The organism is Sphingomonas daechungensis (assembly GCF_039543105.1).
GTDB lineage: Bacteria > Pseudomonadota > Alphaproteobacteria > Sphingomonadales > Sphingomonadaceae > Sphingomicrobium > Sphingomicrobium daechungense.
The window spans coordinates 919,892-975,948 of sequence record NZ_BAABJC010000001.1 but is presented as its reverse complement, the minus strand read 5'-3'; the positions used below and the strand labels follow the sequence as shown (position 1 = coordinate 975,948).

The 56,057-nt window shown below is 63.2% G+C and carries 52 protein-coding genes, 1 tRNA gene and 2 pseudogenes (2 of these 55 running past the window's edge); 22 read left to right on the top strand and 33 right to left on the bottom strand.

Annotated features, from left to right (window positions below; genetic code table 11):
• Positions 1–615, top strand: partial view of a fatty acid desaturase family protein gene (locus ABD928_RS05075; protein WP_345166717.1) — the 3' portion only. The gene continues 486 nt to the left of window position 1, outside the view; the window shows 615 of its 1,101 coding nt (coding positions 487–1,101); the start codon falls outside the window, past its left edge; its stop codon occupies positions 613–615.
• Between the two features lie 269 nt (positions 616–884).
• On the opposite strand, the gene lptG is transcribed toward ABD928_RS05075, so the two are convergent.
• Both lptG and lptF read right to left on the bottom strand, forming a co-directional pair.
• Positions 885–1,982 (bottom strand): LPS export ABC transporter permease LptG, encoded by a 1,098-nt coding sequence (gene lptG, locus ABD928_RS05070; RefSeq protein WP_317617545.1) that lies wholly within the window; start codon positions 1,980–1,982, stop codon positions 885–887.
• Entirely contained in the window at positions 1,979–3,181 is a 1,203-nt protein-coding gene (lptF, locus tag ABD928_RS05065; RefSeq protein WP_187714695.1) for an LPS export ABC transporter permease LptF, read from the bottom strand. Before lptF ends, lptG begins: the two co-directional genes overlap by 4 nt.
• Before the next feature lie 160 nt (positions 3,182–3,341).
• Between lptF and ABD928_RS05060 the strand changes: the two genes are divergently transcribed.
• Positions 3,342–4,325 carry a diacylglycerol/lipid kinase family protein gene (locus ABD928_RS05060; protein ID WP_187714694.1) on the top strand — a complete coding sequence of 328 codons (984 nt, stop codon included), beginning with the start codon at positions 3,342–3,344 and terminating at the stop codon, positions 4,323–4,325.
• 1 nt (position 4,326) lies between these two features.
• Positions 4,327–5,190: a hypothetical protein gene (locus ABD928_RS05055; RefSeq protein ID WP_187714693.1), complete on the top strand. Its 864-nt coding sequence runs from the start codon at positions 4,327–4,329 to the stop codon at positions 5,188–5,190.
• Here ABD928_RS05055 and ABD928_RS05050 read toward each other — a convergent pair.
• The 6 genes from ABD928_RS05050 to ABD928_RS05025 all read right to left on the bottom strand — a co-directional run bounded on the left by ABD928_RS05050 (position 5,147) and on the right by ABD928_RS05025 (position 11,658).
• On the bottom strand, positions 5,147–7,132 hold the full coding sequence (locus tag ABD928_RS05050; protein WP_345166709.1) for an ATP-binding protein: 1,986 nt from the start codon (positions 7,130–7,132) through the stop codon (positions 5,147–5,149). The two genes, ABD928_RS05055 and ABD928_RS05050, sit on opposite strands and share 44 nt — an antisense overlap.
• Positions 7,133–7,182: 50 nt before the next feature.
• Positions 7,183–8,382, bottom strand: a complete 1,200-nt coding sequence (spt, locus tag ABD928_RS05045) for a serine palmitoyltransferase (RefSeq protein ID WP_187714692.1) — start codon at positions 8,380–8,382, stop codon at positions 7,183–7,185.
• The gene (locus ABD928_RS05040) at positions 8,379–8,627 is read right to left on the bottom strand and encodes an acyl carrier protein (RefSeq protein WP_187714691.1); all 249 of its coding nucleotides are present in this window, start codon (positions 8,625–8,627) and stop codon (positions 8,379–8,381) included. The genes spt and ABD928_RS05040 overlap by 4 nt, the downstream gene beginning before the upstream one ends.
• A gap of 245 nt (positions 8,628–8,872) precedes the next feature.
• The gene (locus ABD928_RS05035; RefSeq protein WP_345166702.1) at positions 8,873–9,436 is read right to left on the bottom strand and encodes a DUF1993 domain-containing protein; all 564 of its coding nucleotides are present in this window, start codon (positions 9,434–9,436) and stop codon (positions 8,873–8,875) included.
• 75 nt (positions 9,437–9,511) lie between these two features.
• Entirely contained in the window at positions 9,512–10,681 is a 1,170-nt protein-coding gene (locus ABD928_RS05030; protein ID WP_345166700.1) for an acyltransferase family protein, read from the bottom strand.
• 158 nt (positions 10,682–10,839) lie between these two features.
• Entirely contained in the window at positions 10,840–11,658 is an 819-nt protein-coding gene (locus ABD928_RS05025; protein ID WP_345166694.1) for a helix-turn-helix transcriptional regulator, read from the bottom strand.
• 81 nt (positions 11,659–11,739) lie between these two features.
• Between ABD928_RS05025 and ABD928_RS05020 the strand changes: the two genes are divergently transcribed.
• Together ABD928_RS05020 and ABD928_RS05015 are read left to right on the top strand one after the other, a co-directional pair.
• Positions 11,740–12,831 (top strand): LacI family DNA-binding transcriptional regulator, encoded by a 1,092-nt coding sequence (locus ABD928_RS05020; RefSeq protein ID WP_345166692.1) that lies wholly within the window; start codon positions 11,740–11,742, stop codon positions 12,829–12,831.
• Positions 12,824–13,783, top strand: a complete 960-nt coding sequence (locus tag ABD928_RS05015) for a threonine ammonia-lyase (RefSeq protein ID WP_345166689.1) — start codon at positions 12,824–12,826, stop codon at positions 13,781–13,783. The genes ABD928_RS05020 and ABD928_RS05015 overlap by 8 nt, the downstream gene beginning before the upstream one ends.
• On the opposite strand, the gene ABD928_RS05010 is transcribed toward ABD928_RS05015, so the two are convergent.
• Genes ABD928_RS05010 through ABD928_RS05000 form a run of 3 tightly spaced genes read right to left on the bottom strand, consistent with a single transcriptional unit; the run spans position 13,784 to position 16,354 of the window.
• Positions 13,784–14,701, bottom strand: coding sequence for an NAD-dependent epimerase/dehydratase family protein (locus ABD928_RS05010; RefSeq protein ID WP_223276328.1), 918 nt, complete (start codon positions 14,699–14,701; stop codon positions 13,784–13,786).
• A complete protein-coding gene (gene obgE, locus ABD928_RS05005) occupies positions 14,686–15,729 on the bottom strand; it encodes a GTPase ObgE (RefSeq protein ID WP_345166686.1) in 1,044 nt (347 codons plus the stop codon). Before obgE ends, ABD928_RS05010 begins: the two co-directional genes overlap by 16 nt.
• 37 nt (positions 15,730–15,766) lie before the next feature.
• Complete coding sequence (locus ABD928_RS05000; protein ID WP_187714682.1) at positions 15,767–16,354, bottom strand: TetR family transcriptional regulator; 588 nt, start codon at positions 16,352–16,354, stop codon at positions 15,767–15,769.
• Between the two features lie 27 nt (positions 16,355–16,381).
• Here ABD928_RS05000 and ABD928_RS04995 point away from each other — a divergent pair, with 27 nt between their 5' ends.
• Positions 16,382–17,260, top strand: a complete 879-nt coding sequence (locus ABD928_RS04995) for a metal-dependent hydrolase (protein WP_187714681.1) — start codon at positions 16,382–16,384, stop codon at positions 17,258–17,260.
• Here the strand turns inward: ABD928_RS04995 and ABD928_RS04990 are convergent.
• Positions 17,257–17,805 (bottom strand): GNAT family N-acetyltransferase, encoded by a 549-nt coding sequence (locus ABD928_RS04990; protein WP_187714680.1) that lies wholly within the window; start codon positions 17,803–17,805, stop codon positions 17,257–17,259. The two genes, ABD928_RS04995 and ABD928_RS04990, sit on opposite strands and share 4 nt — an antisense overlap.
• 157 nt (positions 17,806–17,962) lie before the next feature.
• A pseudogene (rpmA, locus tag ABD928_RS04985) lies at positions 17,963–18,223 on the bottom strand (50S ribosomal protein L27); the annotation flags it as partial.
• Here rpmA and ABD928_RS15375 point away from each other — a divergent pair.
• A pseudogene (locus ABD928_RS15375) lies at positions 18,212–18,256 on the top strand (hypothetical protein); the annotation flags it as partial. The pseudogenes rpmA and ABD928_RS15375 sit on opposite strands and share 12 nt — an antisense overlap.
• A gap of 13 nt (positions 18,257–18,269) precedes the next feature.
• Here ABD928_RS15375 and rplU read toward each other — a convergent pair.
• Together rplU and hspQ are read right to left on the bottom strand one after the other, a co-directional pair.
• Positions 18,270–18,770 carry a 50S ribosomal protein L21 gene (rplU, locus tag ABD928_RS04980; RefSeq protein WP_345166682.1) on the bottom strand — a complete coding sequence of 167 codons (501 nt, stop codon included), beginning with the start codon at positions 18,768–18,770 and terminating at the stop codon, positions 18,270–18,272.
• A gap of 107 nt (positions 18,771–18,877) precedes the next feature.
• Complete coding sequence (hspQ, locus tag ABD928_RS04975) at positions 18,878–19,201, bottom strand: heat shock protein HspQ (RefSeq protein WP_345170149.1); 324 nt, start codon at positions 19,199–19,201, stop codon at positions 18,878–18,880.
• A 167-nt stretch (positions 19,202–19,368) separates the two neighbouring features.
• On the opposite strand from hspQ, the gene ABD928_RS04970 reads away from it, so the two are divergent.
• The 3 genes from ABD928_RS04970 (at position 19,369) to ABD928_RS04960 (ending at position 22,304) form a co-directional block, all read left to right on the top strand.
• Positions 19,369–19,458: transfer RNA gene (locus ABD928_RS04970), tRNA-Ser, on the top strand.
• 270 nt (positions 19,459–19,728) lie between these two features.
• Positions 19,729–21,249 (top strand): NAD(P)/FAD-dependent oxidoreductase, encoded by a 1,521-nt coding sequence (locus ABD928_RS04965; RefSeq protein ID WP_187714677.1) that lies wholly within the window; start codon positions 19,729–19,731, stop codon positions 21,247–21,249.
• Positions 21,250–21,254: 5 nt separating this feature from the next.
• On the top strand, positions 21,255–22,304 hold the full coding sequence (locus tag ABD928_RS04960) for a glycosyltransferase family 2 protein (protein ID WP_187714676.1): 1,050 nt from the start codon (positions 21,255–21,257) through the stop codon (positions 22,302–22,304).
• A gap of 2 nt (positions 22,305–22,306) precedes the next feature.
• On the opposite strand, the gene ABD928_RS04955 is transcribed toward ABD928_RS04960, so the two are convergent.
• Together ABD928_RS04955 and ABD928_RS04950 are read right to left on the bottom strand one after the other, a co-directional pair.
• On the bottom strand, positions 22,307–23,503 hold the full coding sequence (locus ABD928_RS04955) for a glycosyltransferase family 4 protein (protein ID WP_345166677.1): 1,197 nt from the start codon (positions 23,501–23,503) through the stop codon (positions 22,307–22,309).
• A 2-nt stretch (positions 23,504–23,505) separates the two neighbouring features.
• Complete coding sequence (locus ABD928_RS04950) at positions 23,506–24,435, bottom strand: glycosyltransferase (RefSeq protein WP_345166676.1); 930 nt, start codon at positions 24,433–24,435, stop codon at positions 23,506–23,508.
• Positions 24,436–24,590: 155 nt separating this feature from the next.
• Here ABD928_RS04950 and ABD928_RS04945 point away from each other — a divergent pair, with 155 nt between their 5' ends.
• The 4 genes from ABD928_RS04945 to ABD928_RS04930 all read left to right on the top strand — a co-directional run bounded on the left by ABD928_RS04945 (position 24,591) and on the right by ABD928_RS04930 (position 29,873).
• Positions 24,591–25,520: a glycosyltransferase family 2 protein gene (locus ABD928_RS04945; protein ID WP_187714672.1), complete on the top strand. Its 930-nt coding sequence runs from the start codon at positions 24,591–24,593 to the stop codon at positions 25,518–25,520.
• Between the two features lie 56 nt (positions 25,521–25,576).
• Positions 25,577–26,617 carry a Gfo/Idh/MocA family protein gene (locus tag ABD928_RS04940; RefSeq protein ID WP_345166674.1) on the top strand — a complete coding sequence of 347 codons (1,041 nt, stop codon included), beginning with the start codon at positions 25,577–25,579 and terminating at the stop codon, positions 26,615–26,617.
• 8 nt (positions 26,618–26,625) lie between these two features.
• Complete coding sequence (locus ABD928_RS04935; protein ID WP_187714670.1) at positions 26,626–28,128, top strand: polysaccharide pyruvyl transferase family protein; 1,503 nt, start codon at positions 26,626–26,628, stop codon at positions 28,126–28,128.
• A 122-nt stretch (positions 28,129–28,250) separates the two neighbouring features.
• Positions 28,251–29,873 (top strand): YncE family protein, encoded by a 1,623-nt coding sequence (locus ABD928_RS04930; protein WP_187714669.1) that lies wholly within the window; start codon positions 28,251–28,253, stop codon positions 29,871–29,873.
• On the opposite strand, the gene ABD928_RS04925 is transcribed toward ABD928_RS04930, so the two are convergent.
• From ABD928_RS04925 to ABD928_RS04895, 7 genes are all read right to left on the bottom strand, one after another.
• Positions 29,857–30,612: a thioesterase domain-containing protein gene (locus ABD928_RS04925; RefSeq protein WP_345166669.1), complete on the bottom strand. Its 756-nt coding sequence runs from the start codon at positions 30,610–30,612 to the stop codon at positions 29,857–29,859. The genes ABD928_RS04930 and ABD928_RS04925 overlap by 17 nt on opposite strands.
• 8 nt (positions 30,613–30,620) lie before the next feature.
• Positions 30,621–32,129, bottom strand: coding sequence for a glycosyltransferase family 39 protein (locus tag ABD928_RS04920; RefSeq protein ID WP_345166666.1), 1,509 nt, complete (start codon positions 32,127–32,129; stop codon positions 30,621–30,623).
• Between the two features lie 7 nt (positions 32,130–32,136).
• On the bottom strand, positions 32,137–33,333 hold the full coding sequence (locus tag ABD928_RS04915; RefSeq protein WP_345166663.1) for a Rieske 2Fe-2S domain-containing protein: 1,197 nt from the start codon (positions 33,331–33,333) through the stop codon (positions 32,137–32,139).
• A 78-nt stretch (positions 33,334–33,411) separates the two neighbouring features.
• Positions 33,412–34,926, bottom strand: a complete 1,515-nt coding sequence (locus ABD928_RS04910; RefSeq protein WP_345166660.1) for a glycoside hydrolase — start codon at positions 34,924–34,926, stop codon at positions 33,412–33,414.
• A gap of 115 nt (positions 34,927–35,041) precedes the next feature.
• Positions 35,042–36,100 carry a glycosyltransferase family 2 protein gene (locus ABD928_RS04905; protein ID WP_345166658.1) on the bottom strand — a complete coding sequence of 353 codons (1,059 nt, stop codon included), beginning with the start codon at positions 36,098–36,100 and terminating at the stop codon, positions 35,042–35,044.
• Positions 36,097–37,353, bottom strand: a complete 1,257-nt coding sequence (locus ABD928_RS04900) for a methyltransferase domain-containing protein (RefSeq protein ID WP_187714660.1) — start codon at positions 37,351–37,353, stop codon at positions 36,097–36,099. Before ABD928_RS04900 ends, ABD928_RS04905 begins: the two co-directional genes overlap by 4 nt.
• A gap of 16 nt (positions 37,354–37,369) precedes the next feature.
• Positions 37,370–38,149, bottom strand: coding sequence for an NAD-dependent epimerase/dehydratase family protein (locus ABD928_RS04895; RefSeq protein WP_187714659.1), 780 nt, complete (start codon positions 38,147–38,149; stop codon positions 37,370–37,372).
• A 129-nt stretch (positions 38,150–38,278) separates the two neighbouring features.
• Here ABD928_RS04895 and ABD928_RS04890 point away from each other — a divergent pair, with 129 nt between their 5' ends.
• From ABD928_RS04890 to ABD928_RS04870, 5 genes are read left to right on the top strand one after another with little or no spacing between them, the layout of a single operon-like run.
• On the top strand, positions 38,279–40,087 hold the full coding sequence (locus tag ABD928_RS04890; RefSeq protein WP_345166652.1) for a DUF6798 domain-containing protein: 1,809 nt from the start codon (positions 38,279–38,281) through the stop codon (positions 40,085–40,087).
• Positions 40,088–40,106: 19 nt separating this feature from the next.
• Positions 40,107–41,189, top strand: coding sequence for a CDP-glucose 4,6-dehydratase (rfbG, locus tag ABD928_RS04885; protein WP_345166649.1), 1,083 nt, complete (start codon positions 40,107–40,109; stop codon positions 41,187–41,189).
• A 2-nt stretch (positions 41,190–41,191) separates the two neighbouring features.
• Positions 41,192–41,974, top strand: coding sequence for a glucose-1-phosphate cytidylyltransferase (gene rfbF / locus ABD928_RS04880; RefSeq protein WP_187714656.1), 783 nt, complete (start codon positions 41,192–41,194; stop codon positions 41,972–41,974).
• Positions 41,975–42,349 carry an EamA family transporter gene (locus ABD928_RS04875; protein WP_187714655.1) on the top strand — a complete coding sequence of 125 codons (375 nt, stop codon included), beginning with the start codon at positions 41,975–41,977 and terminating at the stop codon, positions 42,347–42,349.
• A 15-nt stretch (positions 42,350–42,364) separates the two neighbouring features.
• Positions 42,365–43,834: an oligosaccharide flippase family protein gene (locus ABD928_RS04870; RefSeq protein WP_187714654.1), complete on the top strand. Its 1,470-nt coding sequence runs from the start codon at positions 42,365–42,367 to the stop codon at positions 43,832–43,834.
• Here the strand turns inward: ABD928_RS04870 and ABD928_RS04865 are convergent.
• Genes ABD928_RS04865 through ABD928_RS04850 form a run of 4 tightly spaced genes read right to left on the bottom strand, consistent with a single transcriptional unit; the run spans position 43,828 to position 47,864 of the window.
• Positions 43,828–44,568, bottom strand: coding sequence for a polysaccharide deacetylase family protein (locus tag ABD928_RS04865; RefSeq protein ID WP_187714653.1), 741 nt, complete (start codon positions 44,566–44,568; stop codon positions 43,828–43,830). The genes ABD928_RS04870 and ABD928_RS04865 overlap by 7 nt on opposite strands.
• Before the next feature lie 7 nt (positions 44,569–44,575).
• Entirely contained in the window at positions 44,576–45,991 is a 1,416-nt protein-coding gene (locus ABD928_RS04860; protein WP_187714652.1) for a protoporphyrinogen/coproporphyrinogen oxidase, read from the bottom strand.
• Positions 45,988–46,926 (bottom strand): lysylphosphatidylglycerol synthase transmembrane domain-containing protein, encoded by a 939-nt coding sequence (locus ABD928_RS04855; RefSeq protein WP_223276709.1) that lies wholly within the window; start codon positions 46,924–46,926, stop codon positions 45,988–45,990. The genes ABD928_RS04860 and ABD928_RS04855 overlap by 4 nt, the downstream gene beginning before the upstream one ends.
• Positions 46,927–46,964: 38 nt before the next feature.
• Positions 46,965–47,864: a glycosyltransferase family 2 protein gene (locus ABD928_RS04850; protein WP_187714650.1), complete on the bottom strand. Its 900-nt coding sequence runs from the start codon at positions 47,862–47,864 to the stop codon at positions 46,965–46,967.
• A gap of 294 nt (positions 47,865–48,158) precedes the next feature.
• On the opposite strand from ABD928_RS04850, the gene ABD928_RS04845 reads away from it, so the two are divergent.
• The gene (locus ABD928_RS04845) at positions 48,159–49,445 is read left to right on the top strand and encodes a glycosyltransferase family 4 protein (protein WP_187714649.1); all 1,287 of its coding nucleotides are present in this window, start codon (positions 48,159–48,161) and stop codon (positions 49,443–49,445) included.
• Positions 49,442–50,926, top strand: coding sequence for a hypothetical protein (locus ABD928_RS04840; RefSeq protein ID WP_345166638.1), 1,485 nt, complete (start codon positions 49,442–49,444; stop codon positions 50,924–50,926). The genes ABD928_RS04845 and ABD928_RS04840 overlap by 4 nt, the downstream gene beginning before the upstream one ends.
• Positions 50,927–50,929: 3 nt before the next feature.
• On the opposite strand, the gene ABD928_RS04835 is transcribed toward ABD928_RS04840, so the two are convergent.
• The 5 genes from ABD928_RS04835 to ABD928_RS04815 all read right to left on the bottom strand — a co-directional run bounded on the left by ABD928_RS04835 (position 50,930) and on the right by ABD928_RS04815 (position 55,842).
• On the bottom strand, positions 50,930–51,925 hold the full coding sequence (locus tag ABD928_RS04835; protein WP_345166635.1) for a hypothetical protein: 996 nt from the start codon (positions 51,923–51,925) through the stop codon (positions 50,930–50,932).
• 120 nt (positions 51,926–52,045) lie between these two features.
• Positions 52,046–53,746 carry a vWA domain-containing protein gene (locus ABD928_RS04830; RefSeq protein WP_345166632.1) on the bottom strand — a complete coding sequence of 567 codons (1,701 nt, stop codon included), beginning with the start codon at positions 53,744–53,746 and terminating at the stop codon, positions 52,046–52,048.
• Positions 53,747–53,842: 96 nt separating this feature from the next.
• Entirely contained in the window at positions 53,843–54,385 is a 543-nt protein-coding gene (locus ABD928_RS04825; RefSeq protein ID WP_223276326.1) for an RNA polymerase sigma factor, read from the bottom strand.
• Between the two features lie 270 nt (positions 54,386–54,655).
• Positions 54,656–55,414: a PEPxxWA-CTERM sorting domain-containing protein gene (locus ABD928_RS04820; protein WP_223276325.1), complete on the bottom strand. Its 759-nt coding sequence runs from the start codon at positions 55,412–55,414 to the stop codon at positions 54,656–54,658.
• 227 nt (positions 55,415–55,641) lie between these two features.
• Positions 55,642–55,842 carry a helix-turn-helix transcriptional regulator gene (locus ABD928_RS04815; protein WP_187714644.1) on the bottom strand — a complete coding sequence of 67 codons (201 nt, stop codon included), beginning with the start codon at positions 55,840–55,842 and terminating at the stop codon, positions 55,642–55,644.
• A gap of 208 nt (positions 55,843–56,050) precedes the next feature.
• On the opposite strand from ABD928_RS04815, the gene ABD928_RS04810 reads away from it, so the two are divergent.
• Positions 56,051–56,057: the start of a pilus assembly protein gene (locus tag ABD928_RS04810; RefSeq protein ID WP_187714643.1), read on the top strand. Its footprint extends 1,556 nt past the window's final position; only the first 7 of its 1,563 coding nucleotides appear in the window; it begins with the start codon at positions 56,051–56,053; its stop codon lies beyond the right edge, outside the window.

The window sequence follows — 56,057 nt, the reverse complement described above, 5'->3', positions numbered from 1 at the left end:
GTGTTCATGGTCGCCGCCTTGCTGGCTCCCGTCGGGCTGTTGATCCGCTTCGGCATTCTGGCGCCGCTGTCGCTCCTGTCGCCCGTGCTGCGCGACCAGGTCGTGGCCAAATATTCGGGGCTGCAGATCAATCCGCAGTTCCGTCGTCCGCAGCCCGAGGGGGAGTTCCGCCGTCAGTGGCTGGCGATGGAAGTTGCCTGCAGCCTCTGGGCAATCGCGCTGCTGGCGATGACCGCGACTGGCGTCGTTCCGTTTCGCGCCTTCCTGATTTTCCTGGGCGTCGCGTCAGGGGTAATGTTCCTGAACCAGGTTCGGACCCTGGTTGCGCATTTGTGGGAGAACGACGGCGAGCCGATGACGGTCACCGCCCAGTTCCTCGACAGCGTCAACGTTCCGCCACCCGCCACCCTACCGGTCTTCTGGGCACCGGTTGGGCTACGCTACCACGCGCTGCATCACTTGCTTCCGGGTCTCCCCTACCATGCGCTCGGCGAAGCTCATCGCCGGCTTTGCAAGGCGCTCGACAGCGGTTCGGCCTATCATGAGTCCAGCCACCGCGGCCTTTACGGGCTGGTTGGCCGGCTCGCGTCGAGCAGTTGGAATTCCACCCGCTAGATCACTCGTATTCGACAAGGCGAAAGGCGCGTTGCCGCCCGCCTTCAACGATGATCAGCTCTCGCTTGCGATTGGTAGGCATGCTTCGCCACTCGCTGGCCGATGCCCGGACGCCTCGAACAATCCGAATGCGTGCTTCCGCCCGGCCGCGAGGGACGGAGACCGGCTGTTGGACGGCAGCTGATAGGACGGCGAGCAGAAGCACCGCCGACCTTTCCGTGGAACGCGCTTAATCCCATGCTGTGCTTCCGTCCGAATTGGATACGAAGCTATTCCTCCGACCGGATAAGGACCGACTCGCCGACCAGCAGGAACAGCAGGAAAGGTGCCCAAGCTGCCAGGAAGGGCGGATAAGCGCCGACGTTGCCCATAGCGAGGCTGAAGTTGTCCGCGACGAAGTAAGCAAATCCCAGCGCCATGCCGATGCAGGCGCGGAGCAGCACCTGGCCCGAACGCGCGAGCCCGAAGGCGGCCGTTGCTGCCAGGAGCGGCATGAGAATCGTCGAAAGTGGACCGGAAACCTTGTGCCATAGGCCCGCACGTGCCTCGTCCGTCGGACGTCCCGCGCGTTCCAGCTCATCGATCCTCTTCCGCAACGTCCAGAAGTCGAGCTGGTCGGGGTCGACCTTTGCGAGCTTGAGTTGCTCCGGCTTCACGCCCTCCAGCGCGACCAACTCCGGCTGACGGCGGACCATGTTCATTGCCGTGCTGTAGATCGAGACGTCGCTGAGCTTCCAGGCATTGCCGTATGGGACGGCTCGCTTCGCGTTGATGACCTGCTGAAGCTCTCCACCTTCGCGGTCGTAGATGGTGAGATCTTCGATATGGAAGGCCGAGCCGCGGCCCCCGACGTGCCGCGCCTGGAGCAGATCGTTGCCGCTCAGCAGCCAGACATTACTCAGGATCCCGCTTTCCGGCGGCACGGGCTTGTAGTCGTTGTCGCTCCACGCCGTGACCTGACGATTGGCGTTCACCACGACTTTCTCGTTGAAGACGAAAAGGCCTGCCGCGATGATCAGGCTGGCCAGGATCAGAGGCGCAAGCATCTGGTGCGCCGAGATGCCCGCGGCCTTCATCGCCACGACTTCGCTGTGCTGGTTGAGCGCGGTGAATGCGATCAAGGTCCCGAGCAGAACGGAAAAGGGCAGGAACCGCGAAATCAGGAGCGGAAGCCGCAGGGAAACATACTTCCAGAGCTCGGCCTCGCCGTTCCCAGGCACCGCAAGAATCTTCCCGGATTCGCCTAGCAGGTCGAGCGTCATCAGGACGAGCACCAGCGCGATCAGCACTGCGAGGCTTCGCGTGACGAACAGCTTGATGGTGTAAAGCGCGATCCTTCGCGACGGAAAGAAACGAAGGTTGATCATGCCGGCTGGACCTTCGGCAGGAGCTTGCGGAGCGACTTGCCGACTCGGGCGAACGCACGTTCCAGCGCGCCGATCGGCTGGCCACCGGGTCGGTGCGCGAGCACATGATACATCCAGATGATCAATGCGCTCAGCGCGAAAAGCGGGATCCACATTGCAAGGATCGGGTCCATGCTTCCGCGTGCCGCCGCCTGCTCCGCATATTGGTTCACCTTGTGATAGGCGACGATGATCACGATCCCGATGAAGATGCCCAATGCCGAGCTGCTTCGCTTTGGCGGCACGGCGAGGGCCACCGCCAACAGCGGAAGCATCAGCATCATCAGGACCTCGACGATGCGGAAGTGGAAGTTGGCCTGCGCACCCATGCGGTCGTCCTTCGACGCCTTGGGGTCGAAGTAGCCGACCCGGAACAGCTCGGGCAGCGTCAGCTCTTCGAGCTCCTCGTGCCCGCGCTGCCGGAAGCTGTCGACGCGCGGCAGGTTGATGGGCAGATCGTAGAGATCGAACGACAAGGTCCGCGGTGTCGCGAACTTCGGCGAATTCTGGATCAGGCGGCCATGCTCCAGGCGGAACAGGATCACGTCGGGATCATCCGTGGACAGGAATCGCCCCTGCTGCGCGGTCGCCGCCACCGACATGCCGGAACGGTCGTCGACCTGGACGAAGATGCCGTGGAGCTGCGTCCCCTTATGCTCGCTGCGGTCGATGCGAAGAGTCATCTTCCGGCCGAGATTGTTGAACTCGCCGACCTTCACCGAAGCCCCCAGCGCGCCCGAGCGAAGATCGAACCGGAGCCGCTCATAGCCATAGTGGGTCCACGGCTGGATCCAGCCGACGATAAACAGGTTCAGCAGCAAAAGGACCACCGTGAACCCGTAGGGCACCCGCAATAGCCGTCCGAAGCCCGCGCCGATGCCGCGCAGGGCGTCCAGCTCAGACGACAGCGCCAGCTTGCGGAAGGCCAGCAGGATCCCCAGCATCAGCCCAATCGGGATTCCGAGCGAGAAATATTCCGGAAGCAGGTTGGCAAGCATTCGCCACACCACGCTGACCGGTCCGCCGGCCGTCACGACGAAATCGAACAGGCGCAACATCTTGTCGAGTACGAGCAGCATTGCCGCGAGCAGGAGGGTGCCGAACAGCGGCACCGCAATCTGCTTCGTGAGGTAGCGATCGATCAAAGACAGCCGGCGCACGGATTATGTCGTTCCAACACCATGATTTGGCCGCAAACCGGGCCGAGATAGCGTAGTGGGCAGTTGCACCTTGCTGAACGGTGCCGCGGCCCTTGGCAGGGCTATAGCGGACGGAACTCGAAAATCATGCGTAAATCGCGTTTCGTCGCACGGTGTAGCAATGGTTGAGGGATCGCGTCCGAGGATCGCCCTCCTGTCCAATCCGAAGTCGACAGGCAATATCGCGCAGCTCGCCCGCATCCGGGAGTATTGCGCCGAGCATCCGGACATCTTCCACTACGAGGTCGAGCACGCCGACCAGATCGGTGACGGCATGCGGACGATCGCCCGTGTCCGGCCGAAGATGCTGATCATCAATGGCGGTGACGGAACCGTCCAGGCCGCGCTGACCGAAATCCATAACGGCGGCCATTTCGAGGACGAGCCGCCGCCGGTCGCCGTGCTTCCGAACGGAAAGACCAACCTGATCGCCATTGATCTCGGCTCGCACGGCGATCCGATCGAGGCGCTCGAAAAGCTGGCGAAACTCGCCCAGTCGGACCTCAGCCCGCATATCGTCGCGCGGGAGCTGATTGCGCTCCGCTGCGATCCGACTTCGCGTCCGGTGATCGGCATGTTCCTCGGCGGCGCGGGCCTTGCCGACACGATGCTGTACTGCCGGGACAAGATTTACCCGCTCGGTCTGCCCAACGGCCTTAGCCATGCGCTGACTGCGGTAGCCTTCCTCGCGCGGATGTTCCTGCGCCTGAAGGCCAACTTCCTACCGCCGGAGCCGAGCCACATGCAGGTGTCGATCCGGCCGGACGACCCGATCCAGGGCCGCTTCGCATTCTTCGCTGTGACCACGCTCGAGAAAATGCTGCTCACCGCTGAGCTCAACGGTTCAGGCCAGGGCGGGCGGCTGAAGCTGGTAGCGATCGAAGAGCGCCCGGTGTCGCTGATCAAGGCCGTGGTTGCGAATGCGCTCGGCAAGCTCGGCGTTGCGCGGTTGCGCGGAGTGCATTTCGAAGAGGCTGACGAGATCAGCATCGAGGGCGAGAACACGAACCTCATCCTGGATGGCGAGATGTTCCAGACCAAGGTCGGCCGCCCAATCACCCTGAGTTCAGCGCAGCCGTTGTCGTTCGTCCGCCTCGCGGCCTGACATGCCTGCCTTGCGCGATCTCGTCGCTGAAGAACTGTCGACGCCCGTCGATAGTCAGGTCACCGGCATGGCCGCTGCGATTGCCGCGAAATACGGACAGGCCTCCCGCGCGGTCCTTTTCTACGGATCTTGCCTTCGGGAGAAGAAGCTCGAAGGGCTGATGCTCGATTTCTACCTGATCGTCTCCAGCTACCGCGAAGCTTTCGGCAAGACGTGGCTGGCCCCGGCCAACGCGATGATCCCGCCCAACGTCTTCTATTTCGAGCATGATGGCTTGGTCGCCAAATATGCCGTGCTCTGCGAGAGCGACTTCTATCGGCTGAACGGTCCCGAGACTCGCAACGTGTCGGTGTGGGCCCGCTTCGCGCAGCCGTCGCGGCTGGCGTGGTCGGCGGATGCCGAGGCGCGGTCGGCGGCAATTGCGGCAATCTCCCGCGCGGCCCCGACCTTGCTCGCGGCGGCCGGTCAGGTGGATGGCGAGAGCCCGCTGGAATGGTGGCGGCGTGCCTTCTCGCTCACCTATTCCGCCGAGCTGCGCGCCGAGCGGAAAGGCCGTAGCGGCTCCGTCGTCGATGCCGATCGTGAGCGTTACGAGCGCTTCAGCGAGCCTGCCATTGCCGCAGTTCCGGCGTTGCTCGCGCGACCGACGAGCTGGGCGCGTCGACGGGTGGAAGGGAAACTGCTGTCCGTCGCGCGTCTTGCGAAGGCCAGCTTCACCTTCGCCGGAGGCGCCGATTATATCGCCTGGAAAATCAATCGGCATGCGGGAACGGATATCGAGCTCAAGCCGTGGCAGCGAAAGTGGCCGCTGCTGGCCGCGATCAGCCTGCTGCCGCGGCTCCTCCGGTCCGGCGCGGTTCGGTAGGCCGGCGGGAAAGCGCGATCGCCACGGCGTTCGCAAGCGCGCCGACCGTGAACGGCTTGCGCAGCAGTTCGTGACCGACGAGGTCGCCCGTTTCGCCCTCCCCGAAATAGCCGGTGACGAAGAGGACCGCGAAGTCGTCGTGGGACTGCTTCAGGTGCTTGATCAGCTCGGGTCCCGTCATCTCGGGCATGATGACGTCCGAAATGACGAGGTCGAACTGCTGGTTCGCGAAGATCTCGATCGCTTCTGCACCACTGCTGCAGGCGACCGGGTCGTAGTCGAGATCCTGCAGCGCCTCGATGGTCGACGACCGCACGCGAGGATCGTCTTCGACGACCAGGATGCGTGCGCCGGGCACATGCGCTTCATTATCCGCACGCTGGACGGTCGGATGCAGGCGGACGGGCGTCTCTGCGGCGATCGTCCGTGGAAGATAGATGGAAACCGTGGTTCCCTTGCCTTCTTCGCTCTGGATGCCGACCTCGCCGCCGGACTGGTGGGCGAAGCCGAAGATCTGGCTGAGGCCGAGGCCGGTGCCCTTGCCGACCGGCTTGGTGGTGAAGAACGGCTCGAACGCCCGTTCCATGACCTCGGCTGACATTCCGCAGCCGGTGTCGGTCACCGAAATGCGGACATAATCGCCGGCACGGACATCGCCGACTTCATTGGCTGTGAGCGCCTGGTTGCTCGCGGTAATCCGCATCAGGCCTTCGCCGCTCATCGCATCGCGCGCGTTGACCGCCAGGTTGACGATGGCGTTCTCGAGCTGATGCGGGTCGACGTAGATCGGCCAGACGTCCGGATCGAGATCGACCTCGACATGGATCCGCTCGCCGAGCGTGCGGTCGAGGAGGTCGGACATTCCCGACACAAGTTCGCGGCTGTCGACGCGCTCCGGCAGTAGCGGCTCCGACCGGGCGAAGGATAGCAAGCGGCGGGTGAGGGCGGCCGCGCGCGTCGCGCCCTCCATTGCGTTGTTGAGATGGTTGAGCACCTCGCGGCGCGGCCCGTTGAGACGCCGGCGGGCAAGGTCGATGCCGCCGACGACCACCGCGAGCATGTTGTTGAAGTCGTGCGCGATGCCGCCCGTCAGCTGACCGACCGCTTCCATCTTCTGAACCTGGCGCAGCTGCGCTTCCGCTGCCTCGCGCTCCTCGATCTCGGCCTTCAGGGCAACGTTGGCCTCGCTGAGCTCGCGAGTGCGCTCGGTGACGCGCTCTTCCAGCAGTTCCGCGCGCTCCGTTTCGGACTCGGCGAGCCGCTTCGCGTAGGCGAACTGGCGGATGGCCTGGACAGAGACAAAGCCAAGGAGGATCGCGCCGAGCCCGACGATGACGCCAAGCCAGCTCAAATAGTCGGTCAGGCGGTCGGCCTGCGCCGAGAAGAACTTGGTCTGTTCCATCCGCTGGCGAAGCAGCGTGCGTTCCGCCGCAGCAATCTCCGCGAGCTTGACCGAGAGGTCGACACCCACGGGAGACTGGGCGGCTTGATAGAAGTAGCCGGTGCCGCCGGACCCTTGCTTAGCGACCGTCGCTCGGGCGGCGAGGGCGAATTCCTCGCCGCGGATCTGGTATAGCCGCATCAGCTCCATCACCCGCTGGCGCTGCTCGGGGTCTGACCGGACGAGGCGTTCCAGCTGATAGATCTGCTGTCCGGCGAGCCGCCATTGGCTGTAATAAATATTGCCGCTGGTCTTCACCTCCTCGTCGAGGACGAAGCGGCCGAGTCCAGCTTCGGCTCTGGAGATGCTCGCATCGACCGCGCGGGTCAGCAGGTTGACGTCGTAAGCGTGGCGCTCGCCCTGGAGCGCACTGTCGCGCGCGCCATTGGACATGGCGACAAGAGTGACCATGGCGAGCAGGATAAGGGTGGCAAGAAGCGCCCCTGCTGCTGCCCCACCCCGTCGCCAGTCGAACTGGAGATCGTCCCCACTGGGCGTCATGTCAGCAGTCTAAACCTGTCTGCATCCCGACGGAAGCCGCGCGTTAACGATTATATACAGCCAGTCGCACGGCCCGCCGCAGCGAACATTCCGAGTATCTCTTCAACCTGCTCACTGCTGTGCTCCGCACACAAGGAACAGCGCAAAAGCGTCATTCCGGCAGGTGTCGCGGGCGGCCGGGCGAGATTGACGTAGAGGCCTTCCTTCAGAAGCGCTTCCCACATTGCGGCGCCGGTTTCGAGGTCGGGCATGATGACGGCGATGATGGCGGACTGCGGCTCGTCGGTGCCGAGCGTGAAGCCAAGCTGGCGGAGGCCCGCGTGCAGCCGCTTCGAATTCTCCCACAGATGCGCGCGCTTGTCGGCGGCATTCATAAGCTTGCGGATCGAGGTCGCGGCGGTCGCGACCACCGAGGGTGGAAGCGAGGCGGTGAAGACGTAAGGGCGGCAGACCAGCCGCAGGATCTCGAACTTTGGATGGTTGGAGACGCAGAAGCCACCGACGGTGCCGACCGACTTGGAGAAGGTGCCGATGATGAAATCGACGTCGTCCATCACGCCCTGGGCTTCGGCGACGCCACGGCCATGCTCTCCGATGAAGCCCATCGAGTGAGCCTCGTCGACGAGGACCATCGCGCCGTTGTCCTTGGAGACCCGGACCATTTCCTTCAGCGGAGCGATGTCGCCCAGCATCGAATAGACGCCTTCCAGGACGACCAGCTTGCCGGCCCCTTCGGGCACGCGCTTCAGCCTTTTTTCGAGCGCCTCGATGTCGTTGTGGCGGAAGGGGACAACCTGCGCATTGCCCATCGCGCAGCCGTCGTAGATCGACGCGTGGCTGTCGATGTCGAGGATGATGTAGTCATCCTTGCCGGCGATCGTCGAAATGATGCCGAGGTTCGCCTGGTATCCCGTCGAAAACACCATGGCATGGTCCATGGCGTAGAAATCCTTGAGCGCATCCTCGACGGCGCGGTGGCCGGCGTAGGTGCCGTTGAGCACGCGGCTGCCGGTGGTGCCTGAGCCAAACTCGTCGAGCGCCTTCTTGCCGGCGGCGACGACGTCCGGATCGAAGGTCATGCCCATGTAATTGTAAGTGCCAAGCAGGATCGTCCGCTTGCCGTTGCAGATCGCGACCGTCGGGCTTTCGACCTTTTCCATCACCAGGTTGAACGGGTCGGTGACGCCAGTCGAAAGGAGACCTTCGCGCAGCGCGATGAGGTCGTCGAACTTGGAGAAAAGGTCGCTCAACGCTCGCCCTCAAGCTGGCGGACGGCATCGACGAGCTGGTCGACCGTCTCGATCTCCGCTGCGCGGTTCATGCTGATCAGGATGTCGAACTCGTCCTCGACCGAGGCGACGAAGTCCATCACGGTCAGGCTGTCCCATTCGAGGTCCTGCGCAAAGCGCGTGTCGCCGGAGATTGCGACGCCCTTTTTGTTGAAGGGGTCGATCAGGTCGCGGATCCTGGCTTCGGTTTCGTCACGGTCGGTCATGCATGGCCCCTATGCGGCAGCCCGCGCTTTCGCAACGCAATCGGGCGCGATTGCGGCGGCGGAGGGTCCGAAAGCGGCGCGAATGGTCCCAATGTTCGCACTGACGTGGTCGAAATCCGACACTCCTGCCGATCGCACGATCGCTTACGCTCCACGAACTGACAGGATTGTCCGAACACCGCTCGATCGAAGCAAACCGAATCCTACTTTGCCAGCTGAAAGTCCGGTCGGCGGATGAACGCTAGCTATTCGGCGTCCGGAACAATGTGCCGGGCCATATGCGGCAGGAAATCCATCTTGCCCAAGGGGACGCCCGCGTTCCGCAGCAAGGCGTAGGCCATCGTCACGTGGAAATAGAAGTTCGGCATGATCCAGTCGCGGATGTTCTCTTCGGACGACATCAGGAAACGAACGCCGTTCGGCAATGTCAGGTCGACGACCGCGTCCGGTGCTGCCCATTCGGAAGGGTCGGCCTGATCGATCAGCGAACGAACCGCGGCAATCCGCTCGCGAACTTCGGCCAGCGAGCGATATTCCTCCTCCTCAAGCGGAAGAGCTTTCCCGCCCACCTGATTGAGCGCCAGCAGCACCTGGTTCAGCGCGACGCGTAACTGTAGCTCCAGCGGAAACATGTCCTCGGTGAGCTGCTCGGCAAGCACAGTATCCGGCATCCCGGCGTCTTCGGCCTTGGCAACAATACGATCGAGCGCGCCGAGCATATCGTCGAACACGATCCGAGCTGAATGAGCGTAGGTCATCGTGAACCTCTGACGTGGAGTGACGTCTCGTGCTAGCCGTAGCTCGATCAATGTCTCCGACGGCAGGCGATTGATCCTGTCCGCAATGGGTGAAAAGCGGGACCGGTCACCGGCAACGCCTGTCCCTTAGGCGGAAACCGCGTCCTGCTGGCGGCTACGAACCAAGAAGCGAGCGGCCAAGGCCCGGCGAACGGGCAGGTCGTACCATTTGAGGCACGCGTACGCGAGCGCTACGCACGCGACTAACACCCCCGCTCCGACCAAAGCTCCTTGAGCCGCCGGAACCTGGTTGTCGATAACCCAGCCTGTGTAAATGTACATGAGGGGATAGTGCGTGATGTACAGGGGGTAGGACAGGTCGCCGAAAAAGCGAGCCACCCGTACCGACGTGCCACCGACCTCTTTCTGACCGGCACCGATCACAACGATTATCGGGAACAGCAGCATCACGCACAACACTTCGTAGACGCCGTTCATCCACATTGCCTCCGTCCCGCCGATCCGCGGAACCGAAAGGGCGGCCACCAGCAACAGGCTGCAGATGAGGAATGAGTGGTTCGTGTGAATGCGTTTGCCGAGCCGCATCAGGAGCACACCGACGAAGAAGGGAAACATCACTCGGGACAATCCGATCTGGATACCGGCGGCATCCAGCGCCCAGCCGCCGATCAAGTCTCCGCGCTTCCCGAAGACAGCCAGCGAGATCAGCGCTACGCCGGCCAATGCTACCAGAATCCCAAGAGCGCGGTTGGAGAGTTTCCGCAGGCCGACAGCATAGAGAATATTCGCCACATATTCGTAGAACAAAGACCAAGCCGGACCATTCAGAGGATACATCTCGTCCCAGCCCCGAATGTCCGCGGATTTCGGGAGCGGGATCATCGTGAACCCGATCAGCATGACCAGCAGCACCTGCCAGACCGAGGCAGATCCCACCTTCGGGAAGATCGAGAAATACTGGAACCAGAACAGCGCGGCGCCGATGAGGCTTCCCATCACGATCATCGGCTGAAGCCGGATCAGACGCCTCTTGTAAAAGTCCCATTGGGTCATCCCACCCCAGCGGCTGTCGTATGCGTAGGCGACGACGAAGCCGGACAGCAGGAAGAAGAAGTCGACCGCTAGATAGCCGTGGTTGATGATCTGCCTCTGCGGATTGTTGTCGGCGTAGGCCTCGAACAGGTGGAACACGACGACAAGGAGGGAGGCGACCCCGCGGAGTCCGTCCAGAACGACATAGTGGCTCTTTTCCGGCGCGAGGGCCGACGTCGATGTCGCTGCTGACGAAGTATCCACGCCCGAACTCTCCCCACCCGAATCAATCGAATGTAACCGGTTACATAACTACGGCGGGGCGATCAACGCGGGTGATTGGACTGTCTGGATGGGTCGGAATCCGACATCAGCGCTCGGGAAGAAAAAGACGGTCCATTCGCTGATTCCCCTCATGCATCCTAGCCAACGCGCCTGAAGTAGGTGGTCACCGTGCGCGGCGTGACGTTGCCTGCCCAGACGATGGTTTCCTTCATCGACTTCCGATCTTCTTCGATCGTGTAGACCCGGGTCGAGACGGGCTCGCCGCCTTTGGTGAACGTCAGGACCAGGGTGTTCGGCGCCGGCTGGCGCATCGAGACCTGGTCGGCGAAGCTCATGTTGCCGGTGAGCGGGACAGGGTTGCCGTCTGCCGGGCCGGTCGCCTCGGCGTGCTGGCGGGAGCCGTCGGGGCCGATGATTTCGCTCCGGCCGGTCCATACCTGATCCGCTGACACGCGGAAATCGAGCGTGACGCTGCGGGGGCGTTCATCGGGCGGGAGGCGCGAGACGTCCAGCGACCACTTTCCGACTAAAGGGAGCTGTTCGGACGCGGCGGCCTGGACGACCTGGGAGCGCGGCTCGGCCTGCGGTGAGTTGGTGACGGCCATTCCAATGGCGGCAACAGCGATGGGTATCACGATCATGATCAATCCTTTCGACATTCCCCGGCCGCGATCGGCGGGCTGCGCCGGGTCTTGGGTCGGAGGATGCGAGCCGGATAGATCGATATTTTTGTCCCAGATTTTTTGTGCAGCAAGGATGCGGGCAAGCTCACGGCTGCTGCTGACGCCTGTCTTGCGGCGAGCATCGCGCAAGCGCTCGTTGATCGAGGCTTCGGACTGATCGAGACGCGTGGCGATCGACTTTCCCGTGTGGCCCATCGCCAGCAAGTGAAGCACCTCCAGCTCCTTCTCGGAAAGGGAGGCGATTGCGCTGGGCGGCACATTCGGAACAGGCATGGGCGGGGATCACCACAGGCCCGATCCGGCGTCCACCCAAATTTCTTGGCTCGCGCGCCGCTGCAGCCATTCAATCTTTGCATGCATGTGCACGTTGTCGCCGGGCTCGGGGCGTGGCTAACTGCGTGGGTGAACGGCCGCAGGTCCACCATCGACGATGTCGCCAAGGCGGCGGGTGTAGCGCGCGTGACGGTCTCGCGCGTCCTCAATAATGAGCGCGGCGTCCGGCCGGAGACGCGGGAGAGAGTTCGCGACGCGGTTGCGGCGCTGCGCTTCTCGGTGAACCTGCAGGCGAGGGCGCTGGCCAGCGGCGTGGATCGGACGATCCTCCTCATCCACGCCCACGGCCGGGAAGGCGAGCCGAACAGCCACTATCATTCGGGCCTCGAACTCGGCGCGATGCGCGCCTGCTCCGCCATCGGGTACGAACTGGTCACGCGCTCCATCAATCCAATGCGTGAGGACCGCGGCCACCTGATTGCGGCCATCGTCCAGAGGCTTCGCCCGGCCGGGATCGTGCTGCCGCCGCCGTTTTCAGACGACGTAGACCTCCTCACGACCATGAAGGACACCGGCATTCGCGTTTCCACCGTTTCCGCTGGCAAAAGGGGACGGGGAGTGGTGTCCTCGGCGGGGATCGACGAGCGTGCCGGCGGCGCCGCGCTGGGGCGGTACCTGGCCTCGCTGGGCCACCGGGATATTGCATTCATCAAGGGGCCGAACGACCACCTTGCCGCCTCGCTGCGCTATGAGGGGTTCGTCGAAGCGCTCAAGGCAGCGGGGCTCGGCCGGGAGCCGTGGACGGCGAGCGGTGACTTCAATTTCAAATCCGGGGTCGAGGCGGCGGAGAGCCTTCTTGCCCAAGGAAAAAGCTTTACCGCGCTTGCCTGCGCGAACGACGACATGGCGGCCGGGGCGATGTTCGCGCTGCACCGGGCACGCAAGACCATTCCGGGGGACATCTCGGTCACCGGCTTCGACGATTCGCCGATGTCGGAAATCGTGTGGCCGCCGCTGACGACGGTGCGGCAGCCGATCAAGGACATTGCCGAGCGGGCGGTTCGAATGCTTCTCGATCCGCCGCACGAAGGCGAGTACGCGCCGTTCGAAGCGCTGCCTCACGAGCTCGTCATTCGGGAGTCCACGGCGGCGCCGGGGAGGACGGATGATTGAACCTGTAAGGCCCATCACGATCGAGGACATCGAGGCTGCTCGCGAGCGGATCGCCGGCACCGTCCTTCGCACGCCGCTCGTCCGCCTGGAGCTGGGACGCGAGGTGCCCGAGATTTGGCTGATGCTGGAGAATTTGCAGCCGACCAACGCTTACAAGATTCGCGGCGCGGCCAATGCCGTTGCCCGGCTATCCGATGCGGAGCGAGCGCGCGGCGTGTGGACGATCAGCGCCGGCAATGCGGGGCAGGGAGTCGCCTATGCCGCCCGGACGTTCGGCATTCCCGCAAGCGTCGTGGCCATCGAGACAGCGCCGCAGACCAAGCTGGAAAGGATGCGGGCGCTTGGGGCGACCATCGTGCCGGTCTCCTACGACGAGGCGTGGAAGGCTGCAGAATCGCACTCCTATCCGGGGCTCGACGGCACCTTCATCCACCCCTTCGACAATCACGATTTCATCGCCGGTCATGGCACGATGGGTCTGGAGATTGTCGAGGACTGTCCGGACGTCCGCACGGTCATCTGCGCGATCGGGGGCGGCGGGCTGATCAGCGGGGTCGGCAGCGCGATCAAGGCGCTGCGTCCGGACGCGACTGTGCTGGGGGCCGAGCCGGAGACTGCGGCGCCCTATGCCTTGTCGCTGCGGGAAGGGGCGCCACAGAAATACGCGGACTGGGAGGCATCTTTCGTCGACGGTGCGGGCGGGAAGAGCGTCACCGAGCGGATGTGGGATCGCATGGGTCCGGTGACGGACGGATCGATCGTCGTCACGCTCGACCAGACCGCGAAGGCGATGCGCCTGATCGCGGAGAAAACGCGAACGATTGCGGAGGGGGCTGGCGGTCTCGCGTTGGCGGCAGCACTGACCGGCCAGGCGGGCGACGGACCGATCGTCTGCGTCGTTTCGGGCGGCAACATCGACCTCGACAAGTTCGCCGAGATCATCTCGGACTAGCTACAGCCAACCCTGCCGCTGGTACCAGCGAGCGGTCTCCGCCAGGCCCTTCTCGGTCGAGATTTCAGGTCGCCACAAATTGGCAGGCACGGGCCGATCGCTCGATACGACCCAGTCAGGATGACAGAAGTAGGCGACGCGGTCCGGGGTAAGCTTGGCCTTGTCGCGGCGGAATAGTCGATCGATGCCTGACGCCACGCTGAGCAAGGCGCGCGGGGTCGAGACGACTCCAGTCTTGACGCCGACGGCCCGCCCCAAGGCATGGCCGAATTCGATGTGCGACCATCCACCGGGCCGTCCATCGTCCGGCTCGACGATGATCTTGCTGGGAGCGTCCGGATCGCATGCGGCGAGGAGCAGTCGCGCCAGGTCGTCGACCTGGATCACGGACAGGCGGCCCTTCGGCGGCATGTAGACGATTCCGCGCCGCGCCATCTTGAACAGCTCGAGCGTCTCCCTGTCGCCGGGACCGTAAACGGCGGGTGGCCGGACGATCACCCAGTCGAGCCCTGACCCTTCGACCAGTTCCTCCGAGCGGGCCTTGGATGCGCCGTACTGCGAAAGCCGCGGCTCGCGGGCGGCGAGCGACGACACGTGGACGAATCGATGAGTGCCCGCGGCGGTGGCGGCGGCGAGCATGGCCAGTGTCCCGGTTACGTTCCCGGCTTCGAAACCCGCGGCGTCCGGCGCGTTAATCACGCCGGCGACGTGAATGACGGCGTCGCTGTCGATAACCAGGCGTCCAAGGGCTTCGCGGTCTTCGAGATTCCCCTCGATCCACTCAACGCCGTGGCGCGGCGGCTGGGCCTTGCGTGTAAGCGCCCGAACCCGGTGACCGCGTTCTACCGCGAGGTCGATCAGGTGGCGGCCGACAAAGCCGGTGCCGCCCGTGATCGCCAGGGTTAGAGCGGCGACCAAGGGCGCCCCTCCGCCGCCTCTTCCTCGCGCGCTTCGACTTCGGTTCCCAGCTTCCGGATGATGGCGTCGAGAAGCGGCTCGATGCCCTCGCCGAGCGGGGCGGAGATGGGGAAGGGAACCTGCCCCGTCGCGTCTTCCAGCTCGGCTTTGAGTTCGGCCAGCCGTTCTTCCGTGACGAGGTCCGACCGACTGAGCGCGACGACTTCAGCCTTGTTGGCGAGGCCCGCCCCGTAACTTTCGAGCTCGGCGCGAACCACGCGCCACGCTTCGACGGGATCGTCGCCGGCGGCATCGATCAGGTGAAGCAGGACCTCCGTGCGCTCGACGTGACCGAGGAAGCGATCGCCGATACCGGCGCCCTCCGCCGCGCCTTCGATCAGGCCCGGAATGTCGGCGAGCACGAATTCGCGACCCTTGTGGCGGACGACGCCAAGCTGCGGGCGAAGCGTGGTGAAGGGATAGTCGCCGACTTTCGCCGACGCATTGGTGACGCTGTTGAGGAAGGTCGACTTGCCAGCGTTCGGAAGCCCGACGAGGCCGACGTCCGCGAGGAGCTTCAGGCGGAGCCACAGCCACATCTCTTCGCCTTCGATGCCGGGCTGGTGCTGGCGAGGCGCGCGATTGGTGGAGCTTTTGTAGCTGGCATTGCCACGGCCGCCCATACCGCCTTCGAGAAGGACGAAGCGCTCCCCCTCGACCGTCAAGTCGGCGAGAAGGGTGCGATCCTCGTCATCGGCGAGAAGTTGCGTGCCTACGGGAACCTTGATGACCAGGTCGGGAGCCGCCGCGCCGGTCCGGTTGGATCCGGAGCCGCCCGTGCCGCGCTTGGCCCGGAAGTGCTGCGTGTAGCGGAAATCGATCAGCGTATTGAGGCCGGGCACAGCTTCAAAAATGATGTCGCCGCCCTTGCCGCCGTCGCCGCCGTCAGGCCCGCCGAATTCGATGAACTTCTCGCGGCGAAAGCTGACGGCCCCAGGTCCGCCGGAGCCGGAACGCACGTAGATCTTCGCCTGGTCGAGGAAATGCATGAGGCGGAGTTAGTCGCGCTTGCGTGCGAAAGCCACCTCAGTCCCGAGGGTGATCGGAGTCGAGCTGCAGGCGCAAGCGGTCGGCGGCCAGCTGCCGGGCCGTGTCGCGGTCGAGGGACAGGGCATCGGCGATCGATGCGCCGAGCAGGGAATCTCCGAGCGCGGCAAGCACGAGCCACAGGGTGGTCTCGCCGACATGATGATCCTCGTGACCGACGCTGAGTTGCGCGACCAGGACCCGAATCGATTCGAGGATCGGGTTCAAGGCATCGCGATTTCCCGAGATGATCATCCAGGCCGCAAGCGCACCGGCGCCCTCGCGGTCGAAGGCGTCGAAGGTGCCGTCGACCACTTCCCGGGCTTCCGCTTCTCCGGCGCGGGCCCGGGCGACGGCCTCGGCGATGCTGCCTGTCACGCGGTCGGCAATCGTTCGTGCAAGCTCCGCCTGGAGGCCGGCCGCAGAGCCGAAGTGATGGAGCAGATTGGCATGCGTCCGCCCGACCTTCGCGGCAACTGCCTTCAGCGTCACGGCCTGCGGCCCCTGATCAAGAAGCAACAGGCGCGCCGCCTCCAAGGCGGCGGAGCGGCTCTCTTCCGAATTGAGGCGTTTACGGCTTATTGACACTGTTGTCAGTTAATATACCTTATGACCATGAGTACAACGACTCTGCCGACTCCGGCTGACCTCACGATCACCCCGCGCGACCGCAAGTTCGAACGCGGCGATCTCGATCCGCGCCTGTGGCACGGCGGAAGCGTTGAGGCCACCGCGATTTACAACGCGCTCTCGGCCACTTTCCCAACCGGAGAAGCGTTCTTCGTCGAAAGCGTTCGCGCATTTCGCGACGGCGCGCCGCCGAAGCTGGCCGAAGAGATCAAGGGCTTCACCACGCAAGAGGCCATTCACAGCCGCGAGCATGCCGCGTTCAATCGCCGTGCCGCAGATACGGGTTACGATCTTTCGAAGCTTGAAGCGCAGATCGATTATCGCCTGGCGGTCACAAAGACGAAGCCGCCGATCGTCAGCCTCGCGGCGACGATGGCGCTGGAGCACTTCACCGCCATTCTCGCGCATGAGCTGCTCGCCGATCCAAAGCATCTGGCAGGCGCCGACAAGGATGCCGCCGACCTTTGGCGCTGGCATGCCTGCGAGGAGATCGAGCACAAGGGCGTCGCCTACGACACCTGGCTTCACGCAACCCGCAACTGGCCGCGTTCGAAGCGCTGGAAGGTGAAGGCGAAGGTGATGCTGTTTGTCACCCGCAACTTCGTCGTCGACCGTACCGCCGGGGCGCTGGAGCTGATGCGCCAGGACGGCGTGACTGGGTTCAACGCCTGGGCAAGGCTGCTGTGGTACCTCTGGATCCGCCCGGGCATGTTCCGCAAGATCGGGCTGGCGTGGGTCAAGTTCTTCCTGCCAGGCTTTCACCCGTGGAACGAGGACGACCGCGCTCTACTTCGGGCGTACGAGGCGAGTGCCGCCGCGATTGCGGCACCCGCCCCGCTCAAGAAGGTCCGCAACGCGGCCTAAGCGGCTAGCGCTTCCTCCTCCTCCTCGGCATCTGCGACCAATTCCAGACGCAGCAGGCGTGCCTGCGCCTCGGTCCCGCGCGCGCAGCTGATCCGTGGGGCTGTGATTCCTAGCGGGCTGAAGCCCAGTTTTTCGAGAACCCGGCCGGATGCCGGATTGTCGAGGAAATGCGATCCTTCCAGCTGCGGCAAGCCCAAAGCTTTGGCGATGTCGATCAGCGCGAAGCCCGCTTCAGTGGCGTAGCCGCGGCCCCAATATGCTCGGGAAATCCAGTAACCGAGTTCAACGGCGCCGGACGGGCGCCTTCCAAGTCCGCAAGAGCCGACCAGGTTCGGCGCGCCACCCGTCCGTTCGAAGATCAGGAAGGACGGCAGCACCGGGTCGCGCGGCTGCGCGAGGAACGCTTCCGCATCGCGGAGGCGATACGGCCAAGGCGCGGTCGCGAGATTGCGGACGATCATCTCGTCGGCAATCGCAGCGGCTAGCGCCGGGGCGTCCTCGGCCCAGCCGGGCCTCAGAAGCAGCCGTTCAGTCCTGGCGAACATCACTTCTTCTCCTTCACACGGCGCGCCCTAGCGGCACTCCGTGACTGTTTCGGGAGAAGAAAAAGAAAGGGAGAAGAGGGGGCTTCCCTCTTCTCCCTTGTGACCTTGCGGTCGATCCGGGGGCCCCCTCCTGGGGTGGCCCTTTATCGACCAGCCCCTATGCGATTTCCTCGGCTGCAATCGGCATTACGTGCACGTACTTGCGACCGAGTTTGCCATCGCGGAATGCAATACAGCCGTCGGTAAGCGCGAAGAGCGTGTGGTCCTTGCCCATGCCGACGTTATTGCCCGCGTGCCACTTCGTGCCGCGTTGACGAACGATGATGTTGCCGGCGCGCGCGCTTTGGCCGCCGAAAAGCTTCACGCCGAGGCGCTTGCTCTCACTGTCGCGACCGTTGCGGCTGGAACCGCCTGCTTTTTTATGTGCCATGAGGAAGTACTACCCGAATAAATTAAACGGTTGATTACTTGGCCTTAGGGGCCTTCTTGGCTGCGGCCTTAGCAGGTGCAGCATCCTTTGTCGACGGCGCCTTGTCGGTCTTTGCCTTCGTCTCGGCCTTCTTGGCCGGAGCTTCGGCAGCCGGAGCGGCTTCCGCCTTCGCAGGTGCAGCAGCCGGCTTCTCGGCCGGGGCGGCTTCCGCCTTCGGCTTCGCGGCCTTGGCCTTCTCGCCGCCGATCGACACGATCTTCAGGATCGTGTGGTTCTGGCGATGGCCCGCCTTGCGGCGGTAATTGTGCCGGCGGCGCTTCTTGAAGACGGTGACCTTGTCACCCTTCGCCTGGGCGACGATCTCGGCGCCGACGATCAGACCGGCGACGGACTTCAGCTCCGAGCCTTCCCCGGCGAGGAGGATGTCGGTGATGTCGATCTTGTCACCGGCTTGGCCAGCGAGTTTCTCGACGACGATCTTGTCTCCGGCGGTGACGCGATATTGCTTACCGCCCGTGCGCACGACTGCGAACATTGGCTCACTTCTCTTATAAAACTGGACGCGCGTCCGGGCAGGCCCTCGCGCGAAAGGCTGCCGCCTATGGCAGCGACCTTGGGCTGTCAACCGCATCGGGCTTGATTCTAGTGCCGGTGCTCCGGACGGAGCTGGTAGCGCCCCTCGTTGAAACCGTTGAAATAAGCCTCGATCGCGGGGTGGTCGATCGGCTCCTCGCTCTCGTCGTGGATCAGGTTCTGCTGACTGACGTAGGCGACGTAGCTCTGCTCGGCATTCTCGGCGAGCAGGTGATAGAAAGGCTGGTCCTTCGACGGGCGCAGGTCCTCGGGGATGGCCTCGTACCATTCCTCGGTGTTGGCGAAGGTCGGATCGACGTCGAAGATCACGCCGCGGAAATCGAACAGGCGGTGGCGCACCAAGTCGCCGATACCGAAGCGGGCCTTCGGCATGATCGGGGGGAGGGCAGAGTTCACTTCTGGAAAACGTTCGACGTGCGACATGGCTTCAATCTAGGGATCGCATCAGTTTCCACAAGGCGTCTAGGCAAGCGGGATGGGCCTTGCTAGAGGCGCGACCGCCCAGCCGGCATCGTCCGGTCAGCGCCTTCATGAAATGCGGAGAGGTGGCTGAGTGGTCGAAAGCACCGCACTCGAAATGCGGCGTACGGGCAACCGTACCGTGGGTTCGAATCCCACCCTCTCCGCCATCATCCGCTGGAGCGGGAAGCTCTCCAGGTCGCCATCAACGTCGCGATGTCGGTAAAAACCCCTTGAACTGCCTCGTCATTTGCGAGGCCTTCGAGCTCGCAGCTCCCCCTTTCACGCGTGTCAATTCGGGACACCAAGTCTCTGAAACCATTGACTCCGGGAGCGGGTAGAATATCGTTTTCCTATCGAAAGTTAATGTAGAAATAGCGCCTGCACGACTCCTGCTGGAATCACGGATGTGCGGTGAGCGGCCGGCCCCGGGGGAATAGATGAATAGCTACGACAATCGTCTGCGACTTCAGCCGGAAGCTCAGTCCGTGGCCATTATTGGCGGCGGCCCAGCCGGCCTCACCGCGGCCTATTGTCTGCAAAAGCATGGCTCCAGCCACCCCATCGTGCTCGAAGAATCTTCGCAAGTCGGAGGCATCGCCCGCACCGAGGTCTACAAGGGCTATCGGTTCGACATTGGCGGACACCGCTTCTTCACCAAGGTGAAGCCGGTCGAGAAATTGTGGAAGGAAGTCCTACCGAACGACTTCCTGCGTCGCCCGCGAATGAGCCGCATTTATTACCGCGGCAAATATTTCGCCTACCCGCTGAAAATGTTCAACGCCCTCAACAACATGGGCATTTACGAATCCGCGCGGATCATGCTGAGCTACCTGAAGTGGAAAGTTCGCCCGCACGTCGAGGAAGAGAATTTCGAGCAGTGGGTTACCAATCGCTTTGGCGGCCGCCTCTTCTGGCACTTCTTCAAGGCTTACACGGAGAAGGTTTGGGGCATTCCCTGCACGTCGATCCGTGCAGACTGGGCCGCCCAGCGCATCCAGAATCTCTCGCTGCGCAAGGCGGTGTGGAACGCGATTAGCGGATCGAACGACACCGCCAGCCTGATCGGCGCCTTCGACTACCCGCGCCTCGGGCCGGGCATGATGTGGGAGACGTTCCGCGACCGTGTCGAGGAGAAGGGCGGCGAAGTCCGGATGAATTCGCGGGCGACGCGAATCTATCGCGACGATCACCACGTCACGGCCATGGAAGTGACTCCCAACGAGGAGGGCGCGAAACCGTATCGCCTCGAGGCCGACCAGTTCATTTCGTCGATGCCGATTTCCGAACTCATCCTGGCGATGGATCCGCCGGCGCCGGCCGAAGTGCAGGTCGCTGCGCGCACGCTGCGCTATCGCGACTTTCTCATCGTTACCCTGATCCTCAAGGGCGAGGACCTGTTCCCCGACAACTGGATTTACGTCCACAGTCCGGAGGTCGAGGTCGGCCGCATCCAGAATTTCCGGTCCTGGTCGGAAGAAATGATCCCGGAGCCGAACCGGTCGAGCATCGGCATGGAGTATTTCGTCAACGACACGGACACGATGTGGAAAACCGACAACGCCGTCCTGATCAAGCAGGCCGCCGCGGAGCTCGAGCATCTCGGTCTCGCCAAGGCCAGCGACGTCGTCGACGGCACGGTGATCCGCCAGCCGAAGGCCTATCCGGTTTACGACGGCGACTATCAGGACGCTTTGGCCATCATCCGCGACTGGCTCGGCAATTTCGACAATTTGCAGGTGGTCGGCCGCAACGGCATGCATCGCTATAACAACCAGGATCACTCGATGCTGACGGCAATGCTGGCGGTCGACAATATCTACGGTGCTAAGAACGACCTTTGGGCCGTCAACGTCGAGCGCTCGTATCACGAGGAATTCGAGATCGCTTCGGACCGGGACAAGGCCGCCGAAGCGGCGCCGGCGGAAAGCAACCGGCCTGCCCAGTTCGCCGCGGCCTGAGTGCCGTGGGCGTTCCGTCCGTCTCCGTCATCGTTCCCGCCCATAATGCGGAAGCGACGCTGGGCGACTGCCTCCAGGCGCTGAAGGGCATGACCGTCGAGCCAGCGGAAGTGCTGGTCTACATCGACGGGGCAACAGACGGGACCGAGCAGATCGCTCGCGATGCTGGAGTCACCATCCTCAAGAATAATGGAAGTCCGAAGGGGCCGGCACTGGCGCGAAATGCCGCGGCCGCCGCCGCGACTTCCGAGCTGCTGTGGTTCGTCGACGCGGATGTCGTCGTTGCTCCGGACTGCCTGAGGCGACTGATCGAGGACATGCAGGCCAATGGGGCGGTCGGCGCGTTCGGATCCTACGACGACACGCCGAGATCGCTCCGTGCGACCAGCCTCTACGCGAACCTCCGGCACCACTTCATCCATCAGCGCGGCAACCGTGACGCAACGACCTTCTGGTCCGGCATCGGCCTGATGCGCCGCGACGTGTTTCTGCAGTTTGGCGGCTATGACGCCGAGCGCTTCCGCTACCCGAGCGTCGAGGATGTTGAACTCGGGATGCGGGTGATCGCCGGTGGCAATCGAATCCGGCTCGTCCCGGCCGCGCTCGGTAAGCATTGCAAGGATTGGAGCCTGTGGCGCGTTTGGCATACCGACGTCATGCGCCGTGCGCGACCCTGGACGGTCATGCTGAATGAGCGGCCGGAAGCTGGCCGCGACCTCAATCTCACGCGTGCCGAACAGGTCAAGGCGATGCTCGCGCTGATTACGCCGGTGCTGCTCTTCGCCGGGCTCTTCAAGCCGGTGATCGCGCTTCTCGGGTTGGCGACGGGTCTCGCTTATCTGTTTGCGAACCGGGAATTCTTCTCATTCCTCTTCCGGCGGCTATCCTTCGGCCAGTTCGCCGTCGCGGTGCTGATGCACTGGTGCTACCACTGCTATTCTCCGCTGACCTACGTTTTCACGATGGCTGAGCTTCGGCTGGCAAGGCTGGCGCGAGGGTTGGGCTCCAGCGTCGGTGCGTCGAGTCCGAGCGGTACGTCCGCTTCCAAGTTGTAAGGCTAGCGCTGCGCGTCTGAGTAGCAGCGCCGGAATGAATCCTCGGCAAGCTCCGCGCCGCGCGACCAGCTGAACAGCTTCGCCCGCTCGATTGCATTCCTGGTCAACTGCGCCCGCAGCTTGTCGTCATGGAGGAATCCGATGACGCAGGCAGCAATCGCGTCGGGATCTTCGGGCTCGAACAACAACCCCCCATCACCCACCACCTCCGGCAGGCTTCCACCCCGGCTGCTTGCCAAGACCGGAATGCCGCACGACATCGCCTCGACCGCCGGCAAGCCGAACCCTTCCCAAAGGGACGGGAAGACCAAAGCGTCGGCGGCATTCAGCAGTTTCGCCAGATCGGGATCGCTGATGTAGCCGGTGAAGTGGACGTGGGCGGAAAGCGGCGGTGTTGCCGCGATAAAGGCTTTGAGCTCACCGACATTGTCCCAGAAGCCCTTGCCCGACGTATCGCCAACCAGCGCCAAATGCGTCCTCGGCTCGGCCGCAATGATCTTCGGCAGGGCTTTCAGAAGTCCGAGGATGTTCTTGTGGGCGTTCATGCCGCCGACGTGCACGAGCACCCTCGCGTCAGCCGGGATCCCGTGAAGCGTCCGCTCACTGCCACGCAGCGCAGGATCGTCGATGATCCGGAAGGCGTCGTCTGCGGCTTCCGTGACGACGTCGATGCGCTCTTTCGGGAAGCGATGAATCGTCTCGAGGTCCCGTGCGGATGTCTCGGAAACCGTCATGGCTCGGGTCGTCTGCAGTCGGGCAAGGGCCGTTTTCGCCTGCCACAGCCAGTGGTTGGTCTTGGTCGGAAACAGCAGTTGCGGAAAGCGCTCGGCCGTCGCGTCGTGATAGCAGACGACCGTTGGCTTCCTCTGCAGCAGTGGAAAATAGGAATAGAGCGTCGGGAAGAAGAAGACGTCGTACGGGACGGACTTCGCCAGCCGCGCCATCTTCAGGAAATAGCCGGGCGATCGTGCCGAGCTGCCGACCGCGGACTGGTTCAGACCCAGGTCCGTGCGCGCGGTGAGAACTTTGGCGCTCTCCGGCAAGTCCTCCTCCGGAAGCTGGTCGAACAAAAGGGTGTACTGAAACCCAGTGTCCCTGGAGAGCAGCGCCTTCAGGATTTCGCGCGTGAAGCGCCCGAAGCCGCGGTCGTTCACCCAGCTCGTCGCGTCGACGCAAATGTGAAGCGGTGCGTCGGCCATTCTCACCCGTTCACCCGCTGCGGCGCGAGATAGCCCGCCATCTCTCCGAAGCTCCATGCCATCAGCAAGGGGACGATGAAGGGGACGGCCCGGAGGAAATTGCCGAAATGACGTTTCCGCTGCCATGCTCTGCGCCCCATTCTGAGCAGCAAGAGTGCCGGCAATACTGGGGCGAGCGCCGTGTACGCGAGCCGCTTGGGCGTCGTCAGCCAGGTTACGCGGGTGGCGCCGTACGAGCGGCCCCAGGAATATCGCTCACGCAGCGCCTCGCCGAAGGTCAGGGCGTGCCGGTTCTGATAAACGACCATGGTCGGATCGAGGGAGATCGTCTTGCCGAGCGCCCGCAAGGCGTCGTTGACCGGAACCTCGCGATAGGCGCCCTTCCAGCTTTCGCGGACGAGGTCGAGGTCGGCGCGCTTGTAGGTCACGTTGGCGTCCGAAGCGAACGCGGATGCACCGGCCGGCACCGGGTTCTGATAGCGGCCGAAGTCGCAGAAATAGACGGCCCAGTTGAGCGCTCTGTCCACGCCGTTCTCGATGGCTCCGCCAATTCCGGCGTCGGGTCGGCGGTGCGCCTCGACCACGCTTGCAGCCCACCGGGGGTCGGGGAGTTCGTGATCTTCGAGCAAGCCGATCAGTTCACCGGTCGCGGCCGCGATCGCGCGACCTCGCGGGACGTCATGGTGCTCGCGTCCACCGACGCGTTTCACGACGTCTGGCGTCGAAAGGAAACGAACGTCCGAAAAGCGCGCCTTGACCGCATCGAGCCCCTCGATCGGCTCGTGGTGCGCGACGATAATCTCCATCGTTGGAGGATCGGCCTGCTCCGCAAGGGCCCCGAGGCATTCCGCCAGATAGCCGGCGCGCGCGACCGGGGCGATCGTATCGCTGGAAAATCCAACGATCACCGACAGCTGAGGGGAAGCGCTCATTGCAGGGACGTAGTTTGCCTGCGTGAGGAGCGTCAATCGGCCGTGACGGGATGATCCGCGGCTGCATCAGAGCGAGACACATTGGTCGTTGCCATTGAAAGGCAGCGCGACGGACGGCTATCAGCCTTGAAACAGGTCGCTTCTTGGAAATCCGGATGAATAAGGCAGCAGTTTCAGACGATTGGACCTTGTCGGTCGTTCTCGGCCGGGTCAGCACCGAGGACGGCGATCGCGTCCTCGAAACCATCGCCGCGCTCGACGAGAAGGAGAGTGGAGCGCCGGTCGAGATTGTCATCGCGGACCGGCTGCAGGACGGGATCAGCGACCGCATCCGCAAAGAGCATCCGCACGTCCGCCTGGTACCTTGTCCGTCCGACATGACGCTGCCGGAAATGCGGCTGCAGGCCTTCGACCAGACTTCGGGTTCGATCGTTGCCGTCACCGAGGATCATTGCGTTCCGAGCCCCGGCTGGGCCGGAAGAGTCCGCGAGGCCTTCGCCAAGGGAGACGACGATCTCGTCGCGGTCGGTGGAAGCGTGGTCAACGGCGTTTGCGACCGTGGCCTCGATTGGGCGACCTTCATTTGCGAATACAGTTTCTTTTCGCCGCCGGTTGTCGAAGGCATGACCGACGCCTTGCCGGGCATGAACGTCGCCTACCGCCGCTCCGTGCTGGAAGAGGCCGATCGTGAGCGGCTGCGCAGCGGTTTCTGGGAAACGACACTGCATCCCGGCCTCGTTGCCGACGGCCCTACGTTCTATTCGAGCAACCAGCTCGCCATGTTCCACAAGAAGAAGTTCTCGTGGCGCCTCTTCATGGCGCAGCGCTTCATCTACTCGCGCTATTATGCCGGCCTGCGGTTCCAGAATGCGGGCATGGCCAAGCGCCTCGCCGCCGGGGTCGCGTCGCTCGCGCTCCCGCCGATCCTCTTCTACCGGATGACCCGCGCGATTGCGAAGAAGGGACTGCAACGCGAATTCATTCGCGCGCTCCCATCGCTTTCGACCTTCATCATCATCTGGGCGATCGGCGAAAGCTACGGAGCGATCTTCGGGCCAGGCGACGCCTTGGCACGCATCGAGTAGGATCGGCGCCGGGCAGCCGGTGCCATCAACTTCCACTTTCAGATTTCGGGGGAAACATGAAGTTCGGACTGATCGGCGCAGGCGCAATCGGCGCGATCCGCGCATCCGCGCTGGAGCGCTCGAAGAGCTGTTCGCTGACAGCTGTGCATGACCTGGACGAGGCGCGTGCCCGCAGCCTTGCGTCATCCGCGACCTTCCATCCGACGGTCGAAGCACTGATCGAGTCCCCCGACGTCGAGGCGGTGCTCATTTCGACCCCGCCGCAGTTCCACGAAGCGCTCGCCGTTGCTGCCGCCAAGGCTGGCAAGCATGCGCTCGTTGAAAAGCCGATGGCGGCAACCCCCGACGCTTGCGAGCGAATGATCAAGGCGGCGAAGGCGGCCGGGACCCTTCTGACTGTCGGCTACAACCAGCGCTATTTCCCGGCGCTGAAGGTTGTCCGCGACGCGGTCATGTCCGGCGACATCGGCCGTCTCAGCCATGTCCGCGCCTATGCCGGCCACGGCGGGCTTGGCGAGTTCAAGGCGCCATGGATGTACGACCATGCCGTGATGGGTGGCGGCGCGTTGATGGACAACGGCACCCACATCGTCGACCTCGTGCGCTACATCGTAGGCGATCCGACCGAAGTGTTCGGGCAAGCCCTGCACCGGGTCTGGGGCCTGGATGTCGAGGACGAAGCCATGGCTCTACTCAAGAGCGAAGATGGCGTGGCCGCCTCGATCGAAGCCAGCTGGGACGAGTGGAAAGGCTATCGCTTCCACATCGAAGCATACGGCGATCGCGGCATGGCCAAGGCTTATTACGCGCCGATGTTCGCCACCGTCATCCGCATGGACAAGCCAGGCGGCTCCAAGTCGGTCGAGCGGAAATTTTATCCGGAATCGATCATCCGTGAGAAAATCCGGGGTTGGCAGAGCACGGTCATCCAGGCCTTCGTCGAGGAGTTCGACGATTTCGCCGCTGCCGCCGCGGGTCAGCAAGGTTCCGGTCGCATCGCAATGGGCGCGGACGGAATGCGCGCGGTGCAGATTGCCCATGCCGTTTACGACAGCAGCCGGACAGGCAGCCAAGTGAAACTGGCGCCGCTGCCATAGCGACGGCAGTGACTCGCGCCATCGACATCGACGAAGGGACGGCCGCCCAGGGTCATCGGGCGATGTCCGGTGAAGCCTGCGCGCTCGCCGATGCGCTGGATCATGCCAGGCAGAGCCTGGAGCCGGTCACCTGGCGCGTCGCGGTCGGGCCGAACAGCGTCTATGCGATCGAAGCCGTTCACCGTCTGGCCGCCGAGTCCGGGATCGACGTTCGCTTCGTTCCTTCTTCCGAACTGGCCGGGCCAGAGCGTGTCTTCTTCGACGATTATGTGCGTTACCGCCTTCCCATAACGACTGGCGAGCGGCTGAAGCGCTTCGCCGAAGAGTGGACCGCAGCTGGGCTGGAGGCGCTTTCCGCGATGGTGGGCCTCGTCCTTCCCAAAGGAGCCCCACCGAAAGCTCCTGACCGGTTGAACTCCGTGGTCATCATCGGCGCTTATGGCGGCGATCATATCGGGGATGCCGCCATCCTCGGAGGCACGTTGCTCGGCCTCCACACTCGCTATGGCGTCACCCGAGCGACCGTCATGAGCGGTCGGCCCGCGCATACACGCAAGCTTGCAGAGGGCTTGTCCACACCGGTTGAGATTGACGTCGCTCCTTATCGGGCCAGCGAAGTGCGGCGGGCGTTGGCGGAGACCGACGGATTGGTTCTGGGCGGTGGCCCGCTTTATGGCTCACCACGGATCCTGGCCCGTCACCTCGCCGCCGTGTCTTCGGCCCATCGGCGAGGTCTGCCATTCTTGGTCGAACGGATCGGATTGGCTTATTTCGGCAATGCGCCGACCCGATGGGCGGGTAGGCGCATCCTCGAAAGTGCTTCGCGAATCTCCGTACGAACGTCTGCGTCAGCGCGACATCCGTTGATGGAGGGCCTCGCCGCCGAGATCGACCGGGACCCGGCATTCGATTATCTCGAAGCACGGGACGCACTGGACCGGCTTTCCACCGCAGATGCAGAAGCGGTTGGGGCCCTCCTCGCTGGAGCGGATGACAGTCTCAAGATTGGCATCAACTTGCGGCCTACACTGGATCAGTGGCGCGACTTGTCCGACCTCTCGCGAGACACGGTCGATCGTGTTTTCATGGCGAAGCTCGCCGAGGGCCTGATCGCCTTCGCCCGGGCAAGCAGGCGGCCGGTGACGTATGTCTTCTTCCCGATGAACGCGATCCAGCTCGGCATGTCGGACTTGTCTGCGGCTTATGAGTTGCGGCGAGCGGTCAAGGGGGCGGTCGACCTGCGGGTGTGGGAAGCCGACGCCGGCCTCGATGGCGTGGTTCACCTCTTGCGGCGCCTGGACGCCGCCATGGCAATGCGATTCCACGCCTCGATCTTCGCGGTGACTCAGGATTTGCCGCTGATTGGCCTCGACTATTTCTCCGGCGCGGGCGGCAAAGTCAGCGAGTTGTTGACGGATCTCGGCCGTCCGGAAGATGCGAGCACCGTGGGACGATTCACGCCTGAGTGGCTTGTGGAGCGGCTGGTGGGCCGTACGACCGGTTCGTTTTGAGACAGTGCCCACAACGTTCTTGCCCCTGTTAATAACCTAAGCAAGAAGCTGACGAGGACGTTCGGCCCAGCCTGCCGAGTGTATCGTCGTCCCCGCGTTCGAATCCGGAAACGGGAAGGGCCATGGCGGGACGATTCACGATAGCCCTACCCGAGCAGTCCGCGGACCTCGCTTCGGCCGAGACCCGGGAGGGTGCCCGGCTTTCCCGATTCTTCCTGATCGGACGCGTCCTCGCGCCGTCGGCACTGGTCCTTGCCGCCTTCATCTTCCGTCAGAGAATCGTCGATCTCATCCAGCACTTCAGCGGGCTCGAGTTCGTCTTCACCGTCGTCCACCTCTATTCGACGATGAGCGTTCGATTGATCCTCGGCGTACTGACCTTCGCGTTATTCGTCGCAGTCGGCATCACAGCCTTCAAGTATGCACGGCACCGCGTTCGGACCGTCATCTTCACCGGATTTTGCACTGCCTTCGTTGCATTTGCCCTCTGGTTCCTCGGGCGCGGACCCAATGCTTCGATCGCTGGCGGCGTCCTCGCCGGCACGTTGGTGGCGGCGAATGCCATTGCCCGGGAGACTTGGCATTCGTTACTGGCGGATCGCCCCTTCGGAAGGCTCGTGAACCTCGGGTTCTGGGTGCTCATCGGAATCGAGGTCGTCCTTCCTCGCGGATATTTTGCCTGGATAGACCGCAGTAAGAGCACGGCGAAGCCGTCACCGATCTGGCTTCGAATCTTGCCTGGAGCGTTGCTGGCGGCAGGCGCTTTCGCACTGATGGCGCCGTTCCCGAAGCTGATGCAGCTTGGGCAGACCATGTTCATGTCGCCTGCCGCGACGATCGTCTTTGGCCCCGAATACCAGGTCTTCTCCAAATACGATGTGTCAGACCTGGCGCGTAACCCAGTCACGGGCGATGTCTTCCTTTGCGGAGACTCCCAGGAATCGCCGAAAGTCCTGCGTCGCGGCGAGGCGCCGGCCGTGGACATTTCCATTTCCAACAACGGCAATGAGTTCTGTGAAATGGCCGACACGCGCGCATTCGTGACGGTCGCGAACAGTGCGACCGACGACTTGCTCGTGATCGACCCTGACAGCCTCAAGGTCCGCAGCAGCTTGCGCCTGGACAAGATGCCGTACGGCGAGATTTTCCTCGCCTCGCAGCCAAAATTCAATCTCATGGCGGTCGCGTCTGAAGACGAGGGCGGCATGGGCGGCGGCCCGACGGTCCGGATCGTCGAACTTGGCAAGATGAAGGTTGTTCAGCAGATCAACGCCGAGGTCGGATACCTGATCGCGGACCCCAACCGACCGGTCCTCTTCACCAATCATTTCGCGATGGACGCCGGCGTTCGTGCCTGGGATATGCGAACCGGCAAACTGCTGGCGACCTCCGCGCGCTTCGGGCGAAGCGATCGCATGGCGTTCGATGCGGCGCGTAACGAGGTTCTCGCGACGGTTCCGGAGACCGGGCAGATCTGGCGGCTGGATGCCGCGACCCTGACGTCGAAACCGCCGATCAAGACCGTGTTCGGTGCGCGTGGTCTCGGCATCGATGCCGACCGCGACCTCCTGCTGGTCGCAAGCTTTGTCACCGACGAGCTCGACGTCGTCGATCTCAAGACCGGCCACTCGCTCCGCCGCTATCGGCTCGGCCCGTGGCTCCGCGATGTGCTTGTCGTGAGCGATGAGGGCGTTGCCTACGTCGCCTCCCGCTATGGCGTCTACCGGGTCAACTACCTGCGCTGAGTGGGCGTGCGATCGCCGACCGGATCAGGGCGGCGTTCTCAGCGAGGTTCTCCGTCCGGAACAGGCTGTTGTGTCCGCCGCGCAATTCTACGCCCCGTACCTCGGCGCAATGAGCGCTCCATCCAAGGTCGTGCGGAAGCCCGGCGATGTGTTGCTCACCCGCGCGGAACAGGACGATGGTCCCGTCGAAATGACCGGTACGATGTCCAGCCAGAGACCGGCCGCGCAGGTTCTGGAGTAGGAGCCTGCGCAGTCCGAGAGAGGCGGGCTTTCCGAATACGCTGCCGACCGCCGGGATGGCCCGGCGTAACGGTTCGGCAAGCCCACCGGCAATCAAGAGGCGGCTGGCTACGTCGGCAATGGTGCGAACGGGGCCGCTCGCCTCGTCGCTGTTGGATACCCGCCGGCCGGCCACGGAAAGGCTGAGCGCCCGGCTGTCGAACAGAGCAAGGAGACCGACTTCTCGCCCCTGTTCCTGGAATTCGCAGGCTGCGGCGAAGGCGACCTGCGCGCCGAACGAATAGCCGGCGATGTTGACCTTTCCGGTCGGCTCGACGTCGTGAATTCGCGCCACTGCTCGAGCGACAATGCCGGCGAAGTCGCGGATCTCGGCGCTGGGCCGGTCTATGTCCGGATGATCGACGAGCACGAAGTCCGCACTATCGGCCAGCTCGGAGCGAAGGTTCGCCAGGCCGGCCTCGTCACCTCCGATCCCGGGCAGCAGAAATACTCGCGGCAATGCGCGCGTCATTTAGCGGGGGCGGTCGGCCGCGAGCGATAGACCTGGACGTTTCCGCCGCCGAGCGTGCCTTGCAGGATCGCGATCTTGTCGAACCGTGTGTCGACCTCCCGCATGATCGCCGCCTGGGTCGTCCGGGTGTGGCTTTCGAACGCGGTAATCAGCCAGACCGTCCGCCCGCCTTCCAGAAGCCTGTCGAGGTCGGCAGTGCTCCTGGTGACTGGCCAGTCAGGCGCGAAGAATCCGTGCACTGGCTCGATCGCCAGCCCGACCGAAGTTGCGGCGTCTTGCGGCTGGCGCAGCTTCACGACCAGCCGGACGGCTCCTTCCAGGTCCTGCTTCGGGTGCTCGTAGTTGCGGATGAGCAGAATCGAGGAGGCACCGACCATGAGGGCGATCGCCGCGGGAAGGGCCGCCGGCGCTAATGCCCGCAACGGTGTCCGCCGAACCATGCCCTCGGCCCATCGGACGATCGCCAATGCGCCCATCGACGCGCAGAGGAAGATGAATCCGATGTCGACGAAGAAATAGCGTGGCCAGATTCGGAACGAGAGCGCGACCAGCAGCGCCAACGAAAGCGGGATCTGGGTCAGATAGATCGCAGCGAGTAGCGGACTGCGACGCGTGACCAGCACCGCTCCAAGGATCAGGACCAGGAGTCCGCCGATGAGCGCATAGGGTGCAAGGGGCCCGAGCGCATCGAGGCTCCCGGCGAACTCCTGAAGCGTTCTAAGCGGGTTGTTCCATTCGGCCATTGCCGAGACGCTCGATCCCGAGGAAACCTTTCCCACCGAGCTCTGGATCTGCTCGAGCATCGGAAGGTGCACCAGCAAGGTCAGCAAGCCGCCGAGGGCAAAGCCGTAATAGGAGCGGATGCTGGAAGCGCCCGGATAGTTGCGAGCTAGCTTTCCTTGCCTTTGAAGGAGGGCGAGCGCCGCAAGCACGGCGAACACGACGCCGTGTGCGACGAAGAAGAATCCCGCCGACAGATGCGTATACATGCCCGCGGCAAGGCACAGTCCGTAGCCGGTCCACCCCCGCCATGTCGGCCTGCGCAGCCCGGCCATCAGCAGGATCGTCGCCGCCGTGGTCCAGGTCAGCAAGCCAGTGTAGCCGCGCGCGTTCTGGGTGAACCAGACGTGGTGGTATGACAAAGTCAGCAGGAGCAAGGTTACCAGCGCTGGGGCGCGACCGACTTCCTTGCGCGCCAGCCACCAGATCAGAACGAGGCTGGCCATGCCCATGATGAGCGCCGGCAGCCGCAGCGCCGAGGCGCTTTCGCCGAACAGCTCAACCGAGGCCTTGGCCTGCAGGCTGTAGAACATGTGGTTGTTCAGCGACGAGAAGTCGGTGACCAGCTCGCCCCACGGCAGGCGGATGAAGTGGATGAGGGTCGAGACCTCGTCGTACCACAGGCTGGCGTTCAGCCCGACGACCCTTAGGACAAGCGCAAGCAGGAGGAGCGCGGCGACGCTGCCGGCTTCCCATCGCTCAAGCTTCTTGGCTCCCCCCGTCATGCGTCGTTCACGCGCTGGCAGGAGGGCTGTCGGCGACCCTGACATTCAGCGACCGGAGCGATTGGCAGGGCGACTGCCCCGTCTCCGGATCGAACGGAAGGTTGTGCCAAGGGCAGACGATGCGGCCATCCGCAACATATCCCATGGCGAGGTCGGCCCCCTGGTGCGGACAGCGGCGATCGAACGATACGAACTCGTCCTCGCCAATGCGTGCGACGCAGGTCTTGGCATCGGTCGGACGGATCTCTCCGACCCGCATGCCGCTGAGGTCCTTGGCTGCAGGGGTCAGCTCGATCCGCTTGGCTTTGCTCGGGCGCAGCTTTTCCACGACGCGCTCGCCGAAGGATCGCAAATAGCTGGGCTGCAGCAGCGCCGGCAGCCGCGCAGCGGCACTGAGCGGCCCGCCAGCGAGGCCGCTGTAGGAATAGCTGTGATAGTGACCGTTCGGGAAATGCGGCCGGTCGAACGTCATCCGGTAACTGATCACGAACCGCGTTTCGTCGGTGTAGTTCAACGCCGATCCGTGAAGTTGGTCGGTGTGGAAGAGGACGAAGTCGCCGGGCTCGAGATCGAAGGTAAAGGGCTCGCTCAGTTTCTCGTCGCGGGCGATGTTGCCCATGCCGGTGTAGCGCTGATGGCCATCATATTCGTTGCGATAAACGGTCAGCCCATTGCCGCGCTGTACCCGGCCGATGGCGATCCAGATGTTGATGCCGTTGTCGGGACAGTCGAGCCAGGAGTCGCGGTGCGGCCCGTGCGCAGTAAGCTTTCCCTCGCCATGCTTCTGCCGGAAATCGTTGAAGGCCGCCCGGTCATTCTGGGTGGTGTCGAACGGGACGTGAAAACGGACGTTCGGCGACGTCTCGTAATAATAGCGGTCTTCGCCATTGAACGTCGCTGGAATGAGCGCTGCGAGGTCCTTGGGCGCGCGAGCGTTCACCCGATCGTAGAGTTCGTCGGTGAGGCGAGGAATGTCGTGCGCGGCCACAACTTCGTGAATCCGCTCGAACCCCTTTTCCTTCACTGCCGCCGCTGTCTCGGGGCCGAGCACGTCGCTCACGGCCTCGAAGCTCAAGTCCAGGATCGGCTCCAGCAGCCCGGCCTTCTGAAGGCCGCCGCGAACGACGACGACTTCTCCGGCGAGCACGCGATCCTTGAGGTTCTGTTCGCTCGCAGGGTCGAGAATTTCGGATAACCAGCTCATCGATCTGACGTCCTAAGGTCCTGGTAAATAAAAGTTATACGGCGCTCCGCCCCGCGGGCAATGCGTGATCGCAAAACGCTATGCACCGGCAGCGCTCCTGTTCGGCGCGGCATTGGACTGACTGCGGACAGTCAGGATCCCGGCCGCCGGTATCGAAAGCTTGATCGTGCCGTTCGAAACAATCGGGGGCAGCTCGCGCCCCGTTTCCTTCGCTGTGGTGTAGCTTGCCAGGTAGCGGCCCGGTGGTAGCCCGCCGACGATCAGGTTCCTGGCGCGATCCGCGTTGACGACTACCACGAAGCCGCCGTCCCTGTTCTTGAACGCGACCGGCTTCACGTCGCCATCGTTCGACCGGGCGTCGACCCTTGTGGCTCCGATGCGAACGTACCGGAAATATTGTGCCAGGCCGCGGGTGCGATCCGCCATTCGGATGACAGGCGCATTCGGGTTGGCGTAGGCGACGACATAATAGTCACCGCCCTCATCAGGCTCCCCTGGAATGTCCTTCCGAGCGATGTCGTACTGCTGCCATGCCGAGACCTGTCCGACGGTCAGATCCTCGAACAATTCCGCGGCATCGCCGCTGAGATGCTCAAGCATTGCGGTGGAGATGTGATTCTCCTTCGCACGCTCGGCGATCCCCGGGACGGGGGAAACGCGGTCGATTAGGCTGTTGGACAGGCCGATCGAGCGTGCGCTCTCGGCAATTCCCTTGATGACCGCCGGCTTGGGCGAGTCATATCGGTGATAAGACAATGTCGAAATCAGCGGCGCAACGCCGGGCACCGCCATCATCTCGTCGAAGAAAGCGGGCGCTCGTCCGGCCGAAGCCGTCGACGGAGCGATGAACTGCGGATCGAAGCCGTCCGCCTTCAGCCGCGCGTGCGTCGCAACGATCGCTTCGCCGATCTGGCGGCCTCGCCAATGGTCGGAATTGTCGGGCTCGAGGATGACTTCGAGAGAATCGGGAACGATGCCGTACTTGTCCTTCAGGTGCACGAAGGCGGCATCGATCAGCTCGGCATATTCCGCAGGCTGCCGAGCGTGCGAGATGTCGCCTTTGAGCTCGGTCTGGCCAAAGTCGACATAGTTGAGGTTGATGAAAAGCTTTTCGCCATTGGCCTCGACCCTCTGCTTGATCGGCAGGACCATTTTCTCGATCTGGTAGTCGAGGTGGGAAAACTGGACCCCCGCGGGATTGAGCTGGTTGGGATCGGCGTCGTCGTTGATCTTCTCGTAGTAATGCCGCCGGAACGCTTTGTAGCCGATCTTGCCGGCCTCGAACTGCGACCAATAGTCCACCGGGTTCTCGGCACCGCTCTTCAGTTCGATCCGAACGCGGTTGATACCCAGCTCATTGACCAGCTTGTCGTAGATCTGCCCGGATATGGGCACCCACGAACCGTCGAATCGGTCCTCGGCCTTGTTGTACTCCCAAAGGCGGGTAGTCGTTTCCCAGCCATTCATGACCTGGTGGGTGACCGCGGGATCGACCGTGATCTCGACAGGATCGCGCGCGGAGGCCGAGCAGCTGCCGAGGCTGACGGCCGCGAGGAGGCCGGCGGTTGCCGCAATTCGTCTCAAGGCCATCATGGCCGGGCTCCTCCTTTCTTTGGACGAAAAGATAAACGACCGCCAATCAAGGCCATAGAGTGAAGTGCGCCCGGAAACGGCCTTTGTGTTCCAAAACTGGATGATCGGCTCGGAATCAGGCGGGCTTGGTCTTGCGCGAGCCTCCGGCGGCCGTCCTGCGCCGCGGCGCGGGCTTCGGCGCGACCTTCAGTCCGGTATCGCTTTCGACCTGCCGCATCGAGGGGCCCTCATCGGCGAAGTTCAGCAAGCGGCGAACGGCCACCCGACGTCCGTATCTCGCCTGGTGGTAGATGCGCCCGATGTACTCACCGATGATGCCCAGAAACACCGCATTGATCCCCGAGAAGAAGAACAAAGAGACGATGATGGTCATGATGCCTCGGCCGGCGACGCTTCCGGCGAGGATCATCAGCACGATCTGGAACAGGCCGAACAGGAAGCTGGCGCTCGCGATGATGAAGCCCATGATCATGATCAGCTTCAGCGGCAATCGCGAGAAGGAGAAGATCATGTCGTAGGCGGTGCGGAAAAGTTTCGGCAGGCTGAAGCTCGACTTGCCCCACGTCCGCCGTTGCCAGACATAGTCGATGATGAAGGGCTTGTAGCCAAGCTCCGCAAGCATGCCGCGCACATAGGGCGCGGCGTCCGGGATGCTCAGCAGCTCGTCGACTACGCGCCGGTCGGCGAGCTGGTATTCGCCGACGCCGGGTTCCCATCGTTGGTCGGCGACACGCTCCATCATGCGGTAGAAGGCGTTGCGAAGGCTTCTCAGCCAACCGCTCTCGTCACGCTGCAGGCGGCGGCCGGCGACGAGCACATAGCCGTCCTCCCACTTCTCGATCATCTGGTCCATCAGCTCCAGCGGGTCCTGGAGATCGGAAGGTACGAGGAGGAAGACGGCGTCACCTTCCGCATATTCGAGCGCATTGAACGAGGACAGGAAGACGCCGACGTTGCGGGCGTTGAAGATGACCTTGAATCGGCTGTCCTTGGCCGCGATTTCCTCGAGATACGTCTGCGTGTCGTCGGTCGAGGCATTGTCGACCAGCAAGACTTCAGCGTCGTATTTCGAGAACTTCGCCGAACGAAGCGCCTTGCTCATCTCGTCATAGTAAGTCCGAAGGCCCTCGCCTTCATTGTAGACCGGCGAGATGACCGAGATACGCTTCTTCATTGCGCTCCGCCTCCCACGGTACGGGTCTCGATTTCCGGAAGCGGACGAATGAGCAAGGTTTCCTGCACGACGTTTGCTGCGACGACGTCGGCGATCTCGTCGAAGATGTTCCAGGCAAATGCGATGATCGCGTCGGGCGGATCGTCGCGAAGCGTCGCAGGCACGACGATCGGAATGTTCGCTCCGGGGATGAGCCGGCCCTGCTTTAGCGGGCTGGCATCGCAGCACCATTCGACATCGTTTGCGGTCAGGCCGAGGTAATTGCTGAGCACCGTCGCCTTGGATGCGGCGGCGTAAGCGGCGACGGTCTTTCCGGCGCTTCTCAGCTCCGAGACCGTGCCACGGAATCGGGATCGCCAGTCGCCGAGCCAATGCTCAAGTTGCTGCCATGGCGCCGCACCGGCCAGTTCACTTTCCTCGGCCAGATACCGATCGATCCGACCCTGCGCGGCCTCTCCGACCGGGCGTCCCTGCTTTTCCAGGAACAGGCGCAGCGAGCCGCCATGGGTCGACTGCGGCTGGACGTCTGCCACGACCATGCCATGCGTCTTCGCCCATGCCGACAAGGGGCCAACGCCGAGATAACAATAATGCTCGTGGTAGATGGTGTCGAAATAGCGGTGTGTCAGAATTCGCGTGAAGTGCGGGAACTCGAAGCAGAGCGCGCCGTCGTGCGTGATCAGGTCGCGGGCGGCCTGAAGGAAGCCGTCGGTGTCGGGAACGTGCGCGAGGACGTTGTTGCCGATGAACAGCTTTGGACGGCCTTGGCTCTCCACGATGTTGCGTGCAGTCTCCTCGTTGAAGAAGGCCGTCAGGGTCGGAATGCCGCTCGCCCGGGCAATCTCCGCCACGTTTCCGGAAGGCTCCACGCCGAGCACGCGCACGCCCGCCTCGGCGAAAAATCGCAAGAGCGTGCCGTCGTTGGAGCCGGCCTCGACCACCAGGTCACCCGGCCCAAGCCCGAAGTCGCGAACAAGCTGTCCGGCATAGTCGCGGCAATGCTCGACCCAGGTCGACGAGGCGCCTGAAACATAGGTGTAATCGTCGTGAAAATGCTCTTCCGCCGCCAGATTATGCTCCAGTTGCGGCAGGCCGCAGGAGGTGCAGACGACAATGTTGAGCGGGTAGACGGGAGCCGTGCCATCTCCGTCACCCTGAAGCGGGAGACGGTTGGAGATCGGCTGGTCGCCAAGCGACAAGGCCGTGCCGGACACCGCACTGCCGCATAGCCTGCAGGCCTGGATCTGGCTCACGACCGACATACCAACCTCAGCCTAACCCCGGTTCAACCTCTGTCGATGTCGCGCGAAGCTGCGCAACATACTCTTCCAGCCTTCGCGTCAGGTTTGCCGGGTCGCCGGCATCGGCCGGGACGACCGGCGCCATCCGCTCCGGAACGACGAACGCCAATGCCGAATCCGGCGCGGGCGCATCGCTTTCCCTCAGTTGCAGCTTTCGTCCCACCGCGCGCCCCACCAGGTCGAGCAAGTCCCGAAACGAAACATCGCTGCGGCCCGCGATGTCCCACTGGCCCGGCTGCGGATCGACCAGAAATCTGGCGAGAAAGTCGGCTTGGTCCTCAAGATGCAGCCACCGGCGGCGGCGGTCGAGCGATCCGCAGACGAACTCCTCGTTTGCAAGGGCAGCCCGAACGGCGGCGGGCAGCAGGCGCGACGGCTGCTCACCGGGTCCGAACATGAAATGCAGCCGGACCCAACTGAGCGGGCCTTGCCCTTCCAGAGCGGACCTCAAATCCAGCTTGCGCCGGGCGTATCCCAAGTACGGATCCTTCAGTCCGGGGTGCTCGGCACAGGCTTCGATCCCGCTTCCGAGGGCGACGAACCAAGCATTGCAAGCGGCGGCGCTTCGATGAAGCTCTAGGGTCCAGTCAAGAAATTGCGACCATGCCTCATCGTCATTGTGAGGCCACGCCGCATGGATCAGGAATGATGGACCATCAGTGACGGGCAGGGTGGTTCCGCGCTCGACTGGCACGACCCGGAAGCGATCGTCTCCTCTCAGTTTCCGCTGAATGGAACTGCCGACCAAGCCATGCGATCCTGTCAGGAATATCGTTGCAGGATCGCAACTTGTCACAACCTGGAGACCCCCGTAGCCTGTCAGCGGGGAAATCCTCTCACGATTTCAGCTGAGAAGAAACCGGGGATGTCGACAAGGTTGAACCTGAGCAATCGGGATATTGCGTTTCTCGTCATCCTCACCGCGATCCCGGTGCTTGGATATCAGTTCGGCATGGGGAACCAGGTCGAGCAGTTTCCGATCATCGAGCGGCTCCGCGACCCGAACTTCATCGTCGGCGACTTCTACACCGACAGCGCCGTCCGCTTCGGCCCGCGCTTCTATTATTCCTGGTTCGTTAGCTTTCTGACGCACATCGCACCGCTGGCGGTGGTGATCTTCCTGCTGACCTGTGCCGTTAATTTCGGACTGGGGCTGGTCACTTTCCAGGCGGTGAGAAAGCGGCTGGAGGGAAGCCCAACCGGCTCGGCGATCGCGGCTGCCTTGGCGATCGCCAACAGCAGTTTTGCGCTCGGCCTTGCCGGCTATCTTCGCTTCGAGAGCTTCCAGCCTGCGAGCATCGCCATTCCGCTGAGCTTCGCGGGATTCATCTGGCTGGCGGAAGGGAGGCGCTACCTGGCGGCCGGCGCATTCTTTGTCGCCTCGTTGAGCCACCCGCTGATCGGGCCGGAGATTGCGCTGGTCGCTTATGGGTCTTGCGCCCTCTCCGACCTGGTGGAGCGAAAGGGCGTTCGCGAGCTGCTCGCATACATCCCGTCCGGCCTGCTGTTTGCGGCCCTGTTCTTCGTTGCCTGGGTGCTTCCCGACCTCTCGAGCGAAAACGTGCGGCTGTCGTCCGAAGAATTCTTCTCGATCGTCCCGGCATTCCGGTCCCCGCACCATTACCTCGGGACGACGTTTCCGTTGTCGCACTATCGCCAGGTCGCCGCATTTCTCGCGGCGATCGCGATCCTCGCCTATCAGCTTCGGGAAGCCGGCCAAGTCGCGTTGCGCAATCGTCTGCTGTTCGCGACAGGCATCGTCATAGTTATGTGTGCGGCGAGCCTGATCCTGGTGGACAGCATGCACAATCGCCTGGCCGCCTCGGCTCAGGTCTTCCGCATGCTGATGGTCGTGAAGTGGGCAGGCTTCCTCCTGTTTGGAGCGGTAGCAAGCCGCTGGCTCGGGACCGGCCGCCCGCTGCTCGTGGCGGCGCCTTTCCTCGTTCTCCTCTCGACGGGCGAAGCCCAGCCTTACGTCATGCTTGCTGCGACCACTCTTGCCCTGGCGGCCGAGCGTTGGAGCGTCGGCAAGCGGACCGAGATCGTCCTCACGGTGCTCCTGGCGCTGTTCGCTTTCTACGAAACCATGCACATCGGATCGCGCGAGGAGGTCGTCCGTGCAGCGCTTGCCGGAATGAGTATCGGATTGCTCTACATGTCCCCGCTCGTGCTTCCGGTCGCGGCGGGACTGGCCATCTCCGCAGCCATCGCTCTGATCGCCTTCGGCTGGGTCAATCGGTCGCTGCAGATCAGCCATCGCGGCATCTTCAACCCAACCTATCAATGGTCGGACCTGAAGACCGACGACGCCGACATCGCCCGATGGGCCAAGGTCAATACGCCGGCCGGAGCCGTATGGATCACCCCCCCGGAGTTCGAGACTTTCCGTCTTATCGCGGAGCGGCCCGTCGTCGTGGATTTCACCAGCATCCCGCTGCAGGAACTCGCCATGCGCGAATGGCGCCGGCGGATCCGCGACGTCTACGGAGATGTCCCCGGTGGCGGTTTCGTCGCGCAGCACGCCATGGACGCGAACTATCGGGCGATGACCCGGGAGAAAGCGGCGCAACTTTCGGCCGAGTATCGTGCGCGTTTCGCCGTGCTCGACCGGGAGACGCCGTGGCCTGGCAAACCCTTGTACGAAAACGGAACATACAAGGCTGTCAGTCTGGAAACCCCGCATTGATGGGCGCAGGGCTGGCAGCATGACCGTTTCGGCAGCGCTGGCGAACAGGAGAATCTTCCTGACCGGCCACACGGGCTTCACCGGCTCGTGGCTGGGCGCGTGGCTGTCCGCAATCGGCTGCGAGGTAACAGGTTACTCTTTGGAGCCCGAGACGGATCCCAACCTCTTTGGGATTCTAGGCGAAGGAGCGACCTACACTCGAAGCATCATCGGCGACATTCGCGACTATCCCAGCTTGCGCGAAGCGCTTGAGGCAGCGCAGCCCGAGCTTGTGATGCATCTCGCGGCCCAGCCACTGGTTCGCCGCTCCTACCGCGACCCGCTGGAGACATTCTCCTCGAACGCCATGGGCACGGCCAACGTACTGGAGGCGTCGCGCGGGTGCGGCTCGGTGAAGGCGTTCGTCTGCGTCACTACGGACAAGGTCTACGAGAACGTGGAGCGGCCCGAGCCTTATTCGGAAGCTGACCGTCTCGGTGGCAAGGACCCGTACAGCGCGTCCAAGGCCTGCGCGGAAATCATCACTCGCTCCTATCAGGAAACGCTGGCCGATCTGGGCAACGGCATGCGTATCGCAACGGCGCGAGGCGGCAACATCATCGGCGGAGGCGACTGGTCGGAAGACCGCATCGTCCCCGACTTCTACCGCGCAGCGACCGACGGAACGACCCTGTCGATCCGCAATCCGGATTCGATCCGCCCCTGGCAGCATGTGCTGTCCGCCTGCCACGGCTACTTGGCGATCGCGGCACATTTGCTGACATCGGACGCCGCCCGGAACGAAAGCTGGAACATCGGGCCAGCTGATCCTGAAGCTGTCACGGTCAGGCAATTGGTCGATATGCTGTCGCGCCATTCGAAGGCGCCGGCCATCGATTTCGGTTCGTCGCCGCTCAAGGAAGCCAATTTGCTGGCGCTCGACGTCGGAAAGGCGCGACGTGAGCTCGGCTTTGCGCCGCCGTGGAACACGGAAGAGGTGATCGCCCGGACTGCCGGGTGGTATGCGGCCTACTACGCCGATCCGGATGCGGGCCGCGCAATTACGCTGGACCAGCTTCGGAATTATCGCATCGCGATCGGCGACATCGAGGGGGGAGATTGAGGATGAAGGCGATCATCCTGGCAGGCGGCCTCGGCACGCGATTGTCCGAGGAAACGCACCTCAAGCCGAAGCCGATGGTCGAGATCGGCGACAAGCCGATCCTTTGGCACGTGATGAAGATCTACGAGAGCCACGGCGTCACGGACTTCATCATCTGCCTTGGCTATCGCGGTGAACTCATCAAGGAATACTTCCAGAACTACGCGCTGCGGAACTCGGACGTGACGTTCGACATGCGCACCGGCGAGGCCAAGATCCATCGCAAGGCCTGCGAGGATTGGTGCGTCACGCTGATCGATACGGGGGACAAGGCGATGACCGGTGCGCGGCTGCGCAAGGTGCTTCCGTTCGTCGAGGACGACGAGGCATTCTGCCTGACTTACGGTGACGGCGTTGCCGACGTCGACATCCGGGCCCTGATCGATTTTCACAAGCAGCATGGGAAACTCGCCACCGTCACGGCCGTCACGCCGCCGGGCCGCTTCGGCGCGCTCAAGTTCGGCGAGGACGACGGCGATCAAGTCGAGGCCTTCGTCGAAAAGCCGCAGGGCGACGGGGCGCTCATCAACGGCGGCTTCTTCGTGCTGTCGCCGAAAGTGCGCGATTATCTGTCGGACAGCGACGACGAGATCTGGGAGCGCGATCCACTCGAGAAGCTGGCGCAGCACGGGCAGTTGATGGCCTTCCGCCACCGCGGGTTCTGGAAGCCGATGGATACGTTGCGCGACCGCCACGAGCTGGAAGCGATGTGGAGCGAACCCGCCCCGCCGTGGAAAAGCTGGTAGATGCAGCCGAAGGTTTACGTCTTGATTGTCAGCGCGGTCGCCATGTCGGCTGTGGGCCAAATGGCATTGAAGATCGCGGTCGAGCGTGCGCATCTCAAGAATGCGATCGCGGCAGGGGCCGTGAGCGCGCTCGGCGCCGCTGCCGTTTCGCCCGCCTTATGGGCCGCTGTGTTCATCTACGTTAGCTCCGTCGCCCTTTGGTTGTGGGTGCTTTCGGAGGCGGACCTGTCGACCGCATATCCCTTTGTCAGCCTCGGCTTCGTCCTGACGATGGTCTTCGCTGCCGTTTTTCTGAAGGAAGCGATCACCCCGTTGAAGCTTGCCGGGACTTTGCTCATCCTCGTCGGATGCGTGCTCGTGGCCAAAAGCGCCTGATCCGTCCGGCAAGCCATGCCGTCTGAGTCCGCACCGCCTGCGTGGGCGCAATTGTGGGGAAAGCTCGCCGGCAGTGGCGCCAAGTTCTTCCGCGACCTCGGACTGCTGGTCGCCGGGCAAATTGCCGCCAAGCTCGTCGGCGTTCTCGCCTTCGCTTACCTGGCGCGCGTCCTCGACCCCGAATCTTATGGCGAAGTGGAATTCGTGGTCGGTCTCGCTGGCTTGTTCGGAATGGTCGTCGACCTTGGCCTCACAACCATCGGTGTCAGACGCGCTGCTGCCGCTCCGGAAAAGCGCGGCGAACTCGCCACACAAGTCTTCCTGATCCGCTTCGCGGTCGCAGTTCTCTGCGCTCTGGTTATGATCGCCGGCGTCAACATTTTCGGCGGACCGCCGGCGCTGCACGGCCTGGTCACGCTCTATGCGCTCAGCCTGTTGTTCAGTGCGTTTTACCAGGAATGGCTGCTGCAGAGCGCTGGCCTGATGGCGCAGATCGCGCTCGCTCAAATCTTTCGCATGCTGGTGTTCTTCGCGGCCATCCTGCTGCTGGTGCGAGGAGTCGAGAATGCGGTCCTCGTCGGAGCTTGCGAGATCGCCGGCATCATCGCTGCCGCCGCTTACGCATTGTACGTTCAGCGGAAGAAGATCGCTCCAGTCCGTTTGTGGACCCGATTCGAGGACGCGTCGCTAATCCGCGAGGCGCTCCCGGTCGCGCTCGGGACGATGATCTGGTCAGCCGCGCAATATGCGCCCTTGTTCCTGATGGGTTCACTGGTCGGCGGTGCAGGAGTAGGTTTCTACGCTGGCGCGGCTCGCCTCGCTGCGTCGGTCGCGCAATTCAGCTTTGTCTATCATTTCAATCTCTACGCAACGGCATCGCGCATGGCGCGCGTCAGCGCGGAGGCGCTTGCCACGCTCATGCGCAGCTCCTTTCGCACCATGGCCTGGACGACGATCGGCGGCGGCCTGTTCGTGACTCTGGCTGCGCAGCCGATCATGGAGATCATCTACGGCCGAGAGTTCGGGGCGGCGGCGACCTCGCTTGCGATCCTGATCTGGACGGTCCCGGTCATGTTCCTGGCCGGCCATGCACGCTGGTCGCTGATTCTCGATCACAAGGAGGTCGAGGTCTTCCGGTCGCAGGTCGTCGGCTTGATTACGGTCGCCGGACTCGGCCTCATTCTTGTCCCGCGTTTCCATGAGACCGGCGCCGCAGCCGCCGGGCTCGGCGGTGGCATGGGCGTCTGGGTCAGCTCCTACGTCCTCGCCTGGGTTCGGAAGGTTGAAACGCCGCCGCTGATGCTTGCGGCGAGACCGCTCTTGCTTGCCGTTGCACTGGCTCTCGGGACCGTCTTGATTGCGTTGCCGGTTTGGATCGAAGCGGTAGGCGCGGTCGCGCTCTATGCCGTGGCGGCGCCCCTTATCGATCGAACGCTTTGGAAGGACGTACTTCACCTGGCCCGCGCCGGGCATCTCGCTCAGTAGAAGCTGCTGACCACCTTCGAACGAACCGCCCGCAACGCCTGCCGCGCCCGGAGGTAAGTCCGGCGGCCTTCTAGAAGCCCGGTCCAGTGCTTGCGGTCGCGAAAATAGTGCATGTCGATCCGCGGCAGGTCGAAGCGACTGTCAGCACGGGTCGGCACATCCAGCCGCACTCCGAAGGCTGCGCGGTAATGCTTGCCGATGGTCTCCACGACTTCCGGTGAAACGCGGCCATAAGGCGCCGCAAAGCCCTCGACCGCTTTGCCAATCTCCGCCGACAGGTCATCGGCGCATCCGGCAATCTCTTCCTCGCGGTCGGCAGGGGCAAGCTTCGTAAGATCGGCGTGGGTACGGCTGTGTCCGCCGAACTCCATGCCGTCCTTCGCCAATGCGCGAACCGTCGCCCAGTCCATGAGCGGCCGCGCGGGATTGTTGGCGCCTTGCCATGCCTCGGGATGGCCCAGCCGCCGGGTCGGGACAAACATCAGGGCGGAGAATCCGTGACGACGAAGGATCGGCGCTGCAACCTGCGCGAAATCGTCGAATGCATCGTCGAAGGTGATGAGGACGTTGCCCGAGTTGCTGTCGTCGCCTTCGTGCCAGGCGATGAACTCGTCCAGCGTGACGCCCCGGCGTCCCAGGTCGGCGAGGACCTGCATCTGTTCGGCGAACACCGCTGGCGGGATGCTAGTCGGCCCGGCCGCGTCCGAGATCGAGTGATAGGTGAGGACGAGCATTCGAGCGTCAGTCCTCGACCACGTGCGTTTCGAATTCGCGGCGATAGGCATGCCACTTGTCGAGGTCGAAAGAGCCGTCGGGGTTCAGGCAGTCGACGGCACCGTTCGCCATGGCGAGCGCATGATGGGTATTGTCGTGCGCGAACAGGCCCTGCCGTCCGAATGTCAGAAGGCCGCCAACGCTTTCGGCCCATTTGTCGACGACCTTCAGATGAGATTCGAAGTCGCGGTCGTAGACTGGATAGGCATATCCCAGCCGCCGCGTCTCCGTCCGTCGCACCTTGGCTGTCACTGGCAGGCCGACTCCGCCAAGCCATTCGCAAAGTTTCGCGCCCAGCGCGTCATCGCTAAGCTTCCAGAGATCCTCATGCGGGTCGCACGGCAGTTCCGCGCACAGGACGGTTACACCCTTCGGCTCGGTGCTTGCCGAGTAATTCTTGGGTTCGGAGAGGCGCGAAATCGGCACGGCATATTCCGGAAAGTAGTGCGCATCATATTCGGTGAACTGGTCCTGCTCCAGCACGAGGTAGATCAGGATCATGCCGCGATACTGAATGCGCGATGCGGCTTCGACCACCTCGGGCGGCGCAGGCGGATCGACGAGCGAGACAAGCGTCGCCAGAGGCAAGGTGGACCAGACCGTGTCCGTCGCGACGCGCAAGTCCTTGCCATCGGCCTGGTAACGGACGGCTTTCACCCGACCGCTCTCAAGCTCGATGCCGGTGATCGATGCCTCCAAGGTGAATTCGGCACCAGCGTTCTCGGCCTCAGAGCGAAGGCATTCGCTGATCTGCCCGAAACCCTTGCGTGGGTAATAGAAGCCGCCCGTGTGGGGCTTCTTGAAGCCCGGCACCTGGCCCAAGATCTTCTTCAGGATCTTGCCGATCGAGCTTCCCGAGACGCGTCGGGTCGCCAAGGTCACGGCCAACTCTTCTGGAGGCAGAGCCCAGAGCTTGCGCATGTAGGGGTAGTAGAAGTTTTCGCACATCGCGGGCCCCAAGCCCTGGTGGAGTACGCTGGCGAAGGTCGGCTCGCCGGATCCGGCGCGGCGAAACGGCTTGGTCGCGGCATCCCACAGCAACTGGAACGTGAAGCCTTTCGGAAGGCGCAACAGCAAGTCCACCGGCTTCAGCGGGAAGTGAATCCAGCGGCCCCGGAGGCGAATGCGTCCGTGCCGCGGGCGCCACAAGAGGTCGGGGCCGACCGCTTCTTTGATCATCTCGAGCAGATGCGGTTCGGTCGATGGATGCAGGCGGTGGCTGCCGAAATCGCAGTGGATGCCATCCAGCAGGAAGCTCCCCGAATTGCCGCCGACGCGCGGTGCGCGCTCGAGCACCTGCACGCCTGCCTTGCCGCTTCTCGCAAGCATCAACGCCGCGCCAACGCCCGCCGGGCCAGCGCCGAGAACCACCACTTGCTTCATGAAGATTGCTCCGCAGCCAACGCCGTTGGCGGCGCACGCCGCAACTGGACGAGAAAACCGATCAGCCCGCTCGCATAGAGCACCGACTGCCACACCAGGCCGATCGCGATCACTTGTGCGGGATCGGCACCGAACGGCTTCAGCAGCCCGGCCATGCTCGCTTCGCGAAGTCCCAGCCCGCCGAGGCTGATCGGCGCGATCGCGATGATCTTCGCAGTCGTCCAGGCATAGAACCAGGCTGCGACCGGCGCTTCGATATGCGCCGCGCGAGCGAAGGCGATGTTGATGCCGACGAACAGGCACTGGATCGCCATCGACATCACCAGGCAGAGCAGCAAGCGGCCGGGGTTTCGCACCAGCTCGGCGGCGGAATGGGCGAGCTTTGCAAGCAGCCGCATGATCTTGCCGGAAGGCTCGCTGCGACTGGTGAGCCGATCGAGCGATACCGCTGCGGCAAAACCAAGTCCGACCAGAACCGCGAGACCGATCAATGGCCAACCCAGCCAGAGTCCGGAATCCAGCCGGGGCTTCCACGCAATCCACGCCGCTGCCAACGCGATGATTGCCAGCCCCAAGGTGTCGAGCAATCGGTCCGCAAGCGAGCCTATCGCCAGGCGATGCTTGTCGTCCGCATGTTTCATGACCAGCCCTGCACGAACGACGTCACCGCCCGCGACGCTGGGCAATGCAAGATTGGCGGCCAGTCCTGCAAGGTGTGCGCGGAACGCCTGCCGATAGGATACGCCGCCCCCGATCAGGATCCGCCATTTGGCGGCGGCGGCCGCATGTCCGCACAGGAACAGCGCCAACGCCGCAAGCCAGAGCGGCAACGAGATTTGAAGAGCTGCCGCCCACACCTGGGAGAAAGGAACGAGATAGAAGATCAGCGCGAGCAACAGCGCGCTCACGCAAACTCGAAAGAGCCACGCGCCCATCCGGCGCTGGCTCGCCCTTTCCGGAGTGGAAGCCATCGTCAGGCCGGGGGAGGGGTCAGCCCCGATCTCGGCCGGAGATTCAGCCGCGCGATCATGTCGGCAATCAGGCCCAGCGCCCACAACAAGACTGCGCCAAGCAGGCCGAGCACCGCGGTCTCGGACAGATTGTCGATATAGACGTCGTAGATCGCCTTCGAAAAGCCGAGCACGAACAGGATCATCCCGGCCGGCATGTAGATGCGCAGCGGCTGGAAGTAGACCGTCAGCCGGGCGACCAGGAACATGAAGTTCCAGAAGTCGCGGGCTTTCATCTTCGAGACACCAACCCGCTTGCCGTAGACGATCGGCAGGTAAGACACGCGCATTCCCGACGCGAGCATGCACAAGGTGATGGTCGTCGTGAACGAGAAGGCGTCGGGCAGGAGCGGGACAAACGGCAACAGCGCTTCGCGACGGAACAGCCGCAGCCCGGAATTGAGATCGGTAATCCGGTGGCCGGCGAGGATGCCTGCCGTGCGATTGAGGACCCACTTTGCCGGGCGGCGGATCAGGGGCACGCCCTTCATCGCCGTCCCGCGATCGCCAACGACCATGTCGTTGTACGCGGTCATGGCGATCATTTCCGGAAGATATGAGGCTGGATAGGTGCCGTCGGCGTCGATGATCGCAATCAGCGGTGCCGAGCTCACGGCGATGCCGGCCTTGAGCGAGCGGCCGTAGCCGCCGTTGTGCGGGAAGTTGACGACCGTCGCTCCCGATGCCTCGGCGCGCTCAAGCGTATTGTCCTTGGAACCGTCGTTGACGACGATGATCTCGTGGGAGATCCCCGCATTGGTCAGTTCGGCGCGAACGGTTTCCACCGTCGCTTCGACCGCGTTCTCCTCATTGTAGGCCGGGATGACTACGGAGACTGCAGGCGTAGCGCCCGCACGTTTCACCTGTCTTCGCGATGCGGCCAGTTGCCGGCTTTCTTCCAACGCCCCCTCCACATCGTCAGATGCGGGATTCATGATATAGAATGCGGGCTTAGAGTAAAGTTGAGGGGGGCGTACAATCCCTGACTGTGCCAAGTTCGAACAGCCAACCGTGAACAGGTTGCGCGTCGGGGGACGAAGCCGTCTTAGGGTGTCCAAGATGGCACAAGCTTTGTTCTTCACGGGCCGGCGAGCCGAAACGCGCGCCTTAATGCGTGACGGCGGGGCGGTAGTGTGAATTACTACAGTCCGAACCCAATGAGCCCGCTTCGTGTCGCGATCGTCACCACCTTCTATCCGCCGTGCAATTTCGGCGGCGACGGCATTTACATTCGCAACTTCGTGCAATCGCTCGCCCGTCGCGGCTGCGAAGTCGAAGTCATCTACGATGCCGACGCCTGGAAGGTCGGCGTAAGCGCGCTGCATCCACCGCCATCGCCGGAGCAGGTCCCGCAGCCCGATGGCGTAACAGTGCACCAGCTCGAAAGTCGTTGGCCGCTCGGATCAACATTGTTGACGCAGCAGGCAGGACGTCCGGTCGTCCAGCATAAGGCGATCGAGGCCATCCTCGCCAAGGGCTTCGATGTCATCCACTTCCACAACATCTCGCTCGTCGGCGGGCCCGCGGTTCTTGCACTGGGCGAAGCCATCAAGCTGTGCACGGTTCACGACCATTGGCTCGTATGCCCCAACCACATCTTGTGGAGGCATGATCGCGAACTGTGCGTCGGCCGCGAGTGCTTCAAATGCTCTCTGACGTTTCGCCGACCGCCCCAGGCGTGGCGGCACACGTCCTTGCTCGAAGACAATCTCGCGCACCTCGATGCCCTGATCGCGCTTAGCCAGTCCGTGGCCGATCGCCATCGGGAGTTCGGGCTGAAGAAAGACATGCTGCCGATGGCGTCCTTCATGCCGAACGCAGATGCGCAAGCGAGCTCAACGGCTCTCGGATCGTCCCATGACCGGCCTTACTTCCTGTTCGTGGGCCGCCTGCAGAGCTTCAAGGGTGTGCAGGATGCCATCTCCTGCTTCGACGATGACAGCCCGGCGGATCTGCTGATTGCCGGCAGCGGTGAGTTTGAGCCGGAACTTCGTGCGCTTGCAGCAGGGTGCAAGAGCGTCAAGTTCCTCGGCAAGATTGAGCAGGACAAGCTGCGGGCGCTGTATCGCGACGCGGTTGCGCTCATCGCTCCCTCGCTGTGCTACGAGGTATTTCCGATGGTTGCGCTGGAGGCGTTTCGGGAAGGAACGCCGGTCATCGCGCGCAATCTCGGACCCTATCCGCAAATCGTCGAGGAAAGCGCGGGGGGCATCCTGTTCGATGACGAGGATGGCCTTCGCGACGCCATGACCAAGCTGGCCTCGGATCCGGCGTTGCGGGATCGGCTCGGCGCGTCAGGCCGCGCCGCCCTGGCTGAGCGCTGGACCGAGACCAAGGCCATCGACGACTGGCTCGAACTCGTCCGATCCATTGCCGTGAAAAAGGGCAAGGAGGACACGAAACGAAAGATTGACGCCCTGTTCGCTATCGAGAGCGCATCGTGAACGAGCTTCACAACCTTCAAGCGGGCAACGCGAGTACCCAAGCCCATGCGGCGACGGAGCGAAAGCTACGACTGGATCGACGTTTCCTGGCCTTCACGCTTCTCGCGACGATCCTGCTGTCGTGGCCGCTGCTGGCATTCAGCCGCCCAAGCTACATTCAGGACAGCGCGGCCTATTACAAAGGTGGTCGGGCCGCCGTTACCTTCGTGATGGCAAAAGTGCAGGGCCTTGACGTCTCGTCGGACGGGCAGGTTGCTTCGGCGCCCGGGCTGCCGGCCCCGCCGCCGGAACATAGCGCGAAGAAGGCGAGCGGCGTCCGTTCGATCACCTATAGCGTGGCGACGTATCTGCTGTCGGCGCCAGCAACGACGCTTATTCTTCTAACCATCTTTCAGGCGCTTTGCGCGGCCATCGTGATTGTCGCGACCCTTGGCGCATTCGGTGGATTGCCGACGCGGCGGACGGCAATATCCCTGGTCCTGATTGCAAGCGCGACAACCGTTGCTCCGGCCTCGTACCTCGCCGTTCCGGATATCTTTGCGGGACTTCTGATCGGCGCGATGGTTCTGCTGATCGCCGCGTGGACCCGTCTCAGCCTTGGTATTCGCCTCCTCTGCACAGGCATCGCCGCCTTCGCCGTTACCGCGCACGCCAGCCACATTCCGCTTGCGGCGGGCATGACGGCGCTTGGGCTGGGCTGGGTCGCGGTGAAGCGATTTTACTTCCACGATCCGCTTCCGCGTTGGACCTGGGCTTGGGTTGTCGCGCCTTTGCTGATTGGTGGGATGACGACCGTCGCCGTCAACCGCGTTGCCTTCGGCGAAACGAGCCTGACTTCGAAACGTTATCCGTTCGCGCTGGCAAGATCGGTGAACGACGGGCCGGCCCGCTGGTATCTCGAAAAGCATTGCCCCGAGCTCAAGTACACGATCTGCACGCTCTATCCGAACGGATTGCCGAAGGGCGGAGCGCTGGAATTCCTGTGGGGTCCCGACGGCATCGTCAACGTCGCGACCGCCGAACAACTCGATAGAATCCGCGCCGAGGAACCGGACATCGTCCTTGCCGCGGCGAAGGAATATTCGTGGTTCGAGGTCCGGCGAATTTCCTACAACATCATTCGCCAGCTGGTCAGCTTCCGGCCCTATCCGTACGAAGCCAACCTCGTCCTCGACGAGAGCGGAACGCCGCAGCTCAACTGGTCGCGCGAGGAGAGCCCCGTTCCGCTCCATGTTATCAGCATCCTGACGGCGATCAGCGTTGCGCTGGCGACCCTTTGGCTTGGCTGGACCTTCATCAAGGAGCGTGAGGTGCGGCCGGTGATTGCATTGCTGTTTCTCGGGATTCTCGGCAACGCGGTGACCTGCACCGTCCTTTCCGCGGTGGCGCAGCGTTACCAGGCGAGGGTGATTTGGCTGATCCCGCTACTGGCGCTTGCGCTGTACGGGGCGATCCGAGATCGGCGCGCAACAACAGCCTAGCCGTCAGGGATTTACCGCCTTCACTCGCACTGGTCCAACCTTCGAGCAGTCGGAATTACGGCAGGTTTGATCGAACCAAACTTCGCCGCTCCCCACCATCGCCCCCTGATCGCGGACGAAGAGGTCGTCTGGGCGCTGCGCAAGGATCGCAGCGCGCACGTGGGGAGTGAAGATCCGGTCGAAATCCTTCTCTAGCGACTTGCGATCGGGATAGATCCTGACACCCGCTTTGGAGCTCACGCGGAGCGGATATTGCACCAGCGCGCTGACGTTCCGTGGATTTCCGGAGCGGATCGCGTTTTGGAGGCGCGGCAGGAATTGCGCGTAGGCTTCGGACGGTGAAATAATCTTGAGCGCGTCTGCTGTTCGCTTGGCAGCAAGGCGGCCATGCTGGGACGAAGGTTCGTCCATCTCTCGCACGCGCGAACCAGTCACCACCACGCTGTCGGCGGCTGCATCCCCTGCTGAGTAGCCGCGCTCCGGAGCAGGCGGAGGCGGAGGCGGCGGTGGCGGCGCGGGTGCAGGCGGCGCGGCGGCAATCGCGGCTGGAGCTTCGAAGTTGGCAACCTTTTGCTCCGTCTCGACCGCCGCCTGAGGCGCCGTCTCATGCGGTTCGAGTGGCAGTCTCGAACGCGGAATATCTGTAGCTGTGGCATCTTCTGCTTCGCTGACGGGCGTAGCCACCACGACATCGGGCGGAGGTTGAGATCGCTGCGCCTGCTGTGGGGCAATCTTATTCCCCGCAGCGCTGGGACGAGGCTGATCCTCGAGGACAGTGAGCGTCAACGGAATACCGACAACGGCGACAATGGCCGCAGTCGCGAGAGCGCCGAGCTGCCGCTGGCGCGACGCCCACCAATTTTTCTGCGCGCGCGCGGCCGGAGCATCGGCAACTCCGTCGAAGTTCCTCAGCGCAGCGTCGATTGCTTCCCGCCGCGCGGCCGGGCGCGGCGGCGGTGGCGTGGGCAGCGGGATCGAACTGTCGCTATCGATCGCCACCGACCCGTGTCCCTTCCGAATGCAGCACCGGGAAAATCATAACGACTATCGTATCACGGTCGAGCGGCTTTGGGTGGCCGCCAACGCCCAGGGGGGCGAAAGCGCTGGCGGCCGTAGCGGCTACTGTTCGAGTTGCGCCATGGTCCGGGCGCTTCGCGCGGCCCGCACCAGCTGGAGGAACTCGGACCGGTAGCCGTACTCGTCCGGCCCGCGCGCTGCACTCGCGATGCGCAGGATGTCGTCGTAGCTCATCGTGCCTGTGTAGCGACCGCCACGCAGAAGCTCGGCAAACCCCGCAACCGCCGTGGCGAAACGTGCATCGCGCGGCGCAGCCTCGAAGCTCCGCGTTTCGAACCGGGCATCGATCGGAGTCGAAATCAGGCGGCTCGTGTTCGACTTGGGCAACTTGTAGCGGATCTTCACGAAGCCGATCTCGCTGCTTCCCTTCGCAGCGGCGTTGGTCTTCGCCCCATAACGCAGGTCCTCCATCGTCCGCTTCCCGCCGACCGGCACCACTTCGTAGAGTGCGGTAACGGCCTGGCCCGACCCCACATCGCCGGCGTCGACCTTGTCGTTGTCGAAGTCGTCACGGTTGAGGGCACGGGTCTCGTATCCGATCAGCCGGTACTCCGCGACCGCGGCCGGGTTGAACTCGACCTGGATCTTCACGTCCTTGGCGATCGGGAAGAGCGTCGAGCCGGCTTCTTCGACCAATGTCTTGCGGGCCTCCGCGACCGTATCGATGTAGGCGGCCGTGCCGTTCCCGTTCTGGGCGAGCGTCTGCATCAGGGCATCGTTGTAATTGCCCATGCCGAAGCCGAGGACCGACAGGAACACGCCCTTGCCGCGCTCGCGCTCGATATAGCCCTTGAGCTCGTTCTGGTCGGTGATGCCGACATTGAAGTCGCCATCGGTAGCCAGGATGACGCGGTTGACGCCGTTCTTGTCGAGGTTCGCTTCGGCAAGCTGGTAGGCCTGGCGAATACCCTCTGCGCCGGCCGTGCTTCCGCCGGCACCGAGATTGTCGATGACGGAGCGGATCTTGGCCTTCTGGCTCGCCGGAGTCGGTTGGAGCGCAGTACCTGCTCCGCCAGCATAGGTGACGATCGACACGGTATCGCGCTCGTCGAGCTCGTCCAACAGCATGTTGAGCGACTTTTGCACGAGCGGCAGCTTATTGGGGTCGTTCATCGATCCCGACGTGTCGATCAGGAAGACGAGGTTCGCGCGGGGCCGCGTCGTCTTCTGGACAGTGTAGCCCTTGATGCCGATGCGAACGAGCTTGCGCCCCGGCGACCACGGGCTCGGGAAGACGGCGACGTTGGTGTTGAACGGCTGCGCCGTGGTCTTCGGCGGCGCGTAGTCATAGTTGAAATAATTGACCATCTCCTCGGTTCTGACCGAGGCGGGCTGCGGCAACACGTTATTGTTCAGTGAAGCGCGGACCCAGGAATAGGAGGCCGTGTCGACGTCGATCGAGAAGGTCGAGACCGGCGTCTCGCGCACGATCTTGAACGCGTTCTCGGCGAAGGCGTTGAACTTGTCGCGCCCGACGTCTCGATACGGAGGGTTCGCAACGTAACCCGGTGCCGGCGGCGGGGGCGGGGCCGGAGCGACGACGCCAAGCGCGAACTGGCTTTTGGCCTCCAGATTTCCGACGCGGACGCGCGCCCCCGTGGTGACGATCGCATCTGCAGTCTCGTCCGCCTCGGCCACTGGCGCGGGCGGCGCATTACCGTCCGAAGCGACTTGCGGCTCGCTTGCGCACGATGCCAGCAGAAGGGCGCCCAGCGCCAGGCTCAAACGATATTCGCACCCCATGGAAAACTCCCTCAAAGAAGCGGGCGAAAGTGCTCGCCTGGACCTGAGACGGGTGTCCGCGGGAAATCCTTTGAGGGTTTTCAAAAAAAGTTCGGGTCAGTCCGAACCTGCTGCCGCTGAGATGAGGCGGCGGACCTCGTGCATCCGCCATGATACCGTCGCTTCCGCAATGCCGAGAACTTCGGCTGCCTCCGCGTGCGATAGCTGCTGCCCCGCGACCAGGACCGCCGTATCGCGAAGCGCGGGCTTGAGGCGGGAGATGGCGCTTTGCACCCAGATGGCATCATACATGTCGCGCCCGTCTGGCGCCTTGGAAAGGCCGGCAAGATCGGTCAGTTTCTCGCTAAATGACCAGAAGGATCGGCGCTTTCGCCGGAAATCGCGGCAGGCGTTGAACGTAATGGCGCACAGCCAGGTCGAGAATTTGGCGTCCCCGCGGAAGGCGTGGATTTTTTCCACCAGCGCGCAGCAAACGTCCTGGGCGATATCGTCAGCGTCGGCCCGCGTTCCGGTCAGCTGCCAGGCGAGCCCGTGGATGCGATCGTAGTGGATTTCCAGAAGCTTCGCGAACGCATCGCGGTCACCGGCACGAGCGGCGGCGACGAGCTGTAGTTCTGGATCGTTGCGCTCTTCTGACACCCGTCTTGCCCCGCAACGGCGCAAGGTGACAGTTGATCGCCGTTAGTCAAATCCTGCCGTTGGAACAGCAGGCTAGGAGCTTGGGGAGCGCCCCAGGTGCCGAGTGGGTTTCTCTAGTCCAGACCGCCCCCCGCTCCTGTCAGGCAAAGCCTGGTCAGAAGCAGGGCCCGCTCCCTGAGTTTGCGCATCGAAGAGCGGGCCCTGTGACAAGTTATGTTTCCACAGTCGCACATATGTCAAGAAGACTTAACGACTGCGGCGGAGCGAAAATTACGCCTGTTGGAGAATGCCGATCCTCCGGCCACGGCGCATCGAGAAGCCGACTGCACCGAAGCCGATCAGCATCATCGCCCAGGTCGCCGGCTCAGGAACGGCCGGTGTCGGATTGACGACGATCGAAGACAGCTTGAAGCCGTCGTCGTTGCGGTCCGGGTTCGGATTGGCCGCGCCGATCAGCCAGGCGTTTCCGAAGAAGCCCGTCGAGTTGAATGACGTGCTGTAGCCCGACCCCATGATGCCGGAGACGGTATAGTCATTGCCCATCAGCAGACTCCACAACGCGCTGTTCAGTGGAACCGCGGTCGGCGTCGGAGATGTGAAAAGGCCGCCGAGATTTGCGTAGCTGACCCACGCATCGTTGTCGTTTGCCGTCGGACTGATGTCGAACGGCGTCAGGACCGCCGACTGGATGTTCACCGCCTGGTTGAAAATCAACAGCACAAAGTCCTGCTGGCCCAGATTGTCGACGGTGTGATTGTTGCTCGACGTGCCATTGCCTTCGTCGTTGTTGGTAACGCCAAGGCCTTGGCCGTAGCTGCCAAGCCATGCACGCTCGAGCGTGTTGCCGTCGTAGGACCAGCCCGAGGCCTGGACAGTGATTCCGCCGTTCGACGTCGTGCGGATGTTGCCGTCGGTTCCGTCGGTGGCGCTATTGCCGCCGGTGAAACTGATGGTCACGGAGGCAGCCGCTGGAGTTGCGGCCGCCAGCGCCGCGAGTGCGGCGGCGCAGGTAAGCGTTTTACGAAACATTCGTCGTCCCCCAGATCGACGCGCCGGCCGGACGCATGGATTACTCGGCCGAGAAGCTAAGCTGTCGTCCCGGCAAGAATCGAGGAACTTGCTGGGAGTTAACGAAAGTTAAGTGAGGTGAAGCAGAGTTTACAACAGGCTAGATTCCGCCCGCGTCCCAAAACGGGAAATACCCAGCGTCAGATTTTCTGGATTTCAGGAGGTCGGCGACCGTGCCGACGGGTGCGCTAGGACTTCTGGGAGTCCTCGAAGATTTCTTCGACCCTGAGCTTGAACAGGCTGGCGATCCGAAAGGCGAGCGGAAGCGAAGGATCATGCTTTCCGGTTTCGATGGCATGAATACTCTGACGGGAAACACCGAGCTTTTCGCCAAGCTCGGTCTGGCTCCACTTCCGCGCTGTACGCAACGACTTCACACGGTTTTTCATTTTTGGCCCCGCACCCGCAGTGGACCAGCTTTCCCGAGTAGAAATCAGCATGTCATACCCGGCTTGCGACCACCTTCGCCGATCTTAGTCGAGGCCGCCTGCGGAAGGTGCTTATCGAAGGTTAACCGTACACTTTCACCGTCCATTAGCGGGCGTTGCACAATAGAGGCGGCGGTTTGCGCACCAGTCCAACGGGACAGGATTCGTGATGCGCA

What these genes read in the sequence shown, in the direction of transcription:
- ABD928_RS04865 (WP_187714653.1), bottom strand. Translation starts at nt 44,568, where the DNA reads ATGCTCGTCCTCACCTATCACTCGATCTCGGACGCGGCCGGGCCGACT.
- ABD928_RS04940 (WP_345166674.1), top strand. Translation starts at nt 25,577, where the DNA reads ATGAAGTTCGGACTGATCGGCGCAGGCGCAATCGGCGCGATCCGCGCA.
- ABD928_RS04915 (WP_345166663.1), bottom strand. Translation starts at nt 33,333, where the DNA reads ATGAGCTGGTTATCCGAAATTCTCGACCCTGCGAGCGAACAGAACCTC.
- ABD928_RS04965 (WP_187714677.1), top strand. Translation starts at nt 19,729, where the DNA reads ATGAATAGCTACGACAATCGTCTGCGACTTCAGCCGGAAGCTCAGTCC.
- ABD928_RS05050 (WP_345166709.1), bottom strand. Translation starts at nt 7,132, where the DNA reads ATGACGCCCAGTGGGGACGATCTCCAGTTCGACTGGCGACGGGGTGGG.
- ABD928_RS05025 (WP_345166694.1), bottom strand. Translation starts at nt 11,658, where the DNA reads ATGCCTGTTCCGAATGTGCCGCCCAGCGCAATCGCCTCCCTTTCCGAG.
- ABD928_RS04875 (WP_187714655.1), top strand. Translation starts at nt 41,975, where the DNA reads ATGCAGCCGAAGGTTTACGTCTTGATTGTCAGCGCGGTCGCCATGTCG.
- ABD928_RS04945 (WP_187714672.1), top strand. Translation starts at nt 24,591, where the DNA reads ATGAATAAGGCAGCAGTTTCAGACGATTGGACCTTGTCGGTCGTTCTC.
- ABD928_RS04860 (WP_187714652.1), bottom strand. Translation starts at nt 45,991, where the DNA reads ATGAAGCAAGTGGTGGTTCTCGGCGCTGGCCCGGCGGGCGTTGGCGCG.
- ABD928_RS04950 (WP_345166676.1), bottom strand. Translation starts at nt 24,435, where the DNA reads ATGAGCGCTTCCCCTCAGCTGTCGGTGATCGTTGGATTTTCCAGCGAT.
- ABD928_RS04815 (WP_187714644.1), bottom strand. Translation starts at nt 55,842, where the DNA reads ATGAAAAACCGTGTGAAGTCGTTGCGTACAGCGCGGAAGTGGAGCCAG.
- rfbG (WP_345166649.1), top strand. Translation starts at nt 40,107, where the DNA reads ATGACCGTTTCGGCAGCGCTGGCGAACAGGAGAATCTTCCTGACCGGC.
- rfbF (WP_187714656.1), top strand. Translation starts at nt 41,192, where the DNA reads ATGAAGGCGATCATCCTGGCAGGCGGCCTCGGCACGCGATTGTCCGAG.
- ABD928_RS05015 (WP_345166689.1), top strand. Translation starts at nt 12,824, where the DNA reads ATGATTGAACCTGTAAGGCCCATCACGATCGAGGACATCGAGGCTGCT.
- ABD928_RS04990 (WP_187714680.1), bottom strand. Translation starts at nt 17,805, where the DNA reads ATGTTCGCCAGGACTGAACGGCTGCTTCTGAGGCCCGGCTGGGCCGAG.
- lptG (WP_317617545.1), bottom strand. Translation starts at nt 1,982, where the DNA reads ATGATCAACCTTCGTTTCTTTCCGTCGCGAAGGATCGCGCTTTACACC.
- ABD928_RS04855 (WP_223276709.1), bottom strand. Translation starts at nt 46,926, where the DNA reads ATGGGCGCGTGGCTCTTTCGAGTTTGCGTGAGCGCGCTGTTGCTCGCG.
- ABD928_RS04930 (WP_187714669.1), top strand. Translation starts at nt 28,251, where the DNA reads ATGGCGGGACGATTCACGATAGCCCTACCCGAGCAGTCCGCGGACCTC.
- ABD928_RS04830 (WP_345166632.1), bottom strand. Translation starts at nt 53,746, where the DNA reads ATGGGGTGCGAATATCGTTTGAGCCTGGCGCTGGGCGCCCTTCTGCTG.
- ABD928_RS04920 (WP_345166666.1), bottom strand. Translation starts at nt 32,129, where the DNA reads ATGACGGGGGGAGCCAAGAAGCTTGAGCGATGGGAAGCCGGCAGCGTC.
- ABD928_RS04910 (WP_345166660.1), bottom strand. Translation starts at nt 34,926, where the DNA reads ATGATGGCCTTGAGACGAATTGCGGCAACCGCCGGCCTCCTCGCGGCC.
- ABD928_RS05040 (WP_187714691.1), bottom strand. Translation starts at nt 8,627, where the DNA reads ATGACCGACCGTGACGAAACCGAAGCCAGGATCCGCGACCTGATCGAC.
- ABD928_RS04995 (WP_187714681.1), top strand. Translation starts at nt 16,382, where the DNA reads ATGAGTACAACGACTCTGCCGACTCCGGCTGACCTCACGATCACCCCG.
- ABD928_RS04820 (WP_223276325.1), bottom strand. Translation starts at nt 55,414, where the DNA reads ATGTTTCGTAAAACGCTTACCTGCGCCGCCGCACTCGCGGCGCTGGCG.
- rplU (WP_345166682.1), bottom strand. Translation starts at nt 18,770, where the DNA reads ATGTTCGCAGTCGTGCGCACGGGCGGTAAGCAATATCGCGTCACCGCC.
- ABD928_RS04955 (WP_345166677.1), bottom strand. Translation starts at nt 23,503, where the DNA reads ATGGCCGACGCACCGCTTCACATTTGCGTCGACGCGACGAGCTGGGTG.
- ABD928_RS04845 (WP_187714649.1), top strand. Translation starts at nt 48,159, where the DNA reads ATGAGCCCGCTTCGTGTCGCGATCGTCACCACCTTCTATCCGCCGTGC.
- ABD928_RS05020 (WP_345166692.1), top strand. Translation starts at nt 11,740, where the DNA reads ATGCATGTGCACGTTGTCGCCGGGCTCGGGGCGTGGCTAACTGCGTGG.
- obgE (WP_345166686.1), bottom strand. Translation starts at nt 15,729, where the DNA reads ATGCATTTCCTCGACCAGGCGAAGATCTACGTGCGTTCCGGCTCCGGC.
- ABD928_RS05055 (WP_187714693.1), top strand. Translation starts at nt 4,327, where the DNA reads ATGCCTGCCTTGCGCGATCTCGTCGCTGAAGAACTGTCGACGCCCGTC.
- ABD928_RS04870 (WP_187714654.1), top strand. Translation starts at nt 42,365, where the DNA reads ATGCCGTCTGAGTCCGCACCGCCTGCGTGGGCGCAATTGTGGGGAAAG.
- ABD928_RS05060 (WP_187714694.1), top strand. Translation starts at nt 3,342, where the DNA reads ATGGTTGAGGGATCGCGTCCGAGGATCGCCCTCCTGTCCAATCCGAAG.
- ABD928_RS04905 (WP_345166658.1), bottom strand. Translation starts at nt 36,100, where the DNA reads ATGAAGAAGCGTATCTCGGTCATCTCGCCGGTCTACAATGAAGGCGAG.
- hspQ (WP_345170149.1), bottom strand. Translation starts at nt 19,201, where the DNA reads ATGCCGAAGGCCCGCTTCGGTATCGGCGACTTGGTGCGCCACCGCCTG.